At 61.4% G+C, this 50,903-nt stretch carries 48 protein-coding genes and 2 pseudogenes; 34 read left to right on the forward strand and 16 right to left on the reverse strand.

The annotated features are described in order from the left end of the window. The 3 genes from ACVWY0_RS18425 to purU form a co-directional block, all read left to right on the forward strand. The coding region (locus ACVWY0_RS18425; RefSeq protein ID WP_485837955.1) for a lipoyl synthase at window positions 1-537 on the forward strand (537 nt) is incomplete at its 5' end. A gap of 27 nt (window positions 538-564) precedes the next feature. Next, complete coding sequence (locus ACVWY0_RS18430; RefSeq protein WP_485837956.1) at window positions 565-1,395, forward strand: methylenetetrahydrofolate reductase; 831 nt, start codon at window positions 565-567, stop codon at window positions 1,393-1,395. Window positions 1,396-1,619: 224 nt separating this feature from the next. Beyond that, window positions 1,620-2,474: a formyltetrahydrofolate deformylase gene (gene purU / locus ACVWY0_RS18435; RefSeq protein ID WP_485837957.1), complete on the forward strand. Its 855-nt coding sequence runs from the start codon at window positions 1,620-1,622 to the stop codon at window positions 2,472-2,474. A gap of 163 nt (window positions 2,475-2,637) precedes the next feature. Here purU and ACVWY0_RS18440 read toward each other — a convergent pair whose 3' ends face one another. Continuing rightward, window positions 2,638-3,378 (reverse strand): GAF and ANTAR domain-containing protein, encoded by a 741-nt coding sequence (locus tag ACVWY0_RS18440; RefSeq protein ID WP_485837958.1) that lies wholly within the window; start codon window positions 3,376-3,378, stop codon window positions 2,638-2,640. 163 nt (window positions 3,379-3,541) lie between these two features. Here ACVWY0_RS18440 and ACVWY0_RS18445 point away from each other — a divergent pair, with 163 nt between their 5' ends. Beyond that, window positions 3,542-3,673, forward strand: a complete 132-nt coding sequence (locus ACVWY0_RS18445; RefSeq protein WP_485837959.1) for a hypothetical protein — start codon at window positions 3,542-3,544, stop codon at window positions 3,671-3,673. 7 nt (window positions 3,674-3,680) lie between these two features. Here ACVWY0_RS18445 and ACVWY0_RS18450 read toward each other — a convergent pair whose 3' ends face one another. Beyond that, window positions 3,681-4,415, reverse strand: a complete 735-nt coding sequence (locus ACVWY0_RS18450; protein ID WP_485837960.1) for a GAF and ANTAR domain-containing protein — start codon at window positions 4,413-4,415, stop codon at window positions 3,681-3,683. A 35-nt stretch (window positions 4,416-4,450) separates the two neighbouring features. Next, window positions 4,451-4,666, reverse strand: coding sequence for a hypothetical protein (locus ACVWY0_RS18455; RefSeq protein ID WP_485837961.1), 216 nt, complete (start codon window positions 4,664-4,666; stop codon window positions 4,451-4,453). A 181-nt stretch (window positions 4,667-4,847) separates the two neighbouring features. Here ACVWY0_RS18455 and ACVWY0_RS18460 point away from each other — a divergent pair, with 181 nt between their 5' ends. Further along, a complete protein-coding gene (locus tag ACVWY0_RS18460; RefSeq protein ID WP_485837962.1) occupies window positions 4,848-5,666 on the forward strand; it encodes a pyruvate, water dikinase regulatory protein in 819 nt (272 codons plus the stop codon). 151 nt (window positions 5,667-5,817) lie between these two features. Next, window positions 5,818-8,208, forward strand: a complete 2,391-nt coding sequence (gene ppsA / locus ACVWY0_RS18465; protein ID WP_485837963.1) for a phosphoenolpyruvate synthase — start codon at window positions 5,818-5,820, stop codon at window positions 8,206-8,208. A gap of 569 nt (window positions 8,209-8,777) precedes the next feature. Here ppsA and ACVWY0_RS18470 read toward each other — a convergent pair. From ACVWY0_RS18470 to ACVWY0_RS18490, 5 genes are all read right to left on the reverse strand, one after another. Next, window positions 8,778-9,179: a VOC family protein gene (locus tag ACVWY0_RS18470; protein WP_141141424.1), complete on the reverse strand. Its 402-nt coding sequence runs from the start codon at window positions 9,177-9,179 to the stop codon at window positions 8,778-8,780. A 22-nt stretch (window positions 9,180-9,201) separates the two neighbouring features. After that, complete coding sequence (locus tag ACVWY0_RS18475) at window positions 9,202-9,627, reverse strand: helix-turn-helix transcriptional regulator (RefSeq protein WP_485837964.1); 426 nt, start codon at window positions 9,625-9,627, stop codon at window positions 9,202-9,204. A gap of 542 nt (window positions 9,628-10,169) precedes the next feature. Next, the gene (locus tag ACVWY0_RS18480; protein ID WP_485837965.1) at window positions 10,170-10,997 is read right to left on the reverse strand and encodes a hypothetical protein; all 828 of its coding nucleotides are present in this window, start codon (window positions 10,995-10,997) and stop codon (window positions 10,170-10,172) included. Further along, window positions 10,990-11,685, reverse strand: coding sequence for a helix-turn-helix domain-containing protein (locus ACVWY0_RS18485; RefSeq protein WP_485837966.1), 696 nt, complete (start codon window positions 11,683-11,685; stop codon window positions 10,990-10,992). The genes ACVWY0_RS18480 and ACVWY0_RS18485 overlap by 8 nt, the downstream gene beginning before the upstream one ends. 613 nt (window positions 11,686-12,298) lie before the next feature. Beyond that, window positions 12,299-12,898, reverse strand: a complete 600-nt coding sequence (locus ACVWY0_RS18490; protein ID WP_485837967.1) for a hypothetical protein — start codon at window positions 12,896-12,898, stop codon at window positions 12,299-12,301. Between the two features lie 235 nt (window positions 12,899-13,133). On the opposite strand from ACVWY0_RS18490, the gene ACVWY0_RS18495 reads away from it, so the two are divergent. The 4 genes from ACVWY0_RS18495 to ACVWY0_RS18510 all read left to right on the forward strand — a co-directional run bounded on the left by ACVWY0_RS18495 (window position 13,134) and on the right by ACVWY0_RS18510 (window position 17,425). Continuing rightward, window positions 13,134-13,532, forward strand: coding sequence for a nuclear transport factor 2 family protein (locus ACVWY0_RS18495; protein ID WP_485837968.1), 399 nt, complete (start codon window positions 13,134-13,136; stop codon window positions 13,530-13,532). Between the two features lie 202 nt (window positions 13,533-13,734). Further along, on the forward strand, window positions 13,735-16,260 hold the full coding sequence (locus ACVWY0_RS18500) for an AMP-binding protein (protein WP_485837969.1): 2,526 nt from the start codon (window positions 13,735-13,737) through the stop codon (window positions 16,258-16,260). A gap of 281 nt (window positions 16,261-16,541) precedes the next feature. Beyond that, window positions 16,542-16,988: a helix-turn-helix domain-containing protein gene (locus ACVWY0_RS18505; protein WP_485837970.1), complete on the forward strand. Its 447-nt coding sequence runs from the start codon at window positions 16,542-16,544 to the stop codon at window positions 16,986-16,988. Beyond that, a complete protein-coding gene (locus ACVWY0_RS18510) occupies window positions 16,985-17,425 on the forward strand; it encodes a HepT-like ribonuclease domain-containing protein (RefSeq protein WP_485837971.1) in 441 nt (146 codons plus the stop codon). The genes ACVWY0_RS18505 and ACVWY0_RS18510 overlap by 4 nt, the downstream gene beginning before the upstream one ends. A 297-nt stretch (window positions 17,426-17,722) precedes the next feature. On the opposite strand, the gene ACVWY0_RS18515 is transcribed toward ACVWY0_RS18510, so the two are convergent. Further along, entirely contained in the window at window positions 17,723-18,580 is an 858-nt protein-coding gene (locus ACVWY0_RS18515; RefSeq protein ID WP_485837972.1) for a hypothetical protein, read from the reverse strand. 326 nt (window positions 18,581-18,906) lie between these two features. On the opposite strand from ACVWY0_RS18515, the gene paaA reads away from it, so the two are divergent. The 9 genes and pseudogenes from paaA (at window position 18,907) to ACVWY0_RS18560 (ending at window position 27,215) form a co-directional block, all read left to right on the forward strand. Beyond that, window positions 18,907-19,887, forward strand: coding sequence for a 1,2-phenylacetyl-CoA epoxidase subunit PaaA (gene paaA, locus ACVWY0_RS18520; RefSeq protein ID WP_485837973.1), 981 nt, complete (start codon window positions 18,907-18,909; stop codon window positions 19,885-19,887). Beyond that, the gene (gene paaB, locus ACVWY0_RS18525) at window positions 19,884-20,249 is read left to right on the forward strand and encodes a 1,2-phenylacetyl-CoA epoxidase subunit PaaB (protein ID WP_485837974.1); all 366 of its coding nucleotides are present in this window, start codon (window positions 19,884-19,886) and stop codon (window positions 20,247-20,249) included. The genes paaA and paaB overlap by 4 nt, the downstream gene beginning before the upstream one ends. Continuing rightward, window positions 20,246-21,082 (forward strand): 1,2-phenylacetyl-CoA epoxidase subunit PaaC, encoded by an 837-nt coding sequence (paaC, locus tag ACVWY0_RS18530; RefSeq protein ID WP_485837975.1) that lies wholly within the window; start codon window positions 20,246-20,248, stop codon window positions 21,080-21,082. The genes paaB and paaC overlap by 4 nt, the downstream gene beginning before the upstream one ends. A gap of 5 nt (window positions 21,083-21,087) precedes the next feature. Beyond that, on the forward strand, window positions 21,088-21,609 hold the full coding sequence (gene paaD / locus ACVWY0_RS18535; RefSeq protein ID WP_485837976.1) for a 1,2-phenylacetyl-CoA epoxidase subunit PaaD: 522 nt from the start codon (window positions 21,088-21,090) through the stop codon (window positions 21,607-21,609). Between the two features lie 9 nt (window positions 21,610-21,618). Continuing rightward, entirely contained in the window at window positions 21,619-22,860 is a 1,242-nt protein-coding gene (paaE, locus tag ACVWY0_RS18540; RefSeq protein ID WP_485837977.1) for a 1,2-phenylacetyl-CoA epoxidase subunit PaaE, read from the forward strand. A gap of 74 nt (window positions 22,861-22,934) precedes the next feature. After that, the gene (locus tag ACVWY0_RS18545; protein ID WP_485837978.1) at window positions 22,935-23,717 is read left to right on the forward strand and encodes an enoyl-CoA hydratase/isomerase family protein; all 783 of its coding nucleotides are present in this window, start codon (window positions 22,935-22,937) and stop codon (window positions 23,715-23,717) included. 363 nt (window positions 23,718-24,080) lie between these two features. Then, entirely contained in the window at window positions 24,081-24,845 is a 765-nt protein-coding gene (locus tag ACVWY0_RS18550) for a hypothetical protein (protein WP_485837979.1), read from the forward strand. A gap of 602 nt (window positions 24,846-25,447) precedes the next feature. Next, window positions 25,448-26,425: pseudogene (locus ACVWY0_RS18555) on the forward strand (2Fe-2S iron-sulfur cluster-binding protein); the annotation flags it as partial. 10 nt (window positions 26,426-26,435) lie between these two features. Then, window positions 26,436-27,215 (forward strand): enoyl-CoA hydratase/isomerase family protein, encoded by a 780-nt coding sequence (locus tag ACVWY0_RS18560; RefSeq protein WP_485837980.1) that lies wholly within the window; start codon window positions 26,436-26,438, stop codon window positions 27,213-27,215. A 321-nt stretch (window positions 27,216-27,536) separates the two neighbouring features. Here ACVWY0_RS18560 and ACVWY0_RS18565 read toward each other — a convergent pair whose 3' ends face one another. Both ACVWY0_RS18565 and rfbA read right to left on the reverse strand, forming a co-directional pair. Then, window positions 27,537-28,931, reverse strand: coding sequence for an IS1380 family transposase (locus tag ACVWY0_RS18565; RefSeq protein ID WP_485837981.1), 1,395 nt, complete (start codon window positions 28,929-28,931; stop codon window positions 27,537-27,539). 122 nt (window positions 28,932-29,053) lie between these two features. After that, complete coding sequence (gene rfbA, locus ACVWY0_RS18570) at window positions 29,054-29,959, reverse strand: glucose-1-phosphate thymidylyltransferase RfbA (RefSeq protein ID WP_485837982.1); 906 nt, start codon at window positions 29,957-29,959, stop codon at window positions 29,054-29,056. A 63-nt stretch (window positions 29,960-30,022) separates the two neighbouring features. Between rfbA and rfbB the strand changes: the two genes are divergently transcribed. The 4 genes and pseudogenes from rfbB to galU all read left to right on the forward strand — a co-directional run bounded on the left by rfbB (window position 30,023) and on the right by galU (window position 34,107). After that, on the forward strand, window positions 30,023-31,021 hold the full coding sequence (gene rfbB / locus ACVWY0_RS18575) for a dTDP-glucose 4,6-dehydratase (protein WP_485837983.1): 999 nt from the start codon (window positions 30,023-30,025) through the stop codon (window positions 31,019-31,021). 3 nt (window positions 31,022-31,024) lie between these two features. Continuing rightward, window positions 31,025-32,452 (forward strand): sugar nucleotide-binding protein, encoded by a 1,428-nt coding sequence (locus tag ACVWY0_RS18580; RefSeq protein WP_485837984.1) that lies wholly within the window; start codon window positions 31,025-31,027, stop codon window positions 32,450-32,452. A 71-nt stretch (window positions 32,453-32,523) separates the two neighbouring features. Further along, window positions 32,524-33,134, forward strand: a pseudogene (locus ACVWY0_RS18585) (enoyl-CoA hydratase/isomerase family protein). A gap of 82 nt (window positions 33,135-33,216) precedes the next feature. Further along, the gene (gene galU / locus ACVWY0_RS18590) at window positions 33,217-34,107 is read left to right on the forward strand and encodes a UTP--glucose-1-phosphate uridylyltransferase GalU (protein ID WP_485837985.1); all 891 of its coding nucleotides are present in this window, start codon (window positions 33,217-33,219) and stop codon (window positions 34,105-34,107) included. A gap of 22 nt (window positions 34,108-34,129) precedes the next feature. Here the strand turns inward: galU and ACVWY0_RS18595 are convergent, their stop codons facing one another. The 5 genes from ACVWY0_RS18595 to ACVWY0_RS18615 all read right to left on the reverse strand — a co-directional run bounded on the left by ACVWY0_RS18595 (window position 34,130) and on the right by ACVWY0_RS18615 (window position 40,379). Beyond that, window positions 34,130-34,528, reverse strand: coding sequence for a VanZ family protein (locus tag ACVWY0_RS18595; protein ID WP_485837986.1), 399 nt, complete (start codon window positions 34,526-34,528; stop codon window positions 34,130-34,132). A gap of 407 nt (window positions 34,529-34,935) precedes the next feature. Further along, entirely contained in the window at window positions 34,936-35,529 is a 594-nt protein-coding gene (locus tag ACVWY0_RS18600) for an LPXTG cell wall anchor domain-containing protein (protein WP_485837987.1), read from the reverse strand. 179 nt (window positions 35,530-35,708) lie between these two features. After that, on the reverse strand, window positions 35,709-37,565 hold the full coding sequence (locus tag ACVWY0_RS18605; protein ID WP_485837988.1) for a DUF4012 domain-containing protein: 1,857 nt from the start codon (window positions 37,563-37,565) through the stop codon (window positions 35,709-35,711). A gap of 2 nt (window positions 37,566-37,567) precedes the next feature. After that, on the reverse strand, window positions 37,568-38,881 hold the full coding sequence (locus ACVWY0_RS18610) for a UDP-glucose dehydrogenase family protein (RefSeq protein WP_485837989.1): 1,314 nt from the start codon (window positions 38,879-38,881) through the stop codon (window positions 37,568-37,570). Between the two features lie 49 nt (window positions 38,882-38,930). Then, entirely contained in the window at window positions 38,931-40,379 is a 1,449-nt protein-coding gene (locus ACVWY0_RS18615) for a sugar transferase (protein WP_485837990.1), read from the reverse strand. A 69-nt stretch (window positions 40,380-40,448) separates the two neighbouring features. Between ACVWY0_RS18615 and ACVWY0_RS18620 the strand changes: the two genes are divergently transcribed. From ACVWY0_RS18620 to ACVWY0_RS18670, 11 genes are all read left to right on the forward strand, one after another. After that, window positions 40,449-40,610 carry a hypothetical protein gene (locus tag ACVWY0_RS18620; RefSeq protein WP_485837991.1) on the forward strand — a complete coding sequence of 54 codons (162 nt, stop codon included), beginning with the start codon at window positions 40,449-40,451 and terminating at the stop codon, window positions 40,608-40,610. A gap of 244 nt (window positions 40,611-40,854) precedes the next feature. Further along, complete coding sequence (locus ACVWY0_RS18625; protein WP_485837992.1) at window positions 40,855-41,838, forward strand: GDP-mannose 4,6-dehydratase; 984 nt, start codon at window positions 40,855-40,857, stop codon at window positions 41,836-41,838. Next, window positions 41,813-42,841 carry a GDP-mannose 4,6-dehydratase gene (locus tag ACVWY0_RS18630; protein WP_485837993.1) on the forward strand — a complete coding sequence of 343 codons (1,029 nt, stop codon included), beginning with the start codon at window positions 41,813-41,815 and terminating at the stop codon, window positions 42,839-42,841. Before ACVWY0_RS18625 ends, ACVWY0_RS18630 begins: the two co-directional genes overlap by 26 nt. A 512-nt stretch (window positions 42,842-43,353) precedes the next feature. After that, a complete protein-coding gene (locus ACVWY0_RS18635; RefSeq protein WP_485837994.1) occupies window positions 43,354-43,950 on the forward strand; it encodes a glycosyltransferase in 597 nt (198 codons plus the stop codon). Between the two features lie 31 nt (window positions 43,951-43,981). Continuing rightward, window positions 43,982-44,842 carry a glycosyltransferase family 2 protein gene (locus ACVWY0_RS18640; protein WP_485837995.1) on the forward strand — a complete coding sequence of 287 codons (861 nt, stop codon included), beginning with the start codon at window positions 43,982-43,984 and terminating at the stop codon, window positions 44,840-44,842. After that, on the forward strand, window positions 44,839-45,858 hold the full coding sequence (locus ACVWY0_RS18645) for a glycosyltransferase (RefSeq protein ID WP_485837996.1): 1,020 nt from the start codon (window positions 44,839-44,841) through the stop codon (window positions 45,856-45,858). Before ACVWY0_RS18640 ends, ACVWY0_RS18645 begins: the two co-directional genes overlap by 4 nt. Further along, window positions 45,855-46,682: a glycosyltransferase family 2 protein gene (locus ACVWY0_RS18650; protein WP_485837997.1), complete on the forward strand. Its 828-nt coding sequence runs from the start codon at window positions 45,855-45,857 to the stop codon at window positions 46,680-46,682. The genes ACVWY0_RS18645 and ACVWY0_RS18650 overlap by 4 nt, the downstream gene beginning before the upstream one ends. 2 nt (window positions 46,683-46,684) lie before the next feature. After that, window positions 46,685-47,776: a glycosyltransferase family 4 protein gene (locus tag ACVWY0_RS18655; RefSeq protein ID WP_485837998.1), complete on the forward strand. Its 1,092-nt coding sequence runs from the start codon at window positions 46,685-46,687 to the stop codon at window positions 47,774-47,776. Window positions 47,777-47,895: 119 nt separating this feature from the next. Continuing rightward, on the forward strand, window positions 47,896-48,492 hold the full coding sequence (locus ACVWY0_RS18660; protein ID WP_485837999.1) for a WecB/TagA/CpsF family glycosyltransferase: 597 nt from the start codon (window positions 47,896-47,898) through the stop codon (window positions 48,490-48,492). 97 nt (window positions 48,493-48,589) lie between these two features. Further along, window positions 48,590-49,204, forward strand: coding sequence for a CatB-related O-acetyltransferase (locus ACVWY0_RS18665; RefSeq protein WP_485838000.1), 615 nt, complete (start codon window positions 48,590-48,592; stop codon window positions 49,202-49,204). A gap of 82 nt (window positions 49,205-49,286) precedes the next feature. Further along, a complete protein-coding gene (locus ACVWY0_RS18670; RefSeq protein WP_485838001.1) occupies window positions 49,287-50,555 on the forward strand; it encodes an oligosaccharide flippase family protein in 1,269 nt (422 codons plus the stop codon). Window positions 50,556-50,903: the final 348 nt, after the last annotated feature.

A 50,903-nucleotide genomic window follows, 5' to 3' on the forward strand; every position in this document is an offset into this window, starting at 1 on the left:
TTCTCCGGCAAGCCCGAGCACATCGCGGCGATCTGTGATTCGAAGCCGGAGGTCTTCGCGCACAACGTCGAGACCGTGCCCCGGATTTTCAAGCGGATCCGGCCCGCGTTCCGGTATGACCGGTCCCTGGATGTCATTACCCAGGGCCGGAAGCTGGGCATGGTGACCAAGTCCAACCTGATCCTGGGCATGGGCGAGACCCGCGAGGAGATCTCCGAGGCGTTGCGGGACCTGCACGAGGCCGGCTGTGACCTGATCACCATCACCCAGTACCTGCGCCCGTCCGAACGGCACCTGCCGGTGGACCGCTGGGTCAAGCCGCAGGAGTTCGTGGACCTGCAGGACGAGGCCAACGAGATCGGCTTCCTCGGGGTCATGAGTGGCCCGCTGGTCCGTTCCTCCTACCGGGCCGGCCGGCTCTGGGCCACCGCGATGCGCAAGAAGGGCTGGGAAATCCCCGCCCAGCTCGCCCACATCGAGTCCTCCGGCAGCACCCGCCAGGAAGCCAGCTCACTGCTCGCCGCCCACGCCAGCTGACCGCCCGATATCAGGAAAGGACCGAAGATGTTCCCTACAAGAATCGAAATCATCCCCTCAACCGGGATTGTTGACCAGGTCCAGGCACTGGTTCCGCTGACCACCACGCTGACCATGACGTGCCTGCCGCACCACGGCATCGAGCGGACCATGCGCACCTCGGTGAAGCTGAGCGCCCTCGGCTACACCGTCATCCCGCACTTGGCCGCGCGCAGCATCCATGACCGGGCCGAGCTGACCCGGATCATGCGGGACTGCGACGGTGCCGGCATCGGCGAGGTGTTTGTGATCGGCGGCGACCGGAAGCAGCCCGCCGGACCGTACGAGTCAGCCCTCCCGCTGCTCAAGGACATCGCCCAGTACACCGGCGGCCGGATGCGCGCAGGCGTGGCAGGCTACCCGGAAGGCCACCCGACGGTGGCCGCCATGGACCTGCTCGATGCCCTGCAGGACAAGCAGCACCTGGCCACGCACGTTGTCACCCAGATGTGCTTCGACGCGCCCAAAATCCTCGACTTCGCGGCGCTCCTGCGCCGTGAAGGCGTGGACCTGCCCGTCTGGGCGGGTGTGGCGGGGTCCGTCCCGCGGACCAAGCTACTGGCACTTGCCACGCAGATCGGCGTCGGGAGTTCCCTGAAGTTCCTCAGCAGCAAGGGAACGCTGGCGCGCAAGCTGCTCAGCGGTGACCGCTACTCACCCCACACCTTGGTGGCCGGGCTCGAAAACCAGCCCGGCATCGCAGGCATCCATCTTTACAGCTTCAACAACCTCGATGCGGTCCCCAATGAAGCGGGCCTTGCATCTTCCCCAACGGCACTCCAGCCAGCATTGATTCGAGGAGCAGCACGTGAGCAGTAAGACCACCGCTTCCCTCCAAACGCCCCACCTTGAACGCCAGCTCAGCAACAGGCACATCCAGCTGATCGCCATTTGCGGCGCCATCGGCACGGGCCGTCCTGCTGGGCGTCGCCTGGGTCATCCTGCGCAAGCGTCCGGCTCACCTGGCCCGCTACGCGGAGTTCCAGAAGGACCTTGCCGGCGAGAAGGTAGTGGCCGAGGAGAAGGCATCGCGGGAGAGCTAAGTGACAACTGAACACGTTCTGACCGTCAACTGCGCCGAGTCCCCGGGGATCGTCCACGCGATCACCGGGTACCTGCTGGATCACGACTGCGACATCATCGACACCAAGCACTTCGGTGACCGTCAGGCCCAGCAGTTCTTTATGCGCGTGCATTTCGCAGCCGGGACGAAGGCCTTCAGCACGGAGGACCTGCGCGGGGATTTCGAGCCGCTGGCCGCTGAGTGGGCCATGAACTGGCAGCTGGAACCGCACGGCCGCAAGCGCCGTGTGCTGGTGATGGTGTCCAAGTTCGGGCACTGCCTCAACGACCTGCTGTTCCGGGCCCGCACGGGTGATCTTCCGGTGGAAATCGTGGCAGTGGTCTCCAACCACACGGACCACGAGGACCTGGTGAAGTGGCACGGCATCCCGTTCTTCCACCTCCCGGTCACCAAGGAGACGAAGCCGGCGCAGGAAGCGCGCCTGCTGGAGCTCGTGGATGAGTTCGAGGTGGAACTGGTGGTCCTGGCCCGCTACATGCAGGTCCTCAGCGATGAGCTGTCGGCCCAGCTGACGGGCCGGACCATCAACATCCACCACTCGTTCCTGCCGAGTTTCAAAGGCGCCAAGCCGTACCACCAGGCCTACGACCGTGGGGTGAAAACCGTGGGCGCCACGGCGCATTACGTCAACGCGGAGCTGGATGAGGGACCGATCATCGCCCAGCAGGTCATCGACGTGGACCACACGTACACGGCCGATGACCTGGTGCGCGTGGGCCGCGACGCTGAGTGCAAGGCGCTGAGCAACGCGGTCCGGTGGCACTGTGAAGGCCGGGTAATGCTCGACGGCGGACGGACAGTGGTTCTGCGCTGACCGCTCCTGCGCGGCCCCGCCCAACTGAGTAGCGCTAACTGTCGTTTTGAACCTTCAGAACGACAGTTAGCGCTACTTACATTCGGGGGAGTGGGGTGGGGCCGCGCAACCGTGTGTGGCGCCCATTAATGCTCGACGGCGGGCGCTGTGTCAGGGCGCTGACTCAGGCGCGCTGCTGGAAGTGTGTGGGCGGAACCCCGCCCGGGAGCGTGCGCAGCATCCCTTCGGCGACGTCGCGGATGGTCAGGTTCCGATGGCTCGATGCGAGCGTGAGCATCTGGAACGCCGCCTCGTAGGAGCACCGGTTCTGGCCCATGATCACGCCGCAGGCGATGTTGATCGCGGTGCGGCTGGCCATGGCTGCGCGGAGATCCGCGGATTGGGCGAGGCCAGCCCGGACCTGCAGTGCCAGGACCAGGCTCTTGGCCGCCACGTCGGAGAAAGCCAGCGCCTGGGTGGCGACAACCGGGGTGAACACGTTCGTTTCCTCCGAATACACCGTCAGTGCGGCCCGGTAGCCGCGTTCCAGCGGCAATGGCACGGCGACAGCGGAGCGGAAGCCGGCTGACCTGAGACTGGCCGGGTACTCGTCCCAGCGCCTGTCCAGGCAGTGATCATTGAGAATGATGGTCAGGCGGCCGCCCAGTGCCCGCGAGGTGGGACCCCGTCCGGCGAGCTGGTCCCACCGGGAAAGGCCACCGGCGGCGTCGGTGGTTGCCGCTGTGAAGGGCGTCCCGTCCGGCCGCACGAGCGTCACCGTGCTCTCCACGGGGTAGCCGGCAATCTCGCTCACGGCGGACGCCGCAATCCGGGCCAGTGCGCACGCCGATGCCGCTTCCGAGTGTCCGCGGATATCCAGCAGGACCCCCGAGACGTGCCAGTCCACCAGTTGATCGATCATCATGCCCCAGTCCTCATGTGTCGGTACGTCCTCATCTTAAAAGGCCCTGCCGGGATGGCACACGAGTAGTGAGTACTCGCTTTTCTTCCAGGGCGGGCGGGTAGCCCCCAGGCCCGGGTTTCGTTGGTGCCCTTACGTATGAAGCGGTGCGGATTAGACTGTGCGTGTGGAAACTGAACCCGACTTCGAAGGCCTGCAACAGCTCGACGACGCAGTGGACATCGCTGAATTCCGTGCCGCCAAGGCCGAGGACGGTGGCCAGCGCGTGAGCCTGGCGGAGCTTCAGGCCGAACTGTGACCAAGCCCTACATGTCGAAGTAGGTGGTGGCTTCCTCGCCCGAGACCTTCCGGACGATCGCGTCGGCCACGTCCCGGAGCTTCTGGTTCCGGTGGCTGGAGACCTTCATCAGGATGGACATCGCCTCGGTCTGGCTGCAGCGGTTCTGGGCCATGATGATCCCGCAGGCAATGTTGATGGCCGTGCGGCTCATCATCGCCGCGCTCAGGTCATCCGCAGCGCTCTCGGCGGTTCCCACCCTGACGGCCAGGCGGACGGCACTGCCGGCGACGTCGGCGAAACTGGCTGCCTCGCTGATGGTCGCCTCGGTGAACACGCCAGTTGCCGGCGCGAAGAAGTTCAGGACCGCGGCGGCGTTTTCACCAAGTTCAAGGGGGACGCCAAGGACGCTGTGGATGCCCTCCTCGATCAGGCGCTCCTGGTAGGTGGGCCAGCGCGGGTCGGTGCGGACATCGGCAAGCAGCACAGGGGTCGCTGCCTTCAGCGCTGCGAGGCAGGGTCCGTCGCCCACGGCCTGTTCAATGCGGTCCAGGTGGAAGGCGCGCTCGGTGCTGCCGCCTACCGTTGTGGTTTTCCTGGCGCGCTTGAGGGTGACCCCGCACTCCACCGTTGCGCCGGCGGAGCGGCTCAAGGCGGCCGCGGCGATGATGGAGAGCCCGCCCAGGAAGTCAGCAACCGATCCAGTGCCGATAATCAGGTCCTGCAGCTCCAGAAGCAGCTCATGTTCGGGCGAATTGGTCATGCCCAAATCTAGGCCGAAGGGCGGGCGCTCACAAGCTAGCCGGCCGCCTGCGGGGCCGCCACTTTGATGATCTCCAGGGCGTCAGGATCCAGCAGCTTCCGCGTGCCGGTCCGCGAGTCCCTGATCCAGATCAGTTCCAGGGAATGTACGACGTCGGTCACCCGGCCTTTGTGGAAGAGCTTGCCGTTGTGCCACGCCTCGATGTGGTCGCCGAGTTGGATTTTTACCGTCTGAACCTTGTCAGTGATCATGCTGTGCCCCCTGCTGGTTGTCCCCGTATGCCCAGCATGCCCCGGCCAGGTTGCCGCAGTGTTTCTGCCGGGTAAAAGCCCGGGGTTTCGCTCCCCACCCGCCCCCTAACCTCGCAAGCTCGGCCAGGGAACCCGGCGGGCGTGGGCCCGGCTCAACCACCGGATAGTGGAGAATGCCTTCATGACCAATGACGAGATTCGGCCTGTCTACTTCCTTTCGGACAGCACCGGCATCACTGCGGAAACGCTCGGCAACACCTTGTTGACGCAGTTCCCCGCGAACAACTTTGACCGCATCACGGTCCCCTTCATTACCACGGCCGAACAGGCCAGGACCGTGGTGGGCACCATCGACAAACTGGTCGCCACCGGCCCGCGGCCCATCGTCTTTTCCACAGCCGTCAGCAGCGACATCAGACAGGCCATTGCAACGTGCCAAGGGATCATCGTGGATCTGATCGGGACGCATGTGGGACAGCTGGAGCAGGCACTCGGTTCACAGGCCAGCGCCGAACCCGGCAGGGCCCACGGCCTCGGCAACGCGGAGCGGTATCAATCCCGGATGGCGGCCGTCGAGTACGCCATGGAACACGACGACGGCCAGAGCCTGCGGGCGCTGGAAAAGGCGCAAGTCATCCTGGTGGCACCGTCCCGCTGCGGAAAAACGCCCACCACCATGTACCTGGCGCTCCAGCACGGCATCTTCGCCGCGAACTTCCCGCTGGTGGACGAGGATTTCCAACGGGAAGGGCTGCCCAAGCCGCTGCGGCCTTTTGTTGAGAAGTGTTTCGGGCTGTCCTCCAACCCCCTGCGGCTGAGCCAGATCCGCACCGAGCGGCGCCGCGGCTCACCGTACGCGTCGCTGCGGCAGTGCGGCTTCGAGCTGCGCAGCGCCGAGCAGTTGTACGTCTCCCATCGGATCCCGTACTTGAATTCGGCGACGGTGTCCGTGGAGGAAATGGCCGCCACCATCCTGCAGCGGATGAACCTTAAACATTAGGGAAAAATTTCACAAGCCCCGTGTGGCGCACATCATGTTGGAAAGAACGCTCCGGACCTGTCACTGTAGACAGGATCCGCGCCCACCAACCGGCCACAGCCGCGAGCGGGCGGCGCCAAGGCATGCCATCATCTGCGAAGGAGCAGCAAATATGACAACAGACATCCTGTGGTTCTCAGAACTCGGACTCAAGGACCTGGACCGGGTAGGCGGCAAGAACGCCTCCCTCGGCGAGATGGTGCAGAACCTCACCTCCGCCGGCGTCCAGGTCCCGGACGGCTTTGCCACGACGGCCGACGCCTACCGCAGCTTCCTGGCTGATTCTGGCCTGGACCAGAAGATCGTGGACCGGCTGGTGGGCCTGGACACCGATGACGTGACGGCCCTGGCAGCAGCGGGCAAGGAAATCCGGGCACTGATGCGCGAGACGCCCTTCCTGCCGGACTTCGAGGCGCAGATCCGGAACGCCTACCAGCAGCTGGTGGACAAGCACGCGGGCTCCGAGGACCTCTCCTGGGCCGTTCGTTCCAGCGCCACGGCGGAGGACCTCCCGGATGCCTCCTTCGCCGGGCAGCAGGAAACCTTCCTGAATGTCCGCGGCATCGAGAACATCCTGATCGCCATCAAGGACGTGTTCGCGTCCCTCTACAACGACCGGGCCATCGCCTACCGCGTGCACCACAAGTTTGAACACGCCGAGGTGGCACTCTCGGCGGGCATCCAGCGGATGGTGCGCTCCGACGTCGGGGCTTCCGGCGTTATGTTCACCATGGACACCGAGTCCGGGTTCCAGGACGCCGTGTTCGTCACGTCCTCCTACGGCCTGGGCGAGGCCGTGGTCCAGGGCGCCGTGAACCCTGATGAGTTCTACGTCTACAAACCCGCGCTGCAGGCCGGCCGCCCCGCCATCCTCAAGCGCGGACTGGGCGAGAAGGCCCTCCAGATGACCTACACCAACAGCCAGGAGATCGGCCGCACCATCGACTTCGTGCCGGTGGAGGCCTCCTTGCGGAACCGCTTCAGCCTCAGCGACGCCGACGTCGAGCAGCTCGCCCGGCACGCCGTCGCCATCGAGAACCACTACGGCCGCCCCATGGACATCGAATGGGGCAAGGACGGGACCGACGGCGGCCTGTACATCCTGCAGGCACGCCCGGAGACGGTGCAGTCCCGCCGGGCCGCCGGCAGCCTCAGCCGTTTCCGCCTCAACGGGACCGGCCGGACGCTGGTGGAGGGCCGTGCCATCGGCCAGCGCATCGGTGCCGGCAGCGTCCGCATCCTCACCTCGATCGACCAGATGGCCGCGTTCAAGACCGGCGACGTCCTCGTCGCCGACATGACCGACCCGGACTGGGAACCGATCATGAAGCGCGCCTCCGCCATCGTCACCAACCGCGGCGGACGCACGTGCCACGCGGCCATCATCGCCCGCGAACTGGGGATTCCCGCCGTCGTCGGCACCGGAAGCGCTACGGACGCCCTCACCGACGGCCTCGAGGTGACCGTCTCCTGCGCTGACGGCGAGACCGGCACCATCTACGAAGGCCTCCTGGACTTCAGCGTCGAGGAAACCGCCATCACCGAGCTGCCGGAGGCCCCGGTCAAGGTCATGATGAACGTCGGAACCCCGGAGCAGGCGTTCACGTTCGCCCAGCTGCCGAACCACGGCGTGGGCCTGGCCCGGCTGGAATTCATCATCAACCGCCAGATCGGCATCCACCCCAAGGCGCTCTTGAACCTGGACAGCCAGCCGGCGGACGTAGCCGCGGAAATCCGGGAACGGATTGCCGCGTACAGCAGCCCGCGCGACTACTACATCAAGCGCCTGGCCGAAGGCGTGTCCACCATCGCGGCGGCCTTCGCGCCGGAACCGGTGATTGTGCGCATGTCCGACTTCAAGTCCAACGAGTACGCCAACCTCATCGGCGGACCCGCCTACGAGCCGCACGAAGAAAACCCGATGCTCGGCTTCCGCGGCGCCTCCCGGTACCTGGAGCCGTCCTTCCGGGACTGCTTCGACCTCGAGTGCGAGGCCCTGTCCTTCGTCCGCAACGAGATGGGGCTGACCAACGTCAAGCTGATGATCCCGTTCGTACGGACCCTGGATGAGGCCCGCGGCGTCATCGAGCTGCTGGCGGAGAACGGCCTGGTCCGTGGCGAGAACGGCCTCGAGGTGATCATGATGTGCGAGATTCCGTCCAACGCGCTGCTGGCCGACGACTTCCTGGACTACTTCGACGGCTTCTCCATCGGCTCCAATGACATGACCCAGCTGGCCCTGGGCCTTGACCGGGATTCCGCGATTGTCTCGGGCGGCTTCGATGAACGCGACCCTGCCGTCAAGAAGCTCCTGACCATGGCCATCAAGGCCTGCAAGGCGCGCGGCAAGTATGTCGGCATCTGCGGCCAGGGTCCCAGCGACCACGCGGACTTCGCCGAGTGGCTGGTCGAGGAAGGCATCGATTCCGTCTCCCTGAACCCCGACACCGTGGTGGACACCTGGCTCCGCCTCGCCGGCACCCCGGTGATTGAACCTGTCTAAATCCGCTAAACGCACGACGTCGGCACCCGGGTTGGGTGCCGACGTCGTCCGTTCCCGGTGACTGAGCGAGACCCCGGTGATTGAGCTTGTCGAAATCCCGACGCGCCTGCCCAGTTGCCCCCGCGAACGATTGTGATTGAGCCGGGCTTGTGGCGGCCCCTTCAACGCCGAAAGGTCTTGACGGGCCACCAACAGGCGCAACTAGCCTTGGCCGAGAGTGCGTAGCTTCGGTGCGCTCTGCGGGTTGTCCACCAGGATCTTCAGGTTCATCCGTGCCCGCCACCGGTCCTCACCGGTCCTCCGCGGTCCTCCGCGGTCGGCCGGGCGACGGCCAGTCCGGCCACAGAAGAGCTTTTCGAAATCTTGACGCTCCTGCCCAGTTGCCAGCCATGAAACCACCGCAAAACCAGGGACGCGCCGGGCTTTTGCGTGTCCCGGGCGGAGGAAGTGGGGAGGAACGTTCGACGGCGGCAGGCGGCCCGGGTGCCGACGTCGCCCAGTTGGTCCGCCGGTGATTGAGCTTGTCAGAGACCCAGGGACTTCGACAAGCTCAATCACCAGACTGAATGTCAGCCCTGGTTGATGCGGATCATGTTGCCGGACGGGTCGCGGAAGGCGCAGTCGCGCGGGCCCCACGGCTGGACGATGGGTTCCTGGAGCACCTCGGCGCCTGATGCCCGGAGGGTTTCGAAGGTGGCGTCGAGATCGTCCGTGTTGAACACGAGCATGGGCATAACGCCTTTGGTGAGGAGCTCCTGGATGGCGTCCCCATCGGCCTGGGAGCGGCCGGCGTGGGGAGGGGAGAGGACGATCTCAAGGTCGGGCTGGGCGGCACTGCCAAGTGTGACCCAGCGCTGTCCGTCCGAGCCGACGTCGTTCCGGACTTCCAGGCCAAGGGCGTCGCGGTAGAACGCGAGGGACTCATCGAGATCGTTGACGGTGACGTGTGCGTACTTTAATGAAATGTTCATGTCTCCCACGCTAGGGGAGTGGCTATGAAGAGGCTTCTTCAATCCTGCTCGGTTTGCGCGAGGGCCGGGTGTGCTGCCGGGCGATGCAAGTGGGCATTGCTTTCACGGCGTGGTGTTCGTGGGCCCGGTAGGCGCTGGGCGTTATGCCGACGATCTCGGTGAACCGCGAGCTGAACGAACCCAGGGACGTAGAGCCCACCTCCATGCACGCGTCGGTCACGCTGGCGCCGGCGCGCAGCAGCGCCATGGCACGTTCGATCCGCCGGGTCATGAGGTAGTTGTAGGGTGTCTCACCGTAGGCGGCCTTGAACTGGCGGGAGAAGTGCGCAGCGGACATGAGGGCGCCGGCGGCGATGGTGGGCACGTCCAGCGGCCGGGCGTACTCGCGGTCGATCAGGTCACGGGCCCGGCGCAAGTGGGCCAGGTTGGCCAGCTCCTGCGGTGTCATGAGGCAAGTCTAGTAGCGCCCCCGGTGGTCGAGCCTGTCGAAATCCCCGCGACGCGGAAATGGCATGGCGCTACGGAAACTGCCTGGCGACACCCGAATTCTGGTGTCGCCAGGCCGATCGCGTGTCATCAGGGAATATGCGCGTCATTATCTCGAGTGGTCGGGCCCGCCTGAGCCCGGTGATCGAGCCTGTCCCTTCCGGTGATTGAGCTTGTCGAAATCCCGACGCTCCTGCCCAGTTGCCCTCCAAGAAACCACGGCAAAAGCCGGGACGCGCCGGACTTTTGCGTGTCCCCGGTGGGGAAGCGGGGGAGGAACGTCGGGCGGCGGCGGCCCAATCCCCGGTGCCTGAGCCCGGCTCAGTGGCTGGTGGATGACTTTTCCTTAAAGGTGTTGACGGGCAACCGGTGATCCGTAGTTCGCGCAGAAGCTGCGTGCCTGCACCGGACCGGACCGGACCGGACCGGGGCGAGCAGCTCGAGAACTGGAGGGATCAGATCTTCTGAACCCCTGCGTGCAGACGCCCCCACCAACAGGTGCAACTAGCTTTGGCCGAGCCTGCGGAACTTCGGTGCGCTCTGCGGGTTGTCCGCCAGGATCTTCATGTTCATCCGGGCCCTCTGCCGTTCCTCGTCCTCGAGCAGCATCCAGGATTGGTGTGCACGGTCGCCGAGGCTATCGTGCAGGCCGATGATCCGGGAGCGGTCGCTGCCCTTCATCTGATCGCGCGTGGTCAGTGGTTCCAGGACGCAGGCGGAGAGGACGACGGCATCCTCCAGGTGCCGGCGGGTGTCGCGGCTGTCTTCCCGGTAGGCCGCACCTTTCAGGACGAGGGCTCCGAGGACGTTGGGGATACTGATGAGGACGTCCTTTTCGTCGTCACCGTCACCGCCGTCGACGTCGGGAACTGAGAACCGGCAATAAACCGTCCGCTGCAGGGCCTGGGTGCCGGCGGGTAGGGCGAACATATCGTGGCCACCCAGTCGCTGAGGGAACCGTGGAGCGACCCGGTCCGCGACCATTACGTCGACCTGTTCCTTCCCGCGGACAAACCGGTGGGCCGGAGCAGCGGAGTCTATGGACGTCTGCAGTGCATAGCCCATCCCGGCAAGGATGGCGTGGACCTGCGCAACTGTCGTCCCAGGGGTCTCAAGATGAAGGACGATGTCCACGACCGCGGTCGGCCGGGCCACGGCCAGTCCGGCCCGGGCAGCGTGGAGTTGGACCATTAGTCCGCCGACCAGAGTCCAGTGCTGGGCGGGGAGGTTCCGGGCCAGCTCGACGCATTGCGGCCAGGGCTGGCCCCAGCCACCTGGCGGTGTGGCGACGTCCCAAATTTCGCGGCCGTCGTCGTGGATACCGTCAGCCACGGTTGAACTGTTCGTCGAGGAGCTTCTCGAGAACGGACCGGCCGGCAGAGTGCTCCCTCGTCGCGACGGATTCGGCCAAGTCAAGGGCGATGGCCGCCGTGGGAACACCTGCTTTGAGGGCTTCCTCGAATTCCACTTCTCTCAGGGTTACGTTCCCGCTCGTGTCCGCTTCCATGTAGAAGGCTTCGGCCATCTCTTCAGCGACGCCCAATGGGACGTAGCCGTCGAGGAACCCTCCGCCTCCGGCCAGACCAAACTTCGAGGCGATGTCGGCGTCCCTCATGGCCGTCCCGCCGGTGGCGGCTACGTGTTCTAACAGCCTGGAGATCGCGTCGGGTGTGGCGCGGAACCTGCGAACCGTGGCCCGGTTGCGGGCGGCGGCCATGATCTCATCTACGGTGCGGGTCTGCAAGGATTGGCGGAGCCGGTAGCGCTCGGAGGGTTGGAGCCAAGCTGCGTCGGCCCCGTCAAGCATGGCAAGGGCAGCCCAGGCGATCCTTGGGGTCCAGGCGCGGCCAGCCCTGCGGGGCACCTGGTAGGCGCGGTTCAGGGAGTCAGTGGAGACCAGAAGGTTGTTGCCGGATTTGAGGACGTCCAGGCGGCCGTGGGCGACCATGTTTCTGATCTGGCGGGTGCTCACGCCGAGCTGGTCTGCCGCTTCCTTGGTGCTGACATAGTTTGAAGCCATAGACACAATACTACCGCGGCGGGAATAATTCTGTGTATGCGGAACAGTTCCTGTTGCGGAATAGTTCTATCTATTGGTTCGTGTCACGATGCAGCGTGGCGCTACGCACATGCCCTGTCGCGACCGGAATGCGGAATACGCGTGTCCCCATGGCAGTTGCGCGTCCTCGGGGATTCTGAGCGTCATTAACGTGGGTGGGCGAGTCGGTGCCTCGGATGATTGAGCCTGTCCAAGTCATGGCGCTCCTGCCCAGTTGCCCTCCAAGAAGCCGCCGCAGTACGCCTGACACGCCGGGCTTGCGTGTCCTGGGCTGAGGAACTGGGGAGGAACGTCCGACGGCGGCAGGCGCCCCGGCAGTGGATGATCGGAAATATCCTTCTGATCCGAGCTTTCTGCCCGTGATCGTCAAGGGCCTCATGCATTTTCTGAAATATGTTGCAGATTTGGTGCCGCGCCAGATGCGCGGACTCCGGAATGTGCTCTCACCCGACTATGCGGCCATTCCCAACGACACCGTGTGGGCAAACGGCAGCGCGCAGTCTCCCAGAGCTCAGGTTGCCAGATGGGTCGCGGAAGGCGCAGTCGCACGGGCCCCAAGGCGCCTGCGTCGATGCTAGTTCCCGCTCCAGCGTCGTTGGGTGCTGTTGATGAGCCCGATGAGCGCGGCCGTCCACCAGCATGCCTGAGAGACGCTGAGCGCGGTCATGAGCCGGAGGCGCAGCGCCCGGGCGAGGTGGCCAAAGCGTGTCGCGGCAGGCAACACCAGCAGCCGGTGCATGGCCGGGGCGATGCTGAGGCCGTTGAGCATGAGGACCAGCACGCAGCCGAGCTTGATGGCAGTAACCGGATTGGTCAGGTCGGGGTGGATGAGAGCGCCGGAGGCCAGAAGCAGGGCGAGGCCGCCCCAGATCAGAGGCTTCGCGGCAGCCTCGAGCTTCCCGGACTCGTGCATCTGCACCCTGCCCAGGAGCCAAAGCAGGCCCATCCAATCAATGACCAGGATGGTGCCGAATGACATCACCAGGGCCAGGATGTGAGCGGACAGGCCGATGCGGTGCAGTTCTGGTCCGAAGTCCACGTGGTGCCCGATCAGCACGGAGGCCAGCCAGCATGCCATGCATAGGACGCCGAGCAGGATCAGCCGGGTCCGCTGGCCGCCTGAGGCGGGTATGGGCAAGGCGGCCGGTCGTTCCGGGAGAGTGGAAATAGCCATGGGTGGTCCTCGTTATCGAAGCGCTGATAGAACGAGGGTAGCGCCTAATTTAGGTATGCCGAAAAATATAGTTTCGGCTTTCGAACTTTTTGGAATGACGCCGCCGTTGCGCCCTCCGCACCCCACCGGCCTGGGGGGCTGCCAGAGTAATGCGTGTGCTGTGTCGCAGCCCTTCACGTGAAAATGCTCGGGCAGCCGTGCCAGATAGACAGCTGTGCATGGAGCATACTGAGGCATGACTGACCGCGACGACTTCCTAGCCTGGGTAAAGTCCGCGCTTTACGAAGCGGAACTAGCCCTTCACAACGGCGATTCGGCCCCGCGCCGGGCAATCTGGTCACGTAACGAACCCGTGAGCATCCTGGGTGCGTGGCGCAACGCCTATGGCCAGCATGAGCTGGCCGGGCTCTTCGCCGACCTCGAGAAGAGTTTCTCCGACTGCACGTCGTACACGTTCGAATTGCAGGCGTATGACGTCGTGGATGACATGGCCTACACCGTCGGACTGGAGCACACCTCCGCCTCCATCAACGGTCAGCCGCGAAGCTACACCTTGCGTGCCACGCAGGTGTATCGCCGCGAAGGCGGCGAGTGGAAGGTGGCCCATCGGCATGCCGACACTGTTGTCGAGTGACGGTGCCAGGCGCGTCGCGTGAACCGGGTAGCGATCCGTTGCCGGGCGTCGAACCGCAGTTAGGCACGGACGGGACGCGGCCCATTAGACCAGAAGCTGGAGAAATAGGGCACATTTTGTTTTCTTAATCCACCACTACCCGGTGTACTCTTCCAAGGTTAGGCTTCCCTAAATCGCCGAAGACTCCTATGGACCACACGCTATGAGCACCCAACTTGACCTTCAACGCCTGTCGTTTGCCTCGAACCTCGCGGGAAACGGTGACAGGACTGCCGTTGCCACCAGCAATGGTGTCTTGACGTATCGGGAACTGGCCGACCGTGTTGAGGAGGTGGGCCGGCGACTCGGTACCGAACGTCGCCTGGTTGCCCTGACGGCCGGTAACGATGTTGACTCCCTGGTGGGTTACCTGGCGGCCATGGCCGCCGGTCATCCGCTGATCCTCCTGCCCGCGGACAAGCCTGCCGCCCTGGAGTCCCTGGTCGCGGCCTATGATCCGGACGTTATCCTTAGTTCCGCGAACGGCCGGACAGTACTGGAGGAGCGACGGCCTGGCACCGGACACACTCTGCACCCGGACCTGGCCCTTCTGTTGAGCACCTCAGGTTCCACCGGTTCACCCAAGCTTGTGCGGCTGTCCTATGAAAACCTCCAGGAGAACGCAGAGTCCATCGCGGAATACCTCGGCATCACGGAGTATGACCGGGCAATGACCACGCTGCCCATGTCCTACTGCTATGGACTGTCAGTGATCAACAGCCACCTGCTGCGTGGTGCCAGCCTGGTCCTGACGGATCTGTCCGTGGTGGACCCCTGCTTCTGGGATCTGTTCCGCAGCGAGGGTGCCACATCGTTCGCAGCCGTTCCCTACACCTTCGAGTTGCTCGAGCGGGTGGGGTTCGCCGCGATGAATCTACCCACGCTCAGGTATGTGACCCAGGCTGGCGGCAGGCTCGGCCCTGACCTGGTCCGGCGTTACGCAGAACTGGGCGCAAGGAGCGGCTGGGATCTCTTTGTAATGTACGGCCAGACGGAGGCCACGGCACGCATGGCCTACCTCCCTCCGCGGCTGGCGGGTACGGCGCCCGGGGCCATCGGAATTCCCATCCCCGGCGGCGCCTTCCGGATAGACCCGGTCCCTGGGCTGGAGCATGGGGAGCTGGTCTATTCCGGACCCAACGTGATGCTGGGTTACGCCCAGACGCCGGAGGACCTCGGCCTCGGGCAGACGGTGGATGAACTCCGCACCGGAGACCTGGCACGCCAGAACGCAGACGGACTGTACGAGGTAGTGGGACGGCGCAGCCGGTTCGTCAAGATCGTCGGCCTGCGCGTCGACCTTGGACAAGTGGAACGGATCCTTGCCGACCTAGGTATTCAGGCCGCGAGCGCCGGCACGGACCAGGGACTCGTCGTCGCCGTCGAGGGTGAACACGACCCAGCACTGCTGGGCAAGCTCCTCGCCCAGGGCATAGGTCTGCCACGCGCTGCCCTGGAAGTCCATGCCGTCCGGGAGCTTCCGCGCCTGGCGTCCGGCAAGCTGGACTACCCGGCCGTCCTGGCGCTCGCCAAACCCACAGTTCAAGACGCGCCTTCCAGCGCGAACTCCGGAGCTAAGCCGCAGGACAGTGTGGTGAAGATTTTTGAAGACACACTGGAGCTGACGGACATTTCCGACGACGACACGTTCGTTTCGCTCGGTGGGGACTCCCTTTCGTATGTGGCAGCGTCGGTGCGGCTTGAGCAGGCGTTGGGGCATTTGCCCCCGGACTGGCACATCACCCCGGTGGGGGTGCTGGGGGCCCGCCGTGAACAGCCGCGGCCGCGGAAGCGCCGCCTGTTCGCCCGGCTTGAAACCAGCATCGTGCTGCGGGCTGTCTCCATTTTCCTGATCGTCAGCACCCACATCGGATTCCTGCACTGGCAGGGTGCCGCCCACGTGCTCATGGCTGTGGCGGGGTTCAACTTCGCCCGGTTCCAGCTGTCCGGGGAACGCATGCCGCGGCTGCGGAAACAAGCCGCCAGCCTGGCCAGGGTCATCATCCCCAGCATGGCCTTCATCGGCTTCGCCTACCTGATCACCGACAGATACAGCCTGGCGAATATCGTCCTCCTCCACGCCATTATCGGGCCCGAAGAGGTGACCACCCGGTCGCATTTCTGGTTCATCGAGGTGCTCGTCTACGTGTTGGTCAGCATGACGGCCCTGCTCGCCCTGCCCTGGGTCAGCCGGGCCGAAAAGCGCTTCCCGTTCCTTTTTCCGCTGGTGCTGCTCGCCGCCGGGCTGCTCACCCGCTATGAGCTTTTTGAGCCGGGAATTCCGCACACAACGCCCATATTCTGGCTTTTCGCGCTGGGATGGGCGGTTGCCCGGGCCCGCCATATCCTTCAGCGAGGCGCCGTCAGTGTCGTTGCCGCTCTGACCATCCCGGGGTTCTTCGACAACCCCGCCCGTGAACTGACTGTCCTGGCCGGGATACTCCTGCTCCTGTGGCTGCCCAGTCTTCCCGTCCCGGCCGGGCTCCGGCGCCTCACCGTTCTGCTGGCCAGCGCGTCCCTGCACATCTATCTGGTGCATTGGCTGGTCTACCCGCTGCTGGTGGGGCTCAGCCCCGCGCTCGCCGTCGTGGCCTCACTGGCCGCAGGCTCCGCGTACTGGGCGCTCTGCAGCCTGGCGCCAACGGTCATCGGCCGCACCAAGAGCCGGTTGTCGAGCCCGTCGAGATAGTGACGCTCCTGCCCAGTTGCTCTCCAAAAGACCGCGGCAAAACCCGGGACACGCCGGGCTATTGCGTGTCCCGGGCGGAGGAAGTGGGGAGGAACGTCCGACGGCGGCTAAACGGGATGGAGATCGCGTCGTGCCCTGAGTTCAGCAGGACTCCCGATCTACCGGATTCTGTACCCCGGAAATGCGGAACACTTCCCGCCACGGCTTAGTTGTGTCGATCGGTTCGGGTCGGGCCGGATAGCCACCCCGCCAGACTTATATCGCCCCGATATACTTGACCCATGATCAGCGAGATCGCCGAGAAGAGGGTTCGTGCCGGGCTGAGCCAGAAACGGCTGGCCGAGCTCTCGCATGTCAGCCAGCCAAATCTGTCGGCATATGAATCCGGGAAGCGCGTCCCCCGGCCCGAAACCCTTGACCGGATCATGAGGGTATTGAGGCGCCGGCCATCGGAGATCCTCGCTGAACACCGCGGCGAGACACTGGCGATCGCCCACAGCTACAAAGCACATAATGTCCGCGTTTTCGGATCGTTGGCAAGAGGCGAGGACACGCCGGGATCCGACGTCGATCTTCTCGTTGACCTCGAACCGGGCGCCACGCTTTTCGACCTGTCCGGATTCCGCCTGGACATGATTGACCTGCTCGGCGTGGAAGTGGACATCGTCCCGTCTGGTTCAGGGGGCCCCATCATGGAGCGCATCCTCAGTGAAGCAGTCCCCCTGTGAGCGGGCACCCCGAAGATGTCTCCGTGGGCGGTCAGTTCGTGCCCCGTGAGCAGAAGGATCCGACCTTCTCCCTCGCTACGGCCCCGAAGGGCAGGGTCCTCCAGCTGATCGGAGACATGGAGGAGCGGCTGGGCTGGGCGCAGCAGATCGTGGATGAAGGTGAGCCTGCCTTCAACGATCCGGGAAATTGGCGGTCGCGCGAGGCAATGAAGTCCATCCTCATTGACCTGAACACTGCCGCGGATCGGATCCCCGAGCCGGTACGCGAGCAGTACCCCACGATACCGTGGCGTCAGATGCGCGGACTCCGGAATGTGCTCTCACACGACTACGCGGCCATTCGTAACGACACCGTGTGGCAAACGGCGGCCCGCAGTCTGCCGGAGCTCAGGGCACAGCTTGCCCACATGCGTGCCGACGTCGAACGCTGGCCCTAGGCTGTCACCCTTCAATCCGGGACGCTCCTGCCCGGTTGCTCTCCAAAAACCGTCGAACCGATCTTGCTTATACGCAATATCGTGATTCACGTTGCATATGTGCGACAGCATGGAGGTTGCCTGGCGACACTCATATGACCTGTCGCAACCGCAAAACATGTAGCGGCAGGGATTTTGTGCGTCATAGGGTTTTTCGCGCGTCGACTTCGGCGGAACGCGCACGACGGCGGGGCACGCCGGCCGCTGCCAGCTTGCGTTCCAGCTTCCCGGGCTCCATGAGATCGTCCCAGTCCCACCTCACCACGTTGAACCCAGCGGCCCGGATCCGGTTCGCGCTTCTTTTCCTCCAGCACCGCCTGCGATGCCGTCCTGCCTTTTGAGGAGCTCCGGTTTGACGTACTTCTCCACGCCGTCGAATTCGCCCACCACCTTGGCCAGCTTCCAGCAGAAGTCGGCATAGCCCACGAGCCCGTCCTTGTCGTGGATGGCTTGCTGCAGGACCGGGGTTTCGAAACCGGTCACCTGGATCAGCGAGCGGCTGTAGGACTCTCCCGCCGAACCGGACATTGGATCCGCGAAAGCCAAGGCGGCCAGTATTCTACGCCCGGCCGCCGCCGAGTAGTTCGCACCGATGCCCGTCACTAACTCATCCTTGGTCAGGGCCCTCAGCCGCAGGGCGCGGTCCGGTTTCGGCACGTGGTCCAACGGGGCGGCCGCCTCCGTAAACGGCGTAAACGCGGCCAGATCCAGCACAGTGCGGATACGGCCGGTGACCAGCAGGCCCTCCCGCCGGACGACTGTCAGACCCGCCGGATCAGCGAAGTGGCGGACAATTCCGGCGCGGGACCGGCCGCCGTCGTTCTTCATTGTCAGGGCGTGGACAGGATGGTGCAGGCCAATGGTGGGGATGCTGCAGACAGACGCGGCGGAATGTCGGGCAAACACAGTGGGACGTTCGATGGTTTCCGCCGCCGCGCTGATGCGGAGCCCGTACTGTTCCCAGGGCTTCAGTCGCTGCCACGCGGGGCCGTCGGTGTAGACGCCGTGCCGGATCCGGACAAGCGAACCGGCGTTCAATCCCTTGGCGAGGTCCGTGGCGGTCAGCCCGTGCTGGATGCGGTCGCGGGCCAAAAGGAGCGGTGGAAGGTCGGTCATGTACCGAAGATGCCAGTTACGCGCCCTGTGCGACAGATCAGGCTGCCGCCATGTGGAAAACCAACTGCACCACGGTCGACACGCACGTCTACTCTCGACCCGCATGCGCTCTGACGCGCACGAAATATGGGCCGCGTCAGGGCATATCCGAGTCGACAAGGAATGTGCGCGTCGCCGCGGCCCGGTGGTCGAGCCTGTCGAGACCCGGTCACTGACAAGCTCAACCGCCGGGCCCCGTCCTTGACGCCTTCCGCGTCATCCGCATATCCTGAACGAACGGTCGGTAAATAAATCGGACCAATCCAGGCAGGTGCATAGGAGCAACCATGGAAGCCAACGCCCAGCGCGACGCGGACAGCCAGGCCAAGGACCGCCAAGACGCGGCCGGCCAGGCCAACTTTGACCGCGTGATCGCCGATGACTCCCGCATTGAACCAAAAGATTGGATGCCGGACGCCTACCGCAAGACCCTCCTGCGCCAGATCTCCCAGCACGCCCACTCGGAGATCATCGGGATGCAGCCGGAAGCCAACTGGATTTCCCGGGCCCCGAGCCTGAAGCGAAAGGCCATCCTGATGGCCAAGGTCCAGGACGAGGCCGGCCACGGGCTGTACCTCTACTCGGCCGCCGAAACGCTCGGCCAAAGCAGGGACAAGATGATGGCCGACCTCATCGCCGGCAAGGCCCGCTATTCCAGCATCTTCAACTACCCGGCCCTGACATGGGCGGACATGGGCGCCATCGGCTGGCTGGTGGACGGCGCCGCCATCTGCAACCAGGTGCCGTTGTGCCGCGCCTCCTACGGCCCCTACGGCCGCGCCATGGTGCGCGTCTGCAAGGAAGAGTCGTTCCACCAGCGCCAGGGCTTCGAGATCCTGCTGGAACTCGCCCACGGCACCCCGGAGCAGAAGCAGATGGCCCAGGACGCCGTGAACCGCTGGTACGCCCCGGCGCTGATGATGTTCGGCCCGCCGGACGACGATTCGCCCAACTCCCGCCAGTCCATGGCCTGGAACATCAAGCGCTTCAGCAACGACGAACTCCGCAGCCGCTTCGTGGGAATGATGGTGGAGCAGGTCCGCGTGCTGGGCCTCACCCTCCCGGACAGCGAGATCCGCTTCAACGAGGACACCAAAAAGTGGGAGCACGGCCCGCTGGACTGGAATGAATTCCACGAAGTCCTCGCCGGCCGCGGCCCCTGCAACGCCCAGCGCCTTGAGCGCCGGAGGGAAGCGCACGACGACGGCGCCTGGGTCCGCGAAGCAGCCGCGGCGTATGCAGCAAAACAGAAGGAAATGGCAGCATGAGCGAACATTCAGAGGTTTCGACGGTTTCGACAAGCTCAACCACCGGAGGTCCGGTGATTGAGCCTGTCGAAATCCGCTCAACCACCGGGTGGGGCCTGTGGGAGGTCTTCGTCCGGTCGAGCCGCGGGCTGTCCCACGTCCACGCCGGGTCCCTGCACGCGCCGGACGCCGCCATGGCCCTGCGCAACGCCCGCGACCTCTACACGCGCCGCAACGAGGGTGTGTCCATCTGGGTGGTCCCGGCCGACGCCATCGCCGCCAGCGACCCCGACTCCAAGGGTTCGTTCTTCGAGTCCCCGCAGGGCAAGGACTACCGGCACGCCACGTATTACACCAAGAGCGAAGGCGTGAAGCACCTGTGAGCAACGAATCCGCCACCCGCATCACCCCCGGCAACGCCCTGCGCCCGGAGGACATCGCCTTGGAGGTCCGTACCGGCCTGGCCAAGCCCACAGAGGACGTGGCCGAGTACGCGCTGCGCCTGGGGGACGACGGCCTGGTCCTCGCGCAGCGCCTGGGCCACTGGATCTCCCGCGGCCCCGAGCTGGAGGAGGACGTGGCTCTGGGCAACATCGCCCTGGACCAGCTGGGCCATGCCCGGAGCTTCCTCACGTACGCGGGCGGCGCCTGGGACAAAACCGAGGACGAGCTGGCGTATTTCCGACGGGAGCCAGAGTTCCGCTCCGCCCACATCTTTGAGCAGCCCAACGGCGACTTCGCGGCCACCATCGCCCGGCAGTTCATCGTGAGCTACTACCAGTTCGAGCTCTACCGCCGCCTCACGGAATCCACAGACGCCACCCTGGCCGCCATCGCCGCGAAGGCCGTAAAGGAAGTGGACTACCACCGGGACCACAGCGCCCAGTGGGTCCTCCGCCTGGCCGGCGGCACCGAGGAATCCCTTAACCGGATGATCCAGGGCCTGAAGCAGATGTGGCCCTACGTCGCCGAGCTCTTCCAGGACGACGAGCTGACCACGCGTCTGGCTGAAACGGGCGCCGCCGTCGAGCCTTCCAGCCTGCGCGCGGACTTTGACCGACTGACCGGGGAGATCCTGGCCGAAGCGGGGCTGGGAGTGCCGGACGGGCCGGCTGCCCCCGGCGGCGGCCGGCACGGCCGGCACTCCGAGCACCTGGGTTACCTGCTCGCGGAGATGCAGGTGCTCGCCCGGGAGTACCCCGGAGCAAGCTGGTGACCGCCGTGGCCGTCGAGCAACTGACAGAGCAGCAGCAGGCGTGGGATATTGCCGCCACGGTCTGCGATCCGGAAATCCCCGTGCTCACCATCGAGGACCTGGGGATCCTCCGCGACGTCCAAGTGACGCAGGAACACAACACAGAGGAACAGAGTGTCCGGGTCACCATCACGCCCACGTACTCGGGCTGCCCGGCCATGGACGCCATCCGCGAGGACCTGAAGACAGCCTTCGCGAAGGAGGGCTACACAGCAGAGGTGGACCTGGTGCTCGCTCCGGCCTGGACCACGGACTGGATGACGGACGCCGGGAAGGCGAAGCTGCGGGAGTACGGCATCGCGCCGCCGTCGGGCATGGCAGCAGCCGGCGGCCACAGCGGCCCCATCAGGCTCAAAATGGCCGTGAAATGCCCGCAGTGCTCCAGCCTGAACACCAAGGAGCTCACCCGGTTCGGCTCCACGTCCTGCAAGGCGCTGTACGTCTGCAAGGACTGTTTGGAACCGTTCGACTACTTCAAAGTCCTGTAAGGAAGCCCCATGCCTGTTGTGCGCCAGACCGCCGCCGAATCGGCGCTAGCAAGCGGCCGCCGTCGTCCGTCCTTCCACACCCTCACCGTCACCGAGGTAAGAAGGCTGACCGAGGACGCTATCGAGGTGACGTTCGGCGTCCCCCAAGAGCTCGCCGGCCAGTTCGACTACCTGCCCGGCCAGTACGTGGCCCTGCGCACCACGCTGCAGGATGAGAACGGCGAGCCGCATGAGGTGCGCCGCAGCTACTCCATCTGCGCCGAGCCGCGCAGCTTCCCGGACGGCAGCAGCGAGATCCGGGTGGCCGTGAAGCAGGACCTGGGCGGGCTGTTTTCCACGTGGGCCAACGCGGAGCTGAAGGCGGGGGACACCCTGGACGTCATGAGCCCCATGGGCGCGTTTGTGTCCAAGCACGGCCGGGACGGCAAGGCCGTGGAGCAGAACGTCATGAACTCCATGAACCACCCGGAAGAGCTCGCGGGGGAGGCCGCCTCCCAGGGGGCGGGCACCTTTGTGGCCATCGCGGCGGGGAGCGGCATCACCCCGGTGATCGCGATCGCCCGCACGCTGCTGGCGGCCAACCCGGAGACGCGCTTTGACCTGATCTATGCCAACAAGGCCGCCATGGACGTGATGTTCCTGGAGGAGCTGGCGGACCTGAAGGACAAGTACCCGCAGCGGCTGGCCATCCACCACGTGCTGTCCCGCGAGCAGCGGATCGCGCCGCTGCTGTCCGGACGGATCGACGCCGGGAAGCTCCAGCAGCTTCTGGGCACCGCCATCCACGCGGACGATGTGGACGAGTGGTTCCTGTGCGGGCCGTTCGAGCTGGTGCAGCTGTGCCGGGACACCCTGGCCGAGCGCGGGGTGAAGCCGGAGCACGTGCGGTTCGAGCTGTTCACGAGCGGGAAGCCGGACCGCCCGGAGGGCCACGCCGGCCGTCCCGTAGTGGTGGACGAATCCAAGGAGACGTACAGGATCACCTTCAAACTGGACGGCCTGCAGGGCGAGGTGGCCAGCCCCACGCACGCCCGCGAGTCCATCCTGAACGCGGCGCTGCGTGTCCGCGCGGATGTGCCGTTCGCGTGCGCCGGGGGAGTGTGCGGCACGTGCCGCGCCAAACTGGTCACCGGCACCGTGACCATGGACGAAAACTACGCGCTGGAGCAGGATGAACTGGACAAGGGGTACGTCCTGACCTGCCAGAGCCACCCCACCACCCCCGAAGTCACCGTCGACTTCGACGTGTAACGAGGCCCCGGTGGTTGAGCCTGTCGAAACCCCTTGGTGATTGAGCCTGTCGAAATCAAAGAAAGAAGGATTCATTGATCTCCCTCTCCATCGCCAACAACATCGCCGAAGTGGTCCTGGACGCGCCGTACAAGCTGAATTCGCTTGATGAGCAGGCGCTCGCGGATTTAACACGGGCGTACGACGACGCCGCTGCCGCCGCCTCGCGCGGTGAGGTGCGGGCGCTGCTGCTCAGGGGCGAGGGCCGCGCCTTCTGCGCGGGCCGGGACATTTCGGGCGTGACGCCGGAGACGGACGACGCCGAAGCGTACCTGGGCGGGCTGGTGCAGCCGCTGCTGAAGAAGATGAGCGCGTTCCCGGCGCCGACGTTCGCTGCGGCGCATGGTGCGTGCCTGGGTGTGGGGCTGGGCCTGCTGCTGGCCACGGATGTGGTGTACGTGGCGGAGAACGCGAAGTTCGGCTCGCCGTTTGCCAAGCTGGGGGCCACGCTGGATTCGGGTGGGCACTGGTACTTCACGGAGCGGCTGGGGATGCACCGGACGCTTGACATGATCTACACGGCGGAGTTGATCTCCGGGACGGAGGCCGTGGCGCAGGGGATGTTCAGCCGGGCGATGCCGGCGGATGAATTGTTGGCCAACACCCGGGAAATTGTGTCGAAGGTTGCGGCCGGGGCCACGGGCGCGTTCACGGCGAGCAAGGAGCTGGTGGCGCACATCCGCGATCAGCGGCTGGGCCTGTGGGAGGCCATGGCCGAGGAAAATGCCGAGCAGGCCCGGCTCTGCAAGAGCGCCGACTACGCCGAGGGCTTCCGAGCTTTCCAAGAGAAGCGGTCGCCGGTGTTCAAAGGCCGGTGAAATTTTCCGGACAAAGGGGGCAGGGTGAAGCCGTCCGAGCCCTTCGATGCTTGAACGCAGTGCGTCCGGCACCGTCGCCGAATATTGCTCCCCCGCCGGCGTCTACCCGCACCGTCTGCCGCGTAGCGACACGACGTTTAACCATGCGCATGACGTGATGAGCATGCGCATTAGGCCGGATGAGCATGCCCATCACTTAATGGGCATTGGTCTACAAGCTTTGGGGCGCGACCGAGAACGTTCCGCCCTCTCCTTGATGCCCTGGTGTTCTCACGCCGCTGGTAACGAAAGATATGGCCTTATAACAAAAAGTGTTATATCTCGTTAGAAGTAGGTCAGCCTGGAGCTTTTCTGCAGAATGCCTTGAAGAGCATCGGCAACATTTCAGCGAGTTTGGGGGTTGCCGGCGTCTCCGCGTCGGTGACGACCAAACAAGGGCGCGCCGATTCAGGCAACCTGGACATCGACCTCGAGGAACTTGTCGCGGATGTATCACTCGCGATGCGAAAAGCCAGGGTCGGGTTCGGCTTGTTCATTGACGAAATGCAAGACCTGGACGAAGAGCTCCTGACCATACTGTTGTCCGTTCAGCACCTTGCGGGCCAGCGCGGATGGCCTTTTTACATCATCGGTGCGGGCCTACCCAACCTGCCCGGCAAGATCTCGGAGGCCAGGACCTATGGTGAGCGGCTGTTTCTCTACAGGACCATGGGCCAGGTCAACGAAGAGGCCGCCTCGGAAGCCCTCGCCTTGCCCATCAACAGGCTCGGCGCCTCCTTGGCGCCTGATGCGCTGTCACTCCTGCTCTCTGCCGCGAACGGCTACCCCTTCTTCCTTCAGGTCTACGGACGTGCCGCCTGGGAAGCATCATCGGAGAAGCCAGATGGCAGCGTGCCACCAATGCAGAACGCCTCTACCTCAGGGCCATGGCCCAGGACAGCGATACCCCTTCCTCGACCGGAGAAATCGCCGAACGCCTTGGGAAGTCGACCAGCAAACTTGCCGTCATCCGCTCACGACTCATCGACAAGGGTGTTGTGTATGCACCCGAATATGGCTCTATTCAGTTCACGGTGCCCGGAATGGCGGCCTTCATCGGGCGCCAGACCGAGGACTGACATGCGCTAGTTTCAGCGCTCGGCTGATTCAGGCGGGTCAGCGTCCGACGCCAGGCGGCCAAGGAGCTACGTAGGCAATCACGTGTGCAGGGGCGGAAAAGTCTGAAGCCCGACATGTTCGTCGGCTCCGGCACCGTCGAAGCCGGCTGCAATGCCATCGTCGGCCAACGCCTCAAACTCTCCGGCATGCGCTGGTCCGGCCCCGGAGCCACCAGCATCATCACCCTGCGCTGCCAACACGCCAGCACCCACCACACACGACCCCAGAAACATGCCACAGCACAGCTACCTACAAATCTGACGCACACCCGAACCCGGGTTGCAGCATTCCTGTGTTGAATCCTGGGTCCGTGAAAAGTCTCAGCGGGGACTAAGCGCAGTGGGGCGTGGCTGACGCTTGGATTGGCTTGCTTGGGTGCGGCAGACCATCGTGTAGGAGGCCCGCTCATTTTGGGTAGTGATTTCCTTCGCCGGTCATGGTGGTGGGGAGCCAGTGATTTCGTACCAGGCAACGATCGCCCCGGCCTGCACGTCCCGGAGGCCTCTCCTCGGGGAGGGACCGCGCTGGCCGGAAACGCGGTTGTCGGCTCCTGAGCGATCAGGGTGGAGGCATCGTTCCCGGACGGCAGCAGCGAGATCCGGGTGGCCGTGAAGCAGGACCTGGGCGGGCTGTTCTCCACGTGGGCGAACGCGGAGTTGAAGGCGGGGGACACCCTGGAGGTCATGAGCCCCATGGGCGCGTTTGTGTCCAGGCACGGCCGGGACGGCAGGGCCGTGGAGCAGAACGTTATGAACTCCATGAACCGGCCGCAGGATATCGCAGGCGAGCTGGCGGGGGAGCCGGGGACCTTTGTGGCCATCGCGGCGGGGAGCGGCATCACCCCGGTGATCGCGATCGCCCGCACGTTGCTGGCCGCCAACCCGGCGACGCGCTTTGACCTGATCTACGCGAACAAGGCGGCCATGGATGTGATGTTCCTGGAGGAGCTGGCGGACCTGAAGGACAGGTACCCGCAGCGGCTGGCCATCCACCACGTGCTGTCCCGGGAGCAGCGGATCGCGCCGCTGCTGTCCGGCAGGATCGACGCCGGGAAGCTCCGGCAGCTGCTGGGCACCGCCATCCACGCGGACGATGTGGACGAGTGGTTCCTGTGCGGGCCGTTCGAGCTGGTGCAGTTGTGCCGGGACACCCTGGCCGAGCGCGGCGTGAAGCCGGAGAAGGTCCGGTTCGAGCTGTTCACGTCGGGCAAGCCGGACAAGCCGGAGGGGAACGCCGGCCGTCCCGTGGTGGTGGACGAGTCCCAGGAGACGTACAGGATCACGTTCAAGCTGGATGGCCTGCAGGGGGAGGTGGCCAGCCCCACGCACGCCCGCGAGTCCATTCTGAACGCCGCGTTGCGGGTCCGGGCGGATGTGCCGTTCGCGTGCGCCGGGGGAGTGTGCGGGACATGCCGGGCCAAACTGGTCACCGGCACCGTGACCATGGACGAAAACTACGCCCTGGAGCAGGATGAGCTGGACAAGGGGTACGTGCTGACCTGCCAGAGCCACCCCACCAGCAAAGACGTAACAGTCGACTTCGACGTCTAATAGGAGCCCCATGATCTCCCTCTCCATCGCCAACAACGTCGCCGAAGTGATTCTGGACGCGCCGTACAAGCTCAATTCCCTCGACGAGCAGGCGCTTGCTGATTTAACTCTGGCGTACGACGACGCCGCTGCCGCCGCCTCGCGTGGTGAGGTGCGGGCGCTGCTGCTGAGGGGAGAGGGCCGCGCGTTCTGCGCGGGCCGGGACATCTCGGGTGTGACGCCGGAGACGGACGACGCCGAGGCGTACCTGGGCGGGCTGGTGCAGCCTCTGCTGAGGAAGATGAGCGCGTTCCCGGCGCCGACGTTTGCCGCTGCGCAAGGGGCGTGCCTGGGGGTGGGGCTGGGCCTGCTGCTGGCCACGGACGTGGTGTACGTGGCGGAGAACGCGAAGTTCGGCTCGCCCTTTGCAAAGCTGGGGGCAACGCTGGACTCGGGCGGGCACTGGTACTTCACCGAGCGGCTGGGCATGCACCGGACCCTGGACCTGATCTACACGGCAGAGCTGATCAGCGGGACCGAGGCTGTGGCCCAAGGAATGTTCAGCCGGGCGATGCCTGCCGATGAATTGTTGGACAACACCCGGGAAATTGTGACAAAGGTTGCCGCCGGGGCAACGGGCGCGTTCACCGCGAGCAAGGAGCTGGTGGCGCACATCCGCGATCAGCGGCTGGGCATGTGGGACGCCATGGCCGAGGAAAACGCCGAGCAGGCGCGGCTGTGCAAGACGGAGGACTACTCCGAGGGCTTCCGGGCGTTCCAGGAGAAGCGCGAGCCCAGGTTCGGTGGTTGAGTTGGACGAAACCGGTCGGTGACTGAACCAGCTTCCAAGCCCGTCTGACACTTTGCGCAGACACCGCGACTCGACGCCATTGCTCAACGTGCAACTGATGAGGCCCGCCGCTGTTCGAGCGGCGGGCCTCATTCTTTGTATTCACTTCGTCGGGGCCGGAGCCCGCCTTAGCCTTGATCCACCGATCTGTCTGGGCCGATGATCTGAATCCGGTTTCGGCTCGTTGTTCGGGCAGAGGGCGTGCTGGGGTGCCGGGCCTCGCTGCCCTTCGGTGTTCCACTGGTTGTTTTGGTCGCGCCGTGCGGCTGGGTTGACGGGGGTTCAGGCAGCTCGCGGCGGCGGGTAGAGGTGGTCGGACAAGGCCTGCCATGGTGTTTTCCAGGGCCAGGCTTCGGGCAGGTGAAGACGGATCCGTCGGGCGCTGGTGGCGATGCGGGCCGGGACGTGGATGAGTTTGCGGCGGATCGTGCCGGTCCTCGCTTTGCCGAAGGGCCCGGCCGCGAGGAGCCCGGCGGCGCGGGTGAGGTTGTAGGCCATGACCGCGGCGACGAGCCAGGCTGAGTTCGCCGCGAAAACACCTGAAGGCAGGTGCGCCAGGGAGCTATCCTTCAGGTCGGCGTTGACCTGCTCAATAATGGCGTGTTTCCGGTGGGTTTTGTCGGCCGCGACGGTGTCCAGGACTTCGGCGTCCACGGTGGTGAAGAACGCGTGGTGCCGGTGCGTGTCGAACAGGGTTTCCTGCCCGTCGGCGGTTTTTGGGTTCAGTTCCGGGATGCGGCGCACGACCAGACGGCCGGTGATCTGCTCGGCCTTTCTGCGTGAGGTGAATGCGGTGAACACGGTCTCGGCGACCTCGGCCTTGGAGACCCAGGTGCTGGTGGCCTCGTCGAAGACCGCGTCGGTGTATTCGATCGTTTCCCACGCCGTGTCCGGGATCCCGGCGATGGCGCGTTTGATGGCCGGGTCCATGCGCACGGTCACCGAGACCTCCGCCCCGCCGGCCAGGGCCGCGGAAACCGCCGCATGGCCGTAGAAGGCCGAATCGAACCGGCAGAGCACCCGCCCGCAGGTCTGGACACGTTTGAGCGTGGACAGGGCGTCGGTGATCAGGCGTTTGGCTCCGCGGGCCGAGTTCGCCGCTCCCTTGCGCAGCCGCTGGGCGGCGATGACCGGGGCCGTGTCCTTCGTCGAGGCGGTAGCCAGCAGCGCGTTCAGCCCGCGGACCCCGGAGTATCCGTAGCCGGAGCCCTGCTTGGCGTAGCCGTGGACCTCGATGATCGTGTCGTCAACATCGACGAACACGAAGTCGTCCGCCCTGGGGCTCCCGAGCAGCGGGGTCAGGGTCCCCAGGTTGGCCAGGAAACGGGAGGCGACAGCGTCCAGTTGGCGCACGTGACCGAACGTGAAGGCCCGCAGGAACGAACCCAGCGTCGAGGGCGCGTAGCAGGCGGTGAAGATCCGCTTCATTCCCCCGTGGCGCAGCAGCGCCATGTCATCGATGCTGTCGGCGCCGGCGACCATCCCGGCCACCAGGGACGCCAGTTTCCGTCCCGCGTTCGCGCCCTTGTCCGACGGCACCGACAGCCACTCATCGGCCAGTTCCTGCAACCCGGCATCCCGTGCCAAGGTCATCACCGGCAGCAACCCGGCAGCCGACACGAGGTTCGGCTCGTCAAAGGAAACTGACACGACGGCACGCTTATGGGAAACTTGCATCTACGAGATGCCCTCTTTTCGGTGGTCAATGTGCTCTAGACAAGCTCCATTTTCCTTGAAAAGGCGGGCATTCTCGGTTTAAACCGCCGTCGGCGCCCCGACCATCATCGGTGGATCAAGGCTTAGCGCTGGGCGAGTTGAAGGCGTTCTGTTGCAGCGTCGAGGCCTTCAGTGAGCAGATCGAGAAGGTATTTCCCGTAGCCACTCTTGGAGAGCGGTGCGGCCCGTTCCCGAAGTTCGTCATCACTGAGGAAACCCAAACGCCAGGCGATCTCTTCGGGGCACCCGATGGAGAGGCCTTGGCGGTGCTGAACCGTGCGGACGAATTCGGACGCTGCGTTTAGGTCATCGAAGGTTCCGGTGTCCAGCCACGCGGTTCCGCGAGGCAGGATTTCCACCTGGAGCTTGCCGCGTTCGAGGTAGACGCGGTTGACGTCCGTGATTTCCAGTTCGCCGCGGGGAGAAGGCTTAAGGTCGCGTGCAATCTGGACCACATCGTTGTCGTAGAAGTACAGGCCCGGCACCGCATAGTGGCTCTTCGGTTTTGCGGGCTTCTCTTCAAGGGAAATTGCCTTGCCCTCCGCGTCGAATTCCACAACACCGTACGCGGACGGGTCCTGGACCCGGTATCCGAAAATTGCGCCGCCGTCGATGTTTTCGAACCGTCCTAGCTGCGTGCCGAGGCCTTGGCCATAGAAGATGTTGTCGCCGAGGACCAAAGCAACCGGGCCATCGCCGATGTGCTCAGCCCCAAGGACGAACGCCTGGGCCAATCCATCGGGGGACGGCTGCTCGGTGTAGGTGATATTGACGCCGAACTGGCTGCCGTCGCCTAGGAGTCGCTGGAACTGGTCGGCATCGTGCGGCGTAGTAATGATGAGGATGTCCCGGATACCGGCCAGCATCAGTGTGGACAACGGGTAGTAGATCATCGGTTTGTCGTAGACCGGGACCAGCTGCTTGCTGATTCCGAGAGTGATTGGATGAAGACGTGAACCGGTTCCCCCGGCGAGGATTATTCCGCGCATAAGGACATTTTCGCGGTCGTTACAAATTCAGCCAAATCATGGAGCTGTGGAACGATGAATGTTATGCAGAAATTACTGGTTACCGGGGGCGCCGGTTTCATTGGTTCGAATTTCGTCCACTATGTGTTGGAAAACACGCCTGATCATGTGACGGTACTGGACAAGCTGACTTATGCTGGTAATCGGGCGTCCCTTGAGGGTCTCCCGGAGGACCGTTTTCGGTTCGTGCAGGGTGATATCTGCGACTCCGGGCTCGTGGACGGGCTCGTCGCGGAGTGCGACGTAGTGGTCCACTATGCTGCTGAATCGCACAACGATAACTCCCTGCATGACCCGCGTCCGTTTCTGGACACGAACATCATCGGTACGTACACGCTGATTGAGGCGGCCCGGAAGCACAACAAGCGCTTCCACCACATCTCCACGGACGAAGTTTACGGTGACCTGGAGCTCGATGACCTGGAGCGGTTTACCGAGGACACCCCGTACAACCCGTCCAGCCCGTACTCCTCCACGAAGGCCGGTTCGGACCTGCTGGTCCGTGCCTGGGTACGGTCCTTCGGCCTGCAGGCGACCATCAGCAACTGCTCGAACAACTACGGCCCGTACCAGCACGTGGAGAAGTTCATCCCGCGCCAGATCACCAACGTCATCGACGGGATCCGGCCCAAGCTTTACGGCAAGGGCGAGAACGTCCGGGACTGGATCCACGCCAACGACCATTCCTCGGCCGTGCTGGCGATCATCGCCAAGGGCAAGATCGGGGAGACGTACCTGATCGGTGCCGATGGGGAGAAGAACAACAAGGACGTCGTCGAGCTGATCCTCAAGCACATGGGTCAGTCCCCGGACGCCTACGACCATGTCGTGGACCGCCCGGGTCATGACCTGCGCTACGCCATCGACTCCGGCAAGCTCCGGAATGAGCTGGGCTGGGAACCGCGCTTCTCCAATTTTGATGCCGGCATCGAGGACACCATCGCCTGGTACCGGGAGAACGAAAACTGGTGGCGGCCGCAGAAGGCGCAGACCGAAGCCAAGTACCAGGAACAGGGCCAGTAGAGCATGTCGATCGAGTTCTCCAAGAAGCTGACCGCGCACGAAACCCCGATTCCCGGAGTGGTGCTTTATGACTTGCCGGTTCATGGTGACAACCGTGGCTGGTTCAAGGAAAACTGGCAGCGGGAGAAGATGGTGGCGTTGGGGCTGCCGGACTTCCGCCCGGTGCAGAACAACATCTCGTTTAATGAGAAGGCCGGCACCACCCGGGGCATCCACGCCGAGCCGTGGGACAAGTTCATCTCTGTCGCCACTGGCAGGATTTTCGGTGCGTGGGTGGACCTGCGCGAAGGTCCTTCGTTCGGTGCCGTCTTTACCGCGGAACTCGATCCAAGCCAGGCGATCTTCATTCCGCGCGGTGTGGGCAACGCCTTCCAGACGCTGGAAGACAACACCGCGTACACGTACCTGGTCAACGACCACTGGTCCGCCGACGCGCAGGGCCAGTACACGTTCCTGAACCTGGCCGACGAGACGGCCGCCATTGTATGGCCGGTGCCTCTGGCGGACGCGGAGCTGTCCGACAAGGACAAGGCCCACCCGCGCCTCGCGGACGTTGTGCCGATGCCGGCGAAGAAGATCCTCGTGGTCGGTGCCGACGGTCAGCTCGGCAAGGCACTGCGGGAACTGTATGACGGCGACGCGAGTGTTGAGTTCGCCGGCCGCGCCGGGTTCGATCTGTCCAGTGAAGCAGCCTTCGCGGAGCGAAACTGGAAGAACTACTCGACGGTCATCAACGCCGCTGCGTACACGGCCGTTGACACAGCGGAAACCGCGGAGGGCCGTGCCGCTGCCTGGGCCGTCAACGTCAGCGCCGTGGCGCGGCTGGCCCGCACCGCCGTCGAACATGACCTCACCCTCGTCCATGTCTCTTCGGACTACGTCTTCGACGGCGTCCAGGAGAGCCACGACGAGGCTGAGCCGTTCACGCCGCTGGGGGTGTACGGGCAGACCAAAGCGGCCGGCGACGCCGTGGTCAGCGTTGTCCCCCGCCACTACATCGTGCGGACCAGTTGGGTTATCGGGGAAGGCAACAACTTCGTCCGCACCATGGGGTCCCTCGCCGGCCGCGGAATCGAACCGTCGGTGGTTAATGACCAGATCGGCCGGCTCAGCTTCACGGAGGACATCGCATCCGGCATCCGGCACCTGCTCGAATCCGGCGCGGACCACGGCACCTACAACCTCACCAACGACGGCGAACCGCAGTCCTGGGCCGACATCGCAGCGGACGTCTACGAGCTTTCGGGCCGGCCGAGGTCCGCTGTCACAGGCGTGAGCACCGAAGAATACTTCAAGGGCAAAGCTGCCGCGCCCCGGCCGCTGAACGGCGTGCTGGATCTGACCAAGATCGAGGCTTCAGGTTTGACACCCCGTACGGCGGGGGAAGCACTTAGGGCTTACGTTGCGGTCACGCAGACAGCAAACGCCTGAGTGGAGTCATTGCCGTAGAGGAATGTCGTGATTTCGGTGGTTGAGCCTGTCGAAACCAGAGAGAAGAAACCATGATCTCCCTCTCTATCGCCAACAATGTCGCCGAAGTAGTTCTGGACGCCTCGCGCAAGCTGAACTCCCACTAAGGGGGCGCTCGTGGATATGTCGCAGGCGTACGACGATGAAGCCGCCGCCGCCTCTAGCGGAGACGTGCGGGCGCCGCTGTTGAGGGGAGAAGGTCGCGCATTTTGTGCGGGCGGGAATCTCCGGCGTGACGCCGGAGACGGACGACGCCGAAGCGTACCTTGGCGCCACGCTGGATTCGGGAGGCTATTGGTACTTCACCGAGCGGCTGGGCATGCACCGGACGCTGGACCTGATCTACACCGCCGAGCTCATGTCGGGTACGGAGGCCGTGGCGCAAGGGATGTTCAGCCGGACGATGCCGGCGGATGAATTGTTGGACAACGCCCGGGAAATTGTGACCAAGGTTGCCATCGGAGCAACGGGTGCCTTCAATCCGAGCAAGGAGCTGGTGGCGCATATCCGCGACCAGCGCCTGGGATTGTTGGAACCCATGGCAGAAGAGAACGAAGAGCAGGCCCGCCTGTGTAAGAGCGCGGACTACGCCGAGGGCTTCCGGGCGTTCCAGGAGAAGCGGGCACCAAAGTTCGTTGGTTGAGCTTGTCGAAACCCAGGCTGGCTGTGGTCGCGACCGTCGAAACCAATTGCGCGTTTAGGCAATCGATTTGTAGGGTTCACCTATGACAATGGGGAAATCTATTACAAAAGCCGTCATTCCTGCTGCCGGCTTGGGGACTCGCTTCCTGCCCGCCACTAAAGCGATGCCGAAGGAAATGTTGCCGGTGGTTGACCGCCCGGCTATCCAGTACGTCGTCGAGGAAGCCGTCAAGGCCGGCCTCGACGACATTTTGATGATCACGGGGCGCAGCAAGCGCGCCCTTGAGGACCACTTCGACCGTGAACCCGGCTTGGAGCGCGCGCTGGAGCTGAAGGGCGATCAGGGTCGCCTGGACCTGGTCCACGAGGCCTCTGATCTCGGTCCTATCCACTACGTCCGCCAAGGCGAAGCCAAGGGCCTGGGCCATGCTGTCCTGTGCGCAAGCCAGCACGTGGGCGACGAGCCGTTCGCCGTGCTGCTGGGTGACGACCTCATCGATGAGGCCGAGACCCTGCTCACCACCATGATGGACGTGCAGCTAAAGACCGGTGGTTCGGTCATCTCACTCATCGAGGTGGACCCGTCACAGATCAGCGCGTATGGCTGTGCAGACATCGCTGCCATCGAGGGCGAGGACTTTGTCCGCGTCAACAGCCTGGTAGAGAAACCGGCTGCAGGCGAAGCGCCGTCCAACTTGGCCGTCATTGGCCGGTATGTGCTGCACCCGTCAGTGTTCGGCGTCCTGGAGAAGACGGAGCCCGGCCGCGGCGGGGAGATCCAGCTGACCGACGCGCTCCAGACGTTGGCGGCCGGCGAAGGGGAGGGCTCCGGAGTGTACGGCGTCATGTTCGAGGGCCGCCGTTACGATACCGGCGACAAGCTGAGCTACCTGAAAGCCGTCATCACTTTGGCTTCCGAGCGCGTGGAGTTCGGCGAGGACTTGAAGACGTGGCTGAAGGCCTTCGTTGGCTAACTCCTGATGCCTGTGTGACGCCTTACAAGCCGACCGCTGACCAGCGGCGGGCTTGTAGGCGTTTAAGGGCCGCAGTGGCCAACAGCGCCCCAATGACAGCCCCTCCTGTGTTTGTGACAAGATCCAGCGGGCTCGCGAACCGATTGTGAAGAAATAGCAGCTGGCCCAGTTCGATGCAGACCGAGACCATCAATCCGAAAATTCCGATCTGCCACCAGTGCTTTTTCGGATAGGCCAGGGCTGCCACCGCGCCGAGCGGAATAAAGAGCGCTACATTGGCAGATGCTTCGACGAATTGGTAGTTGAACCAGGCGGGAATTCCGTGGGTGTGGAGCAACCTCAGAACGTCGGCCAGCTGACCCTGCACGGGAGCATCGACAGGGCTGGGCCAGAATGCGACCAGCGCCAGCGGCAGAAGCATGGCCAGCAGGACAGCGCGCCAGAGCCTCGGGTTGTCCGGGATCCTCAACTGAACCTCAGGTAGTTCTCAGCAAAGCCACAGCAGCCATTCCCAGCGCGGCTACGGAAAGCACAACGAGAAGTACGTAGGGGAGCGCCTGAGGGCGGGGAAGAGGAACTGACAAGTCCCACTGCCTCGGTCTTCTGCGCCAATGTCTCCCCATAGCTCAAATAAATACCACAGTTCAGTCGTTGAATCTGTCCACTCGGTGGTTTCGCCCGTCAGCTCGGTGGCTGAGTATGTCTCGTCGGTGGTTGAGCCTGTTAGCTCGGTGGTTGAGCCTGTCGAAACCTTAAACGCAGAAGGTGGGTGGTCCTCCGGTTTCCCGGAGTACCACCCACCCTCTTTGGTGCTTGGGTGTGCTGCGGTTACGCTGCTGCCTCGGTCTTGGCGCGGCGGCGAACTACAACTACGGAGGCTGCACCGGCTGCCAGCGCGCCAGCGCCAACCAGGGTCCAAAGGATGAGGCCCGAGTCAGCACCGGTGTTGGCAAGGCCAGCTCCGGTGTTTGCGAGCGGAGCGCCGCCGGTGTTGGACAGCGGTGCACCGTTGCTGGCGAAGCTCGGGTCCACTACAACGGTGACGGGGCCAACCGTGTTACCTGAAACATTGCCCGTAGCGGTGATGAAGTAGGTGCCGGCTTCGGTGATCGTGATCGGCACGGAGAAGTTGCCCTGTGCGTCCGCCTGAGCGCCGAAGGTCTGCGCCTGGAAAACGGGGATCTTTACGGCAACTGACCTGCCCTGGGATGCGGGCGGATTACCCGGCGTCACAGTGATAGTGAGGGATTCACCGGCAAAGGGGCCGCGGCCGCGGAAGACGAACTGTTCGCCCGGACCAACGGTGCCGTCAGACACAGCGGCCTGGGGCGGGATGGGCGGGTAGTTGGCGGCGATGGCCGGCGCGGTGCCGACGAGCGCGAGAGATCCTGCAAGTGCGAGTGCTGCGAGCGTTTTTTTCATTATTGTCCCCCCGGAGACGTTTAAGTTTTTGTGTACCCGAATTGAGGAGGTTCCTCTCCGCACGAGACCTGTGCAGAAATCCCGGATATATATCCCACAACGACATTACCATCCGCGTAGAGCAGCTAGCAATCTCTATCCAGTCGGTTTACATAGTGTTAACGCACTGTCTATAACTACTACCCACATGAGGGAATTTCTGTGGGCAGGATCACATCTTTGACAGCTTGGACAGTGGGCGTGACGACTACGTTAGGTTCCGTGTGTTGCACGATCTTCCCGAAAGTAAACTCCACGGTCCGGCTTTCACCTGGTGCGAGCTTGATCGCCATGACGCCTACGGGTCTGTTGCTATGGATGTAGGTAGCGAAATCGGTTCTTTGTCCGTCCAACCTGGCCGTCTCTGCGTTGGCTTGGACGGGCCCGTAGGCCACAATGTTTGTTTGCACGGACCCCGGGGGCACCCCGAAGGAGCCGCCACCCGTCACATAAGCCGGCAGAGTCGTCGCTGCATCCGCTGGTGCAGTGTTCGTGCTCGTTATGCGTACAGTGGTTTGCTCGTATCCGTCCTTGGGACATTCCTTCACTAGCTGGACAGACCGCTGAACGTAATAGTCCATCTTCGCGCCGGTGCCGTCGTTGAAGTAAATGCCGAACTGGGCAGGGGCGATGCTGGGCCCAGCAATGGATCCGCTCAAGGCGTACTTGGCGATGATGGCCTGTTCCGCCGGACGTCCCGACCAGACCAGAACACGGCTCTCGTCAGCACCCCGCGTCAGTCCTTCGATGAGGCCCTTCGCGTTTCCCTCACCGTCGGACAACGCTGCAAATATCTCTTGAGCGACTCCGGCGAAGTAGGCGTCCTGCATGATGGGTTGCTGGATTTTTGCATAGACATCAGAGAGCAAGGTTTGGACGACGTTCCTACCGGTAAGTTCAGTCGGCAAGCCCGCGCTGGCGAGTGCTACGAGCTCAGGGTCCGTGATTTTGACGGGGCCGGTGGCATCGAGAATGTAGCTCAAGGCCACTGGGTCAATGGAGATAACGCCGTCAACACGCTGTCCGGTCTTCCGCTCCCACATGGCTTGAGCGGTGCTGGCCGCCGTTGGAAAGTCGGGCGTTAGGTTCACATCCTGCATGAACTTTCCCATGCGCCCAGAATAGATCTGTTGTTGCTCAGGGTCCGACGGCACGATGGGCGACATGACACCGACGGCTCCGGCGCTGCTCTGAGAGGCCAACGTAAGTTTGCCCTTGTCAAGGCGGAGGACGGCAAGGGCCCCAGGTATGCCGCCCGACGCCCGTGTCTCGGCGTTATTTTGAATCATAAGGAGGTAGCTGCGTGGTGTCTGTGCGCCGAGCATTCCGGGCGCAAGGTTTGAGGCGTCGGTGGCGGCGTCGAGAGCCCCGGCGAGGCCCCGTAGCTGGTCTCTAGCACTTCTCAATGGGTCGGCCACTTGAGGTACCAAGTTTGAGGTGTCGATCTGACCCAGCCTGTCGGCTGACAACCGTATAGTCTGCGCTGCAGCAGAAATGCTCGGAGAGGCAGCTTCAAGAGGTTCAAGATCAGTTCCTGAGCTGCTGGGAAGGAGCGATTCCCAGTTTAGGGAGCTGTAGACCTCAACGAGCGGTGTGAGACCGAGGTTGGCTACATCGTCGGCTGAGCGTGCCACCTCCGCGACGGCGCTGAAGTTTGTCCCAAATCCGGGAAGGGTCGACGCCAAGGTCCAGAGCGGATCGTCAGCTGCATGTTTCGCGGCGGCCGTGTGGTTGCGAAGTTCATCAACGGTGGCCGCAGCCCCACCAGCGTTGTTCTTAGTTATTTCCTCTTTGAGGGAGGGAATCAGGTCAGACGCCGAGGAGAGTTCGGAGTTTATCTCCGACGCTTTGCTTCCCAGCCAGACTGCCCCGGCCCCGGTAATGAGAACTACGCCCCCAAGCGAGGCCAGAGTGATCAGGAGCCGCCGGCGATACTTCCAGGGGCGCTTTGCCCTAGTCCGGGCGCTAACGGCCGAGGTGTCGTGAGTTGCAGCCATTGTCAGGGCCGGCCTAGGCCGCGGTACTGCCAGCCAGCAGCCCGCCACTTGGCAGCGTCCAAAACGTTGCGGCCATCAAGGACCCGAAGTGAAGAAACTGACGTCGCCAACTCGTAGGGGTCCAGATCACGGTACTCCTGCCACTCAGTAAGTAACAGCAAAGCATCCGCCTTCTGGACTGCAGTTGAAGTGTCGGCTTCATAGTGGAGATCCGGGAATCTACGCGCGGCATTTGCAAGAGCCTTTGGATCCGTCACGGTAACTACAGCACCTTGCAACTGCAACTGTGCCGCAATGCTGAGGGCAGGAGAATCGCGAACGTCGTCGCTGTCAGGCTTAAATGCGGCGCCTAGCACTGTGACTCGCTTGCCAAGCAAGGACCCTTCGCACAAGTCGCGGGCCAGCTCAACCACACGGGTTCTGCGACGCATGTTGATGGCATCGACCTCACGTAGGAAGGTCAGGGCCTGATCGGCGCCAAGCTCTCCGGCTCGCGCCATGAAGGCACGGATGTCCTTGGGTAGGCAGCCTCCGCCAAAGCCAATGCCGGCATGGAGGAATTTTCGGCCTATCCGATCATCCATGCCGATAGCGTCAGCGAGCTGAGTAACGTCTGCTCCCGCAGCTTCGCACACTTCGGCCATGGCGTTGATGAAAGAAATTTTGGTGGCCAAGAACGAATTCGCCGCAGCCTTCACGAGTTCGGCAGTGGGGCGGTCGGTGACGAGCCGGGGTGTGCCCGAGGCCAGCGGAGCCGCGTAAACCTCGTCCAGGACGGCAACTGCAGGATGGTCCTCGGAACCGTCGCTGACTCCGTATACAAGCCGGTCAGGGTGGAGTGTGTCCGCAATGGCATGGCCTTCGCGGAGGAACTCAGGATTCCACACCAGATGAGCGTCTGGTTCGTCTGTCTGCACTAGCCCGGCCAGCCGCGAGGCCGTCCCCACTGGCACTGTAGATTTCCCGACCACCACGTCGCCAGGCGAGAGAAATGGGAGAAGGCCTTCCGTGGCAGCATCAACAAACGTGAGATCAGCCCCGTTTTCACCCTTTTTCTGAGGGGTGCCTACACAAATAAAGTGGACGTCGCTTCCGTGAGCCGCGGCCATGTCTGTACTGAAAGACAGTCGACCCGTTTCTTGTACCTCTCGGAGTAGCTGGTCTAGTTCGGGCTCATAAAACGGCGCCCTGGCATTGGAGAGTTGCGCAACCTTTTGCTCGTCCACGTCGATGCCGACAACGGTATGTCCAAGTTTTGCCATGCAGGCTGCATGAACAGCGCCTAGGTATCCACAGCCAATTACTGTAATGCGCATGCTTATGTTCCTTCCCCAGAGGGCAGTTGTGACGCTCGGGCCTTAGTGGCTAGTAGGCGCCCGTTTTGTGAAAGACGGCCCGGACGGTACGGAGAAGGATGATGAAGTCCCCCGCCATCGACCAATTCTCAACGTAATAAAGGTCCAATCTGACCGAATCTTGCCATGAAAGACTTGATCTGCCGCTGACTTGCCAAAGGCCAGTCAGTCCAGGCTTGACCAGGAGCCTTCTTCGTACATCTTGCTCGTATGCTTCTACTTCACGGGGTAGCGGCGGACGTGGCCCTACTAGGCTCATTGATCCGCTGAGTACATTGAAGAGCTGAGGCAATTCATCCAGGCTGTAACGTCGTAGCCTCCCCCCTACTTTGGTGATTCGGGGATCATTCTTGATTTTGAACAGTACGCCACTGCCTTCGTTTTGATGAGTCAGTTCTGCGAGCTGCTCTTCCGCGTCCACGACCATCGATCGAAATTTGAGCATTCTGAAGTGTTTCCCTTCGATGCCCACGCGTTCCTGCCTGAAGAGGATCGGGCCCCTGCCATCTAGTTTGACCAAAAGTGCGACGGCCGCCATCACAGGAGAGGCAATTACTATAAGAACAGCGGATCCTGCCACATCGAAGAGGCGCTTCGCTACGCGTTGGCCACCTTCTAAGGTCGGTGTTGTCACATGGATTAGTGGGAGACCTGCTACTTGCTGCGTGTGGATGCGAGGCCCCGCAATGTCGGTGAGTGCGGGGGCCATGATCAAACCCACATTGCGTGATGCCAGTTCCCACCCCAGGTGCCTCAATGTTTGAGGATGCAGTTGCACACCCGCTGAAACCGCAACCGCATCAGCCTGGCAGTGATCAATCGCCAAAAGTATGGAGACGGTGTCTGGCCGGTGTCCGAGTATTGGCAAACCCGAGGATGCCTCAAAATCGGGTCCATCGTGCGCACCGGGAGTGTAGGCTGCCACCGGCAGATATCCGGCGTACTTGGCTCGGCCTAGAGAGGAAGCCAAGTGAGCAACAGCGCTTTCGCCTCCAAGCAGTAGCAGACGTGACATGCTCTTGCCTTCTTGCCTATCCGCATTGATATGTTGCCGAAGCAGCCAACGAGCTGCCAGAAGGCCAACAAGGCCGGCAGGCAGTGCTACTCCTACGTATCCACGCGCCGTGTCCAAGCGGAAAACATAGGAGAAGGTTGCAACCAACCCAAATAGCCAGAGAGATGCCGCTGCCACGCGTTTGTATTCGTCCGCGCCCGCCCCGAGAATTCGGCTCTCTCGACTGCTCCACGCGCTTAGCATGCACCACCAGCCGACGATGAGTCCCACGGAAACAAGCCCATAGGTATAGTCGTGCTCGAAGGTCTGTGATTCCTTGTCAATTCCAAAGCGGATGATGTAGGCCCCTGCGACCGCCCATATTATGACGAATGCGTCAGTAATCGCTAGGCGGCGCGAATAGCTCCCGCGCCAGTTCCTGGTGTCCCCCACTGCAAATTCCATCCTGTGCCGGATCCTTGGGCAGCCTGCCCATCATGTGATGATAACGAACTTCTGGCTCCGAGTTCTCACATGACGATCCGATTCTCGTTCATGGAAAAATGGCGTGAGATATCGGGGGACTTGCCTGCTGCGGCCCCGCGCATCACCGACTTCCGATCATTCGATCGTGAAAAACTGCCGGGAACGCCGCCCGAAGCCGTGGAACGCACGATCTCGTTTTTCGTTTCGTGAAGATTTGGCTCTTCACTTTGCCCTCGAAGATTCTAACTCGAGCCAAGATACCGGTTAGGCTAGGGCCGAGCGGGACGACCATCGCTGAGCTGAAGCCTTGAGGCAAGCGAAGTCGTGGTTACTGGGCTGTGATTTCTTACAGTCCGTTGCTTGAGGAAGTGAGCCGGAGCAGCCTCACCGATTTTCTGCTGGTGCCGGGTATTCACATCCGAGCACTCAACCAACACGGACACAAGGGGGAAGCATGCCCAGAGCACTCATCACGGGGATTACAGGACAAGACGGGCTATACCTTGCCGAGCTACTGGTCGCCAAGGGGTATGACGTATTCGGTATGATCCGAGGTCAAAACAACCCGAAGATGGATCTCGTCCGCAACGCTGTCCCGGAAGTCGAATTGATTGCTGGAGACTTGTCTGATGTCAGTGGGTTGACTAGGGTCTTGCGAGCCGCTGAGCCCGATGAAGTATATAATCTCGGAGCCATCTCGTATGTGGCGTATTCGTGGGAAAATGCTTCGCTAACTACCGACATAACAGGCAAAGGCGTCCTCAATATGCTTGAGGCTACACGCTTGTATGCAGGCGACGAGCCGGCCAGCGTGAAGTTCTACCAGGCCTCATCGTCTGAAATGTTCGGGAAAGTCCAGGAAGTCCCACAGTCAGAGTCGACTCTCTTGTGGCCTCGGTCTCCATACGGCGTGGCAAAAGTATTTGGTCACTACATGACGATCAATTATCGCGAATCCTACGGAATGCACGCTTCCAGCGGAATCCTCTTCAACCATGAGTCGCCCCGTCGTGGACCGGAATTCGTCACGAGGAAAGTCACACAGGCTGTGGCAAGGATCAAGCTCGGCCTGCAGTCCGAGCTTGTTCTTGGGAATCTGGATGCGAAGCGGGACTGGGGGTTTGCCGGCGACTACGTTGATGCCATGTGGCGCATGCTTCAGCAGCCTGAGGCCGACGACTACGTCATTGCCACTGGGGAGACTCACTCCATTCGAGAGCTCTTGGACGTAGCTTTCGAAACGGTCGGCATTATCGACTGGGCTCCCTACGTTCGGCAAGACCCAAGGTTTATGCGTCCAGCTGAGGTGGACTTACTGATTGGTGACCCGTCGAAGGCGAAAGCCGTATTGGGCTGGAAGCCCCAAGTGGCATTTTCTGAGCTAATTCAAATGATGGTAAAGAATGACCTTGATGAGCAATCTGCCCTCGTCCGCTAACGTGCGTACTGCCTTTATTACTGGCGCCACTGGCCAGGATGGAAGCTATCTTGCGGACCAGCTGGCCGGCCAGGGCTGGAGCGTCCATGCGCTAGCGAGAACTGCACCCGCGAAGGGCACAGTTGTTGGTGACCGTGCGTTTAGCCTACATCTTGGTGATCTGTCCGACCACAACAACTTGAAGCGCGTACTGCAAGCGATTCAGCCAGACGTCGTATTCAACTTGGCCGGAAGTAGCTCAGTTGCAGAATCGTGGGAAGACCCCGCAGCAACAATTTCAGTAAACGCCACGAGCGTTGCAGCCCTCCTGGAATCTACATGGAAACTCCAGCAAGATGCCGGGAAAGAAATTCGCTTCGTACAGGCGTCCAGCGCCGAAATCTTTGGTTCTTCAACGGATGTTCCACAAAACGAATTGTCACGCATTTGTCCAGTCTCACCCTACGGAGCATCAAAGGCGCTAGCGCACCACTTGGTGGGTGTTTACAGGCGTCGTGGAATGTATGTTTCATCGGCAATTCTTTATAATCACGAATCTCCCAGGCGGCCTGCGAAATTCGTTACACGGAAGATCACATCGCAAGTCGCCCGTATCGCACTCGGGCATTTAGAAACCCTCGATCTTGGCAATCTTGATGCAACGCGTGATTGGGGATGGGCGCCGGACTATGTAGATGCTCTGGTTCGAATGGCCACATATAAGGACCCCGATGATTTCGTCATTGCCACAGGGATTTCTCATACAGTGAGAGATTTCGTCCGTTGCGCCTTTGAATCTGCAGGTATTAGCCACTGGGAAAAGCACGTGCGCGTTGACCCTCGTTTTATTCGGCCAATAGATGCAAGCGAGATGAGGGGCGATGCGAGCAAAGCTCAGAGGCTTTTGGACTGGAAACCTACTGTTGATTTTGGTGAAATTGTTAGTCAAATGGTTCAAAATGACCTTGTCGTCGAGGCAAAGCGACTTGAAACCCCACAAACTTCAAGCAGAGGTGGGAAATGAGCGGGGTAATTGTTCACGAATGGCTTGAACCGCACGGTGGAGCGGAAAAGGTTATGGAGGAAATGGCAAGCGTTTTTCCCAATGCCTCCATTCGTTCCTTGTGGGATGACGCGCCATCCCGGTTTGAAAGTGGGAGAGTCAGGGAAACATGGCTGGCAAAGACCCCCCTTCGTAAGAGCAAGAAATTTGCATTACCTTTCATGCCGGCCACCTGGCGACACTTAGGGTTTCAGGATTCCGATTGGATATTGTGCAGTTCACATTTGTTCGCTCACCACGCGCGCTTTTCTGGTCCAGCACGGAACGCAACCAAATTCATTTACGCGTATACACCCGCTCGTTATATTTGGACTCCTGAACTCGACCAGCGAGGCAATTCCATAGCAGCCAGGGCAATCGCCAGGCCCTTTCGCGCTCTGGACCGTCGGCGCGCGCAGGAACCATCGTCCATTGCGGGCATTAGCCAGTTTGTTCGGGAACGAATTGAGCGCTCCTGGGAGCGCGAGGCAAGAGTGATCTATCCGCCGGTTAATGTTAGTGACTTCGTCTCCGAGGAAGCTATTTTCTCCTCCTTAGAGGAAGAGATGCTTGAGCGTCTTCCTGCCGAATTCATACTGGGCGCCTCCCGTTTTATACCATACAAGCGTCTGGACCTCGTAATAAAGGCAGGAGCGGCGGCCGGATTACCCGTCGTGTTGGCCGGTAGCGGCCCAAGTTTAGGCTACCTAAAACAGTGTGCGGCAGAATATCCAGGAACTGTGACTTTCGTCGACGCTCCATCACTTCAAATGCTGAGAGAGCTGTACCGTCGGTGCGCACTGTACGTATTTCCGCCTGTCGAGGACTTTGGAATAATGCCGGTTGAGGCCATGGCGACCGGTACCCCAGTGCTCGCAAGCAGTATCGGGGGGGCCGCAGAAACGGTGATCCATGGCAAGACAGGGTATCTACTCGAGAGCTTTGAGTCAGCAAGCCTCGGCGACGCTGTTCATTCGGCGATATCTCTTGCTGGTCCATCATGCCAAGCCCAAGCATGGAAATTTGACAGAAGCGTCTTTGCCCGTGAGATGAAGGCATGGGTTCTCAGTGAGAAATCGGCTGTGCACTGAGCCTTCCTTCGTCAGTCTCAAGCAAGTTTGAATGTTCCCCTTATTGAATGACGCGGAGTCGATCCGATTGGAAGAATTAAAAATGGGCGTTGATGTCATTATTGTGTCTTACAATTCCAGTCGCTATCTGCCACGGTTAGCTTCGAGTCTGCAAAAGTCCGATGCCGTTGGGTCGGTAGTCGTAGTTGATAATACGTCGACGGATAATTCGATAGATGTCGCCCGGACGTTGGACTGGGGCGGACGTCTTCAACTGATCCAAAACCATCACAATGTCGGCTTTGGGGCAGCCATGAACCAGGGCGTGGGATTTCTGGAAGATGTGAATGAATTTGTACTACTTGTCAATCCGGATGTGCAGCTTGAATCACAAACAGTATCCGCCATGTTGTCTGCTCTGACTAGCGATAAGAGTCTGGCGTGCGTTGGGCCGCGACTGGAAACTACCGACGGACGTGCCGTGTCGTCGGCCCGCGCGTTGCCTACGCGGTGGAATATGGCAACACGACGAGTGGTTGAGCAGGTCCCCGTTGACGAACCCATTTTGCATGTTGGCTGGGTGTGTGGTGCGGCCATGCTATGGAGAAGGCAGGCTTTCGAGCAAGTTGGCGGTTTCTCGCCCGAGTACTTTCTCTACTACGAAGATGTGGATATCTGTCGGAAAGCCTGGCGAGCTGGGATGAAGGTAGCGACTGTGGCAAATGCGAAAGCCATCCATGACCAGGGACATGGAAAAGAACCTTCAACTGTCCTCCAAAATTTCAGCAGGAGCAGTCGACGACTATATGCCAAGAAATGGCTCGGATCTTGGGGTTTAGCTGCGGCGTTAGTGGCGGAATTCCTGGAGAGGCTAGCTGGTTTGAAGAATGCTATGAAGGGGCAAATGCCATGAAGCTCCTATTCGACGGAAGACTTGTCACATCTACGCCGTCCGGCGTTCGAGATATATCGCTCGGTCTTATCAGCGGCTTCAGGGCGTTGGAGGCTGAAGGTCGGCTCGAGCTCGCTGTGGCTGGAGATAGGCCCGACGCAGCATTCGATTTAGTGCTGCCCCCCTCGGGATATATGCATGTTGGGCTGCCTTTGGCGGCGCTCCGCTTCAAAGCGAATCGAATAATAGTCCCTCGCCAGACTGTTCCAGTACTTTCGCCCGTGCGGGCGGTGCCCGTCTTCATGGACATTGGCTTTCTGAGAATTCCCGAAATGTACTCGCGACATTGGATTCGTGACCTGACGACAAAAATGGCGGCACGTTCCCGGTACTCGTTGGCGATATCAGAATACACGTCCAATGAACTTGCTCAGGAAGGGCTCTCGAAGGCGGTCCGCGCGTTGCCGATTCAGGCGATTCACCCAATCGTCTGGTCTCCAAAACTAGCCGATCCCTACCTGCTATGCGTCGCTGCACAGGAACCACACAAGAATTTAGTCGGGTTGGTCAAGGCTTGGAATGAGGCCGACATTGGTTCTTGGCGTTTGGTAATTTGCGGGAGACCAGGGGTGGCCAGTCGCGAATTGCATGAAACTATCGAATCGTTGTCACTACAGGATTCGGTCCAAGTTCTTTCCGGCCTCGACGATGACTCTTATGCGTCGCTACTTTCCGGGTGCTCGGCATATATTCAACCATCCTTCGATGAAGGGCTATGCATTCCCGCTCTTGATCTGGCTGCGGCAGGAGTCCCAACGGTTGTCAGCCGGCTTGGAAATCTCGGTCATTTTTATGCAAAGAGCGGTTCCTCAGACTCATTTGATCCATTCTCCGTTAGTGAGATGACGCAAGCCATCAATACAATTTTGCATGACGTCCCATTTCGCGAGAAGACGATGTCCTGGAATCTGGCAAACGTATCTGTAACTGACTGGAAATCAGTGGCGAGCGAAGCTGTAGAGGGAATGAAACAATGAGCGTATCCATCATTACGGTGACTTACAACTCAAGCCACATTTTGACTGACTTCATCGAAACACTACAACTGTCAAAGGAACAAGACTTCGAGTTAATTATTGTTGATTCGGGCTCGGATGATGCAGCGCGAAGCGAAGCGATCGGTCAAGCTGCCGGGGCTCGTGTTATTCGCAACGGACTCAATGTTGGATATGGAACAGGTTCGAACATCGGAGCTGCAGATGCTTCGGGAGAATGGCTGGTTTTTGTCAATCCCGACGTCTCGGTCACTAGCCAGCAACTGCGTGATTTGATCGGCATAGCGCGTCTCAACGGTGTGCAATGCATTGGTCCCCGGGTTGCCAGTATGGATGGGCAACCCACTAGATCCTGGGGAAGAACGATTACACCACCTTGGCGGCGGCGGAACGATGGATATACCGAAAGTGGATCTCTTATTTTCGCCGAAACCATCAGCGGCTGTTGCATGGCTATTTCTGCGGATGACTTTAGGAGACTTGGCGGATTCGACAGTGCGTTTTTCATGTTTTGTGAGGAGATGGATCTACACCGCAGGATGGGAGATTCTGACGGCCGTGTCGCAATCGCACGCGAAGTAGTCGTCCGAACACCAGGCGGAGCAAGTTCCCTTGGAGTATCAGATCGATGGCGTTCCGTTGAACGGATGGTCGGTCATACACGCTATGTTTTTAAACACTTCTCTCGTGTAGAGGGTTTTGTTGCCATCGCATACAACCTCTTCAAAATTGCTTTTCAGTCGAAATTTCGAAGTCGTCGGGCCAGCTTCAATCAGTTTTTTAATGGTTTAAGGGAGAAACATTGAGAGTGCTTAGAATTTTCCATGGTGGAGGTGTCCGTGCGTATCAGCGACGCGACGAAGAGATCTCTAGGCTTGGGCATGAGGTGCATCTCTTGGTACCGAAAGCCTTTCGCGAACTTCCGACACTCACAATCGCTCAGGTGCGGAATGACTCCATACGCGTAACTCCTATTGGATTGTACGGATTAAGGCGAAATCCGTTTTTCTTCTACAACCCCTTCCGTGTCGCGTACATATGCAGGACATTCAAGCCTCAAATAATAGATGTCCACGAGGAACCGTACAGTTTAGCTGCTGCCTCGATTCTGCTGGCGCGATTTATATCTTGCGTAAAATGTAAAATTGTATTTCGCTCCAGTCAAAACGAATTTAAATCCTATCCTTTTCCTTTCTCATTCATTCAGTGGATGATGTTCAAGAACAGTACAGAAGCTTATGTTCCGTCCGAGCAAGCGCGCCGCGTGCTTCAACAGAAAAAATTCACGGGAAGAGTTTCCGTCGTCGGGAATGGAGTATTGGCGCCGACAGCGCCACCTATTGCTTCCAGCAGATCTACAAGACTTGAAGTTGTATGCGTCGGTCGACTGATCGAGCGGAAGGGTGTTCAAGACCTGGTGGAAGCGGTAGTGGGTTCGCAGTTAGCCATCAACTTGACCATCGTTGGTTCCGGGCCGATGGAGAACCAATTGCGCAGTATTGTCGAGGGGCGCCAGCACGCGGGAGGCGACGTGGATTTCAAGGGGGCAGTTAGCATTGACGAAGCGGCAGAGATTATGCGCCGGGCCGACATAGTCTGTGTTCCCTCACATGAGCTGAATGGGTGGAGCGAGCAATTTTCGAGGGCTTTGGTCGAGGGAATGGCCAACTACTGCGTCCCCCTAGTTTCAAGTTCTGGAGCACTTCCTGAGATAGCTGGGGGAATAACGCAGCCATTTCAGTGGGGTGACGTTGGGGAATTGACTCAGAGATTAGAGGCTCTCGTGGCATCACAAGACCTCGAGGATCTCAAGATCGTGGCGCATGAACATGCGGTCAGTAAATATTCATGGCAAGCAACGAGTAACCGGATATCAGCAATGTACGAAAGGGTCGTCTAGTGAAACCGAGGCAGTCACTCCTATCGTTGGTGCATGATGTTGTAGAGGATGAATCACTGACGTCCTCGGTTGCCCCTGGAAGACGGCATGTAATCACCCTGGCACCCTGGCAACTCTGGATGGCATCAAGAAATCCTGAATTTGCAGCGGCTGTGCAGAACGCTGATGCGGTAACGATTGACGGACGTTGGCTCCAAGCGTGCCTGAATGTAGCGGGCCACCGATACCCGTTGCTAACTGGTCGTTCTTTGGTGGAATGGCATTACAGCGGACAAGGATCCCAGCGAATTTCGGTTGTCGGATCATCTGATGAGTCACTTGTCCGGCTTTCTGTGGCCAGACCCGAGTGGCTCTGTATCGGTGGAAAATTTGAGGAGTCGTTGCTTGATGCACGTATGGCCGAAATTGTCGGCGAAATCCGTCGTCATGGTTCTTCACTGGTCTTCGTTGCTCTTGGCAGCCCCAAGCAGGAGCGATGGGGACGAGAAATCGCAGACCTGGCCGAGGTTACGGTCGTTGGTATCGGTGGATCAATTGAAACAGTAGTGGGCCTGCGGAAAACACCGTCGGGGTACCTTCAGGCCCTGCACCTTGAATGGCTTCAGAGAACTATTCAGGATCCCCTGCGTTTCATTCCGAGAATTCTTCAAGCTCTATCGGTTCTCCCTATTCTTCTCGCCGAGGCACTGCTGGCACGGCTGAGGATCAAAAGGTAGTCAATCCCATTAGCATCCAATTATTTTCTGCTTTCGTTTGTCTCCCTGTCTGTCTGGAGTATTTCGTTTTGCTCTATCCACTAAGTTAGGTGATATTATGCGACAAAAAATAGCCCGGCTTTTTCGACGGACTGAATCAGATTTTATTAGGCTTGCCAAGGCTGGCCGAATTACTGTGGGTAAACACTCTTATGGGAATCCGTCGATTCGAATTTTTGAGCATGATCAAACGCGTTTAACAGTTGGCTCGTACACGTCTATTGCTCATGATGTTCAATTCTTACTTGGGGGCAACCATCCCACTGAACGAATCACCACATTTCCGCTGCGTATCCGCTTGGGTTTAGACGGCGCAGGCGAGGATGGGTATCCTAGCTCTCGCGGCGACATAGTAGTCGGTTCGGACGTCTGGATTGGTGCGCGCACCACTGTTTTGTCCGGTGTAACGATTGGCGATGGCGCAGTAGTTGGTGCCGGTAGCTTGGTCAGCCGTGATATTCCTCCATACTCGATCTGCGTAGGACAGCCCGCTAAGCCTGTAGGATCCAGAATTCCGGAGGAGTTCATAGGTCCAATGCTCGAGATCAAATGGTGGGAATGGGACGACTTGACTGTCGAAGATTCGGTGGCGGAGCTTTCGGGATCCGATTTAGGGGCTTTCGTGGCACGCCATAGTCGTAATCCGAGATTAGAATCACGCCCGGCTTCCTGATGCTAGAGACTGGTCGCGTAACACGATATTCGTCTCGTGATCGGCTCCTACCCACGGGCATAACGCATTGGAGCTCCGCTTAGTGTTCTCACTGTTACGCCGTCCTAGTAGCGTTTTGACTGTTGCGAACATGCTCGCAATGGGTCTTGGTGTGATCTCTGCCGCCATCCAAGCCCGCATCTTGGGTCCCGAAGGAAGAGGGGAACTCGCTACGGCCATTGTGCCAGGGACCGTCATGGCTATGCTGTTGTGCCTCGGACTGCCAGACTATTTCGCCAGGCGAGCAGCCAAGGATGGTAGCGGCAGACGTGCTGGAAAGCTAGCTCTGGTTCTAAGCAGCGGGATCGGCTGCTTTGCAATTTGGCCCTATGTTCTTCTCGTCGGCCTCGTAGCCCGGCCAGAAAGCCACGCTTGGTGGCTCTTGGTGCTCTACGCGTGCCTGACGCCTGTCTTCATCTTCGGCTATTGCTTGGTGGCCATTTCAATGGGGCTTTCACAGTGGTATTACGTTGCGCTATCGAAGGTTCTGCCGCAAATAGTCTCTGTTGCTGGCTTGATTGTCATGTTCTTCGTTGGGGCTGACGCCCTAAGTGTTGGATTCCTGCTGATATCCACTTCGCTAATAGGAATGCTATTGCCACTATTGGGGAAGGCGGTGAGGCCCAGAGGTCATATTCCGTTGTCGAATGTAGGCGAGGCATTGTCCTTTGGCCTGCGTGGATGGACTACAGGTGCCTTGGGTCTTCTCAACCAGCGCATCGACCTGCTTATTCTTACCGTCATGGCGTCTAGGGCGGACCTCGGATACTATGCGGTGGCCACGACTGTCGCTTCAGTATTAAACGCCCTATCTACGGCCGTTGGAATTCCGGCTCGTAATAGGGTGGCTAGAGGAGAAACCGAGCATACCGCAGCGACCGTCGCACTCGTGCTGTGGCTGACGCTGAGTGCCGGTCTGATTCTTTGCCTTAATCTTGGGTGGTTGGTTCCGTTGGTTCTTGGAGCCGAATTTGAGTCGATCATTCCCATTGTGTGGATACTTTCCCTTGCTCAAGTTCCACTATCTGGAGTTGTCGTGCTGACATTCAGTTTGGTTGGTCTTGGTCGTCCTGCCGCCCCAATTGTTGGTGAGGCTATTGCTTTGACCACAACAGCAGTTTCAATTTTGATATTTTTTCCGCTATTTGGCATCATGGCCGCTGCAATTTCGAATTTGGTCGGCAACTGTTTGAGTCTCATTGCACTACTCATTTTGTCTCGGATGTATCTTTCCAAGGCTTCTCTCTGGCGTTATATTGTCGTCACTCCGGCTCAAGCTAGGCGGCTTCTTAACGTCGCACGGACCGATTAGTCGTTCCTTCTGGCACTTATCAGGCCTGGATCGGCGCGTGCCATTTGTGGCTTCGGGGTTGGTGGGGATTGATTCCGTGTCGTAGATGACAGAAGGGTCCGTGGCCCTGCTGGGATGAGTGGTGCGCCGGCGCGCAGGAGCAGACGGCGGTTGGCGGCTCTTCAAGGTTCCCGGGGAAATAGATTCGTGTTGTAGCTGATATGTAGAAGCTGTTGTCAAGTGGCAGTGGTGAGCGGCTCCCGGCTTTGGTGTTGGGGGCCGCTTTCCGTTGGGTGCTGTCCGGGTGTGGTGGGGCGTGCTGGCGAGTCTTGTGTTCGACTGCAGTGTCAGACTGATATTCGCGGGTTG

The organism is Arthrobacter sp. UYNi723 (assembly GCF_054057635.1).

What these genes read in the sequence shown, in the direction of transcription:
- ACVWY0_RS18430 (WP_485837956.1), top strand. Translation starts at nt 565, where the DNA reads ATGTTCCCTACAAGAATCGAAATCATCCCCTCAACCGGGATTGTTGAC.
- ACVWY0_RS18440 (WP_485837958.1), bottom strand. Translation starts at nt 3,378, where the DNA reads ATGATGATCGATCAACTGGTGGACTGGCACGTCTCGGGGGTCCTGCTG.
- ACVWY0_RS18450 (WP_485837960.1), bottom strand. Translation starts at nt 4,415, where the DNA reads ATGACCAATTCGCCCGAACATGAGCTGCTTCTGGAGCTGCAGGACCTG.
- ACVWY0_RS18455 (WP_485837961.1), bottom strand. Translation starts at nt 4,666, where the DNA reads ATGATCACTGACAAGGTTCAGACGGTAAAAATCCAACTCGGCGACCAC.
- ACVWY0_RS18460 (WP_485837962.1), top strand. Translation starts at nt 4,848, where the DNA reads ATGACCAATGACGAGATTCGGCCTGTCTACTTCCTTTCGGACAGCACC.
- ppsA (WP_485837963.1), top strand. Translation starts at nt 5,818, where the DNA reads ATGACAACAGACATCCTGTGGTTCTCAGAACTCGGACTCAAGGACCTG.
- ACVWY0_RS18470 (WP_141141424.1), bottom strand. Translation starts at nt 9,179, where the DNA reads ATGAACATTTCATTAAAGTACGCACACGTCACCGTCAACGATCTCGAT.
- ACVWY0_RS18475 (WP_485837964.1), bottom strand. Translation starts at nt 9,627, where the DNA reads ATGACACCGCAGGAGCTGGCCAACCTGGCCCACTTGCGCCGGGCCCGT.
- ACVWY0_RS18485 (WP_485837966.1), bottom strand. Translation starts at nt 11,685, where the DNA reads ATGGCTTCAAACTATGTCAGCACCAAGGAAGCGGCAGACCAGCTCGGC.
- ACVWY0_RS18490 (WP_485837967.1), bottom strand. Translation starts at nt 12,898, where the DNA reads ATGGCTATTTCCACTCTCCCGGAACGACCGGCCGCCTTGCCCATACCC.
- ACVWY0_RS18495 (WP_485837968.1), top strand. Translation starts at nt 13,134, where the DNA reads ATGACTGACCGCGACGACTTCCTAGCCTGGGTAAAGTCCGCGCTTTAC.
- ACVWY0_RS18500 (WP_485837969.1), top strand. Translation starts at nt 13,735, where the DNA reads ATGAGCACCCAACTTGACCTTCAACGCCTGTCGTTTGCCTCGAACCTC.
- ACVWY0_RS18505 (WP_485837970.1), top strand. Translation starts at nt 16,542, where the DNA reads ATGATCAGCGAGATCGCCGAGAAGAGGGTTCGTGCCGGGCTGAGCCAG.
- ACVWY0_RS18515 (WP_485837972.1), bottom strand. Translation starts at nt 18,580, where the DNA reads ATGACCGACCTTCCACCGCTCCTTTTGGCCCGCGACCGCATCCAGCAC.
- paaA (WP_485837973.1), top strand. Translation starts at nt 18,907, where the DNA reads ATGGAAGCCAACGCCCAGCGCGACGCGGACAGCCAGGCCAAGGACCGC.
- paaB (WP_485837974.1), top strand. Translation starts at nt 19,884, where the DNA reads ATGAGCGAACATTCAGAGGTTTCGACGGTTTCGACAAGCTCAACCACC.
- paaE (WP_485837977.1), top strand. Translation starts at nt 21,619, where the DNA reads ATGCCTGTTGTGCGCCAGACCGCCGCCGAATCGGCGCTAGCAAGCGGC.
- ACVWY0_RS18560 (WP_485837980.1), top strand. Translation starts at nt 26,436, where the DNA reads ATGATCTCCCTCTCCATCGCCAACAACGTCGCCGAAGTGATTCTGGAC.
- ACVWY0_RS18565 (WP_485837981.1), bottom strand. Translation starts at nt 28,931, where the DNA reads ATGCAAGTTTCCCATAAGCGTGCCGTCGTGTCAGTTTCCTTTGACGAG.
- rfbA (WP_485837982.1), bottom strand. Translation starts at nt 29,959, where the DNA reads ATGCGCGGAATAATCCTCGCCGGGGGAACCGGTTCACGTCTTCATCCA.
- rfbB (WP_485837983.1), top strand. Translation starts at nt 30,023, where the DNA reads ATGCAGAAATTACTGGTTACCGGGGGCGCCGGTTTCATTGGTTCGAAT.
- ACVWY0_RS18580 (WP_485837984.1), top strand. Translation starts at nt 31,025, where the DNA reads ATGTCGATCGAGTTCTCCAAGAAGCTGACCGCGCACGAAACCCCGATT.
- galU (WP_485837985.1), top strand. Translation starts at nt 33,217, where the DNA reads ATGACAATGGGGAAATCTATTACAAAAGCCGTCATTCCTGCTGCCGGC.
- ACVWY0_RS18595 (WP_485837986.1), bottom strand. Translation starts at nt 34,528, where the DNA reads ATGCTTCTGCCGCTGGCGCTGGTCGCATTCTGGCCCAGCCCTGTCGAT.
- ACVWY0_RS18600 (WP_485837987.1), bottom strand. Translation starts at nt 35,529, where the DNA reads ATGAAAAAAACGCTCGCAGCACTCGCACTTGCAGGATCTCTCGCGCTC.
- ACVWY0_RS18605 (WP_485837988.1), bottom strand. Translation starts at nt 37,565, where the DNA reads ATGGCTGCAACTCACGACACCTCGGCCGTTAGCGCCCGGACTAGGGCA.
- ACVWY0_RS18610 (WP_485837989.1), bottom strand. Translation starts at nt 38,881, where the DNA reads ATGCGCATTACAGTAATTGGCTGTGGATACCTAGGCGCTGTTCATGCA.
- ACVWY0_RS18615 (WP_485837990.1), bottom strand. Translation starts at nt 40,379, where the DNA reads ATGGAATTTGCAGTGGGGGACACCAGGAACTGGCGCGGGAGCTATTCG.
- ACVWY0_RS18620 (WP_485837991.1), top strand. Translation starts at nt 40,449, where the DNA reads ATGACGATCCGATTCTCGTTCATGGAAAAATGGCGTGAGATATCGGGG.
- ACVWY0_RS18625 (WP_485837992.1), top strand. Translation starts at nt 40,855, where the DNA reads ATGCCCAGAGCACTCATCACGGGGATTACAGGACAAGACGGGCTATAC.
- ACVWY0_RS18630 (WP_485837993.1), top strand. Translation starts at nt 41,813, where the DNA reads ATGAGCAATCTGCCCTCGTCCGCTAACGTGCGTACTGCCTTTATTACT.
- ACVWY0_RS18640 (WP_485837995.1), top strand. Translation starts at nt 43,982, where the DNA reads ATGTTCCCCTTATTGAATGACGCGGAGTCGATCCGATTGGAAGAATTA.
- ACVWY0_RS18645 (WP_485837996.1), top strand. Translation starts at nt 44,839, where the DNA reads ATGAAGCTCCTATTCGACGGAAGACTTGTCACATCTACGCCGTCCGGC.
- ACVWY0_RS18650 (WP_485837997.1), top strand. Translation starts at nt 45,855, where the DNA reads ATGAGCGTATCCATCATTACGGTGACTTACAACTCAAGCCACATTTTG.
- ACVWY0_RS18660 (WP_485837999.1), top strand. Translation starts at nt 47,896, where the DNA reads ATGGCATCAAGAAATCCTGAATTTGCAGCGGCTGTGCAGAACGCTGAT.
- ACVWY0_RS18665 (WP_485838000.1), top strand. Translation starts at nt 48,590, where the DNA reads ATGCGACAAAAAATAGCCCGGCTTTTTCGACGGACTGAATCAGATTTT.